We start from the raw sequence: 44456 nt of genomic DNA on the forward strand, positions 1-44456 counted from the left end.
CCGCCATCGTGACGGTGGTCGCGGAGGTCCGGGAAGTGATCGTGGAGATCATCTGGCCGCCACTTGCCCCGGCACGCTTCAGGATGACGGTTTTGCCGACGTCGCCGGCCGTGAACGCCGCCCTTGGGCAGGTCAGGACCGCAGACCCCGCCGTGGTGGCGCAGCCTTCGCGTCGGAGGCCATCGCCCTTTGCGCCGAAAGGCTGAGACTTGACGCTGTAGCGCCCGCGCTTCGCGAACTCGCCATCGACGAAGTTGCGGTTCACGGCGCGTGTCGCATCCGTCGGCGTGTCCTTCACCGGCGGCGGAGGAAGGCTGGCCTGAGCGAACGCGAGTGAGGGCAGCAGCAGGGTGAGGGTTGCCGCGGCGAGACGGTTCAGCATGTGATGATCCGATCAGGAGATTGCGAGGAAGCCGCCGGCGTTACAGATCTTGCCGGACTGTGCCGGTAGGGAGGACGGTAGGAGTGGCGCCACCGCCTCGAGCAAGGCGATAAGCGCCGCGGCCCCAAGATTGCCCAACGCGATCTCGGCCGCGGCTTGAGCCGAGAGATCGGCGGCAGCGGCGGAAGCCCGGCACTCGGCTTCCGATTTAGCCGCCGCAGCAGCGACCTCAGCGCCGACCTGCGCGACCCGCTGGTCGATCGCCTGAAGGATAGTCCCGTCTTGCGGGATGTTTCTCAGCCGAGTCATGTAGGACGGGACCCGCGCGCCGTAGACTCTGGGATCGGTGTGCTTGATCAAGCGCAGGACAAAGTACGGGACCGCTGTGACGGTCGGCCGGCCCAGGGGCGGGCGATCCGCAGCTGGTTGGGGCCGAGGACCTCGCGGATCGCCGTGGCACCCCGCCCGCTCTGCAGGAAAACGATGTCGTACGGCAGGACGGCGAGGTCTCAGGCGACGACGTCCTGGCCGACGGCGATATTTGAGCCGTTGGTCAGCGTGATCGTGCCCTCGGCATAGATGAAGTCGACAGGCGGATCGGGCCATGCGTGATCGCTCCGGCGGCGCGCACGCCCGGTGGAACTTGTGGGTAAGGAGGCGAACTAGGAGCGGGCGGGAACGACGGAGACGGGGGTTGCCCATGCCCCCCCCTACGCGCGTCGATGCCATTCGCCTTCATGATCCCAGCAAAGCACTGCCGGCGCTCGCTGCGTGCTCCGAGATCGCGGATGTCCCGTTGCACGGCTGCGCGCTCTTCCTGAAGTGCCCAGAAGCGGTTGCGTCGCTCGATAATCGCGTGCGCGAGCGCCTCCGGCGTGCTGCTCTGAGCCTCGGCGAGCCGCGCGATGCGCTCGGACGGCGCTCCGGCCAGGTGAGACTTCGCCTCGGCCGCCATGGCGACGGCGGCCTGGAGCGGCGCGGAGAGGCCGTCATAGTGGGTCTCGACATCGGCCAGCAGTTCGCCTGCGAACGCCTCTGCCGCGCGGCCGACGACGACCTGCTGGCCGGTCGCCGCTCGGTTGCTTCGCTTCCGCTTTCGAGGCGTCGTCTCCCCAGCGGGCTTGGCCATGATGCTCAGTCGCTCCGGCCGGCACCCAGGCGCCATGATCCTGAGCTCGTGCGGGCCGGGATCGGCAAAAAACGAGCTCGATCTCGCTGCCGTCCGACACGAACCCGTCCTGGTGGGGCCCGCTGATCAGGACGTCGGCGCCGGCAGGCACGCCGGTCAGCCGGGCGCCATCCTGCTCGTCTGCCGCAACTTGGTCGCGATCGAGCGCGGCGTCGATCGCCGGCTTGAGCTGCCGCCCGTCCGCCGCGGCGGCCAGGGCCAGAACTCGCCCGTGAGCGGCGGGACATCCTCGATCCGCGCCACGCCGGCCGGAAGGTTCGCGCGGATCCGCTCCACCATTTCGGCCGGAGCCGGATAGGCGGTCGAGTTCTCGCCGACATAGCTGCCGGCCTCGTCCAGAAACCACAGGGGCATCAGAACACCTCGAGCGCGGTTCAGCGGACCTGCAGGTCATTGGCGAGCCAGTTCGTCACGTGAATGCTGGCCCCGTCGTAGTCGATCCACCAGCCGCCGCTTTCGGTGCCGCCCGTGGCACCACCCCCGCCGCCTCCGGCATAGACACTTTCGAACCGGAATGGGCTGCACCAGCGCTGAGCCATAGCCGAATTCGGGGGGAGCGCGCCGTACAACGTCTGGCTGTTCGCCTTGCCGAGGAGCATCCAGTGCCCGATGTACTGGACCCCGAAGGCCTCCTGGATCGTCCCGGCGAACGGATTGTTGATCGCCCGAGCTAAAGCTACGATGATGTCCGGCTGATGGCCAAGCCCGTGCGGGCCGAAGGACCTTACCCGGGCCGTGATGGCGCTCGGGATGGGTCCGGCCGAGGAGGCGAAGCTGTTTGCCGGAACGCACAATGTGCCGCTCTCGCGAGGTCTGGTCGCGGTCTGGCCGGAAGCTCTGAAGAAGCGCCTTAAGCCTTCGACGGCGCCGAAGGATGAGGCCGGTGTCGCACCGCCCTCCCCCGACCCCGAGCGCTCGTCCGACTAATCCCGACACTCCCAGCCGACCCGAGCAGCCCACTCCGGCCGGCGGTGGTTACGTGCCTGGCCCGCTCATGAAGCGGTGCCCCGTCTGCGATCGTTCCTACGTGGGTGGCCGAACCTCGGCGAGGTGCCAGGACTAAGCTGACACGGGAGGCGGACTATGAGCATCACCCTCCTGCGCATAAGCGATGTCATTGAACGTACAAAGCTCGGCAGATCGACCGTATACAAGTGGATGGAGAAGAGGAACTTTCCGCGGTCAATAGAGCTTGCCCCGGGTATCGTTCGGTGGGACGAGCAGGAGATCGAGGCCAGGATCGACGCCCGCCGAAAGCGTGTCGAGGGGGTATCCGGTGATCCACATCAAGCACCTTAGCAAACCGGGTATTTTGGCGGGTATCTTTCAGGACCGCAGCGGAGCGCGGTGAGATTCGCCAGCAACTTAGCCCCGGAGTTCGAGTCCCTCCGCGGTCGCCAGCCTTGACGGGCCGGCGCATCCGCCTTGGCGGAAGCACGCAACGGCGGGTTTCGGGATCTTCACGATCCCGCGGGGAAACCGATCAGGCGGGCGGGCCATGATGGGCGAGGGGTGGCCCTCGACGCCTGGGTGTCCCCCGCTCTCTCCCTTGTCTGCAATCCTGCCAATTGCTCAGTTTCACTGTCGGACAGCGGCTTGCGCCCACGCGCAAGACACCGTTTTATGGCTACGCTTGTTGGCCATCACAGCCCAGGAAAGAGCCTAGAAATGTCCTTCCGCGTTCGTTTCTCCCGTCGCTCCCTCGTGGCGGCAGCTTTCGTCGCGGCGGCTGTTTCCAGCCCGGCTCTCGCCCAGCAAACGCTGAAGGTCGGCTCCACCCCGACGGGCATCCCGTTCACCTTCCTGGATACGCAGACGAACAAGATCCAGGGGATCATGGTCGATATCGCGGAAGCTGTCGGCAAGGATGCGGGTTTCGCCATCCAGGTCGAGCCGATGCAATTCTCCGCCCTGATCGGCTCACTGACCTCCAGCCGGATCGATCTGATCGCTGCGGCGATGTACATCACCGAAGCCCGCAAGCAGGTCATCGATTTCTCCGGGCCGATCTACACTTATGGTGACGGGCTCTTCGTGCCGAAGGGGGACACGAAGGAGTACAAGGACATCAACGACATGAAGGGGATGGCGGTCGGCGTGCAGGTCGGCACCGCCTTCGTCGAGCCTCTCCAGAAGAGCGGCCTCTTCAGCGACGTGAAGCTCTACGACAATATTCCGGACATCCTGCGCGACGTGAATGCCGGGCGCATCAAGGCCGGCTTCGCCGACTATCCGATCGTCGCCTACAACCTGCAGCAGGGCCGCTTCCCCGAGGTGCGCCTCGTGAAGGGCTACAAGCCGATGGTGGTCGGCTCCGTCGGCATCGGCGTTCGCAAGAGCGACGGCGAACTCCTGAAGAAGGTCAATACCTCGCTCGACAAGCTCAAGGCGGACGGAACGATCAAGAAGATCCTCGCCAAGTGGGGGCTCGAGGAGTAGCGCTCGCCCGTGTGGCGGCCGAGTTCGCCCGGCCGCCTCGGATCCAAGATGATTGGCGCTCGCAGCGATCGCGATCGGCGGGATGCGCCCGGTGACGACAGGCGGAGCCTGTCACCAGCAGCTCCTCGCAGGCTGACGGCCTTGTTTCCCTGATGGACAGTTTCCTCAAGCAATCGGTCGAGTACCTGCCCATCCTGATGCAGGGGCTCAAGCTGACCGTGCTCGTCACGGTCGGCTCGCTTGCGCTCTCGACAGTGCTCGGGCTCGTCTGGGCCCTGATGCGGGTGTCGGGGAACCGCTGGCTTGCCGGGACGGCCAAGACGATCGTGAACGTGATCCGGGGCATCCCGATCATCGTCCAGCTTTTCTACATCTACTTCGTGCTGCCGGATTTCGGCATCTCGCTCACCGCACTCCAGGCCGCGATCATCGGCCTCGGCGTCGCCTATTCGGCCTACCAGTCCGAGAATTTCCGCGCCGGGATCGAGGCAATCGACAAGGGCCAGCTCGAGGCCGCACAATCGATCGGCATGGGCTGGTGGCTCACCATGCGACGGGTGATCCTGCCGCAGGCCTTCAAGATCGTCCTGCCGCCCTACGGCAACATCATGATCATGATGCTGAAGGATTCCTCGCAGGCTTCCACCATCACGGTCGCGGAACTCGCGCTTCAGGGCCGCCTGATCGCCTCGGCGACCTTCCAGAACACGACGGTCTTCACGCTGGTGGCGGGGCTGTACCTCTGCATGAGCCTGCCGCTCATCTGGATCGTAGGGCGGCTCGAAAAGAGGTTCGGCCGGCGATGATCGAACTCGTCGACGTCCACAAGCGCTTCGGCTCGCTGGAGGTGATCAAGGGCGTCTCTGCGAACGTCGAAGCGGGCGAGGTGGTCTGCATCATCGGCCCGTCGGGATCGGGCAAGTCGACGATCCTGCGCTGCATCAACGGGCTGGAGAGCTACGAGGCGGGAAGCATCACGGTCGAAGGCGTGAGGGTGAACCGCGATTCACCCTCGATCACGGCCGTGCGGACGCAGGTCTCGATGGTGTTCCAGCGCTTCAACCTCTTTCCCCATCGCACCGCGATCGAGAACGTGGTCGAGGGCCCGATCTACGTGAAGCGCGAGCCACGGGCGACCGCCATGGAGCACGGTCGGCAGCTTCTCGACCGCGTGGGCCTCGGGAACAAGGCAGAGTCCTACCCGCACGAGCTCTCTGGCGGTCAGCAGCAGCGCGTCGCGATCGCCCGTGCGCTCGCGATGCGGCCGAAGGCGATCCTCTTCGACGAGCCGACCTCGGCGCTCGATCCGGAGCTCGTCGGCGAAGTGCTCTCCGTGATGCGGCTCCTCGCCGAGGATGGCATGACGATGGTCGTCGTCACGCACGAGATCTCCTTCGCGGGCGAGGTCGCCGATCGCGTGCTTTTCCTGGACCACGGCGTGATCGTGGAGGAAGGCAACGCGGCCGAGGTGCTGTCGAGTCCGAAGCAGCCCCGGACCCAGGATTTCCTTCGTCGCGTGTTGCGGCCGATCTGAAACGCCATGGCAGAACCTTTCCCGCTCGCCCCCTCGCTCTGGGCCGCCACGGCGCCTCCTCCGCCGCCGACGCCGCCGCTCGCGGTCTCGACGAATGCGGATGTCTGCGTGGTCGGGGGTGGCTATGCGGGTCTCTCGACGGCGCTCCACCTCGCCGAACGCGGCGTGAAGACGGTCGTACTGGAGGCGCAGGAGCCCGGCTGGGGCGGCTCGGGCCGCAATGGCGGGCAGGTCATTCCCGGCATCAAGTACGATCCGGATGAGCTGACGCGCATGTTCCCGGATACGGCCGAGCGGCTCGTTCCGTTCGTCGGTGGGACGGCAGACGCAGTGTTCGACCTGATCCGCCGCCACGGGCTGGACGTCCCGCATGTCCGGGCCGGCTGGATCCAGGGCGCACACACCCCCGCCTCGGTCGAGACCGTCCGGAGCCGGGCCGAACAATGGGCACGGCGCGGCGCAGACACGGAATATCTCGACAAGACGGCAACCGAGCGCCTCCTCGGCACGCCGCAATACGATGCGGGCTGGATCGACCGTCGCGGCGGGGCCGTGCAGCCGCTGGCCTATGCGCGGGAACTCGCCCGGGTCGCCATCGCGGCCGGCGCCACCATCCACGGCGGGACGCGGGCTGCGGGCTTGACGCGCAAAGGCGGCCGCTGGACGGTCGCCACCGGAAACGGCGCGAGCGTCACGGCGGACCGCGTCGTCCTTTGCACCAACGGCTATACGGGTGATCTCTGGCCGAGCCTGCGCGAGACCATCATCGCCCCGAACTCGTTCCAGATCGCGACGGCGCCGCTTTCGGACAACCTGCGCAAGTCCATCCTGCCGGAAGGGCAAGTCACGTCCGACACGCGCAAGCTCCTGCTCTACTTCCGGCTCGACCACACGGGCCGCTTCCTCATGGGCGGGCGCGGTCCCTTCCGTGAACCGAAGGGACCGGAGGACTGGGCCCATCTCGAGCGGGTGCTCGTGAAGATGTTCCCGCAGCTCCAGGGCACGCCGATCGAGTACCGCTGGTGCGGACGCGTGGCCCTGACACGCGATTTCCTGCCCCACCTGCACGAACCGGAGCCGGGCCTGACGATCGATATCGGCTGCATGGGCCGGGGCGTCGGGCTGCAGACCGCGATGGGCATGAAGCTCGCCGAATATGTTGCCACGGGCGACCGCTCCGCCCTGCCCTTCCCGGTCACGGGCATCAAGAGGCTGCCGCTTCACGCCCTTCACAAGGCCTATGTGTCGGCCATCATCGCCTGGTATCGGCTCACCGATGGCGGCGTGAAGGCCTCGGCATAGATCGAGCGCGTACCGGCGTCCTGCCCCTGCCCCGAGCTTGATCGCCGGCGCGAAAGAGCCGAGAGGGCAGCCGGGAGCGGTCCCGGAGGGCCGCGCACGGAGCGCAGGATGAAGCTCTCGACCGACGAGATCGAACGCTATGCCCGCCACCTCGTGCTGCGTGACGTCGGCGGGCCGGGGCAGGCAAAGCTCCGCGCGGCCCGCGTCCTCGTGATCGGTGCGGGCGGGCTCGGATCGCCCCTCGTCCAGTATCTCGCGGCTGCGGGGATCGGAACGATCGGCATCGTGGACGACGACACGGTGTCGCTCTCCAACCTGCAGCGGCAGATCCTGCATGGGACGCCCGACATCGGACGCCTCAAGGTGGCGAGCGCGGAGGACGCGGTGCGCCGCCTCAACCCGGGCGTCGAGATCGAGGCGCATGTGACCCGGCTCAGTACCGAGAACGCACGCGAGCTCATCCACCCCTACGACGTCGTCGCTGACGGCTCGGACAATTTCGACACGCGCTACGCCGTCTCGGACGCCTGCTTTTTCGAGAGGAAGCCCCTGGTCACGGCAGCGCTCGGCCAGTTCGACGCGTCCCTTACGACGATCCGGGCGCACGAGACCGGATCGGACGGCCGCCCCAACCCGACCTATCGCTGCCTGTTTCCCGAGCCGCCGCCGGCCGGTGCGGTGCCGACCTGCGCGGAGGCGGGCATTCTCGGGGCGCTTGCGGGTGTCATGGGTTCGCTGATGGCAATGGAGGTCATGCGCGAGATCGTCGGCTTCGGCACCGGGCTCGTCGGCCGGCTCCTCATGGTGGATGCGCTCGCGATGCGCTTCGAGACGCTCCGCTATTCGTGGGACGAGGCGAACCCCCTCAGCGGCAGCGGAGCCGACGCTCCCTAGATCGCGGCCTCGAGCTCCTTGCGGGGCTCGGGCGCCAGCTCCTCCGGGTTTGCCGCTGCGGCTGCCGCTTCCGCGGCCTCCAGGCAGACGCGGAGCGCCTCGCGCAGGGTCACGACGTAGTGATCAGCGCCGACCTGGCTGCGCAGCGAGGCGTCCGTCAGGATCGCGTCCTCGCGCGGCCAGAGGCCGACGAGGAGCGGCGCCTTCGGCAGCTTCTGGCGGAGCCGCCGGAGCAGGTAACGGAGGTGAGCCGGGCTGCCGCTGATCTCCAGATACGAGATGCAGACCATCGCCACGCCTGTCGTGTCCAGTCGGCGGATATGGTCGCGCGACACGGCTTCGTGCGGCACGACCCGGGCGCCGAGCCCGTGCTTGCGCAGAAGCTGCGCCAGCATCGCGGCAGCGCCCTCGTCGAGCGTTCCGCGGCCGGCGATGCAGAGGATCGCGCCCTCGTGCCGCCATTCCGGCGGAAGGCGCTCGGGATCGGGCGCCTGCACGTCCAGGGGCGGTTCGGCGCCGACCTCCTGCTCGCGCCGCGGCGGTGCGACCGGCGCGCCGCCCGAGGGGTCGGAGGAGGGCTCGATGTCCTGGTGGTCGTCCAGATCCTCGACCAGGTCGGCGATCGCGCCCCGGATCGTCTCGAGCTGCGGCTTTGTCAGAACGCCGCGCGTCGCGTCGTTGGCCGCGAGCTGGAGGCCTTTCAGGGCGACCTCGTCGTAATAGGCGGAGAGCGGACGCTCCTTGAGCAGGAGCTCGGCATGTTCGAGCGCCTCGTCCGAGTCGCCCGCCAGCATGCGCTGGTAGAAGCTTTCGACCGGGGTGAGCGCGGGCCTGTCACCGAAGAGCACATCGAGGAATTCGAGCCGCTCGACATGCCGGCCGAGCACCACGAGGACCACGGTGAACGGGGTCGACAAGAGGAGGCCGATCGGCCCCCAGAGCCACGTCCAGAAGATCGCCGAGATGATGACCGCGAAGGGCGAGAGCCCGGTCGAGTGGCCATAGACCATCGGTTCGATCACGTGGCCCATGAGGGGCTCGGTCACGGCGAACAGGGCCACGGTCCAGAGCGCCATCGTCCAGCCGGAGGGATCGACCGCGGCCGCGAGGGCGATCGGGAACACGGCCGATACCAGCGCGCCCACATAGGGCACGAAGCGCATCAGCCCCGCGAACACGCCCCACAGGATCGGGCTCGGCACGCCGATCGCCCACAGGCCGATCCCGATGACGATGCCGAAGACCGTGTTCAGCGCGAGCTGGGTGAGGAAGTAGCGCGAGAGGCGGCGCGCGGCGTCGTCCATCGCGACCGTGGTGCGGTGCAGGTCCTGCGAGCCGAAGAGCCGGATCATCCGGTCACGCAGATCCTCCCGCTGCAGGAGGATGAAGATCGCCACGATCAGCACGATGCCGGCAGTCGCCAGAGGATGCACCACCGGCCCGAGCACGCTTTGCGCGATCTCGAACGGCGTTGCGGGGCGCTCCTTCACCTGGACGGGGAGCGGCGGCGGGGTGGTCTCGCCAGTCTCGCTCGGGGTCGTGGCGGCCGGCGGCTCGTTCGTGGCCTGCTCGATCTGCCGGCCCACGCTGCGGATCAGCTCGTTCACCCGGCCCAAGGTCGCTTCCCGCAGGTGGTCGACCTTGGTGAGGATGGTAGCCTGGTAGCGGGGGACGTCCTGCGCGAGCTGGGCGACCTGGAGGCCGATGACGCCGCTCACGGCGGCCATCAGGCTGATCGCGAACAGCACGGTGAGCACGACCGCCGGGACGCGCGGGATGCGGAAGCGGCGGAGCAGCGCGACCAGCGGCGCCAGCACGAAGCTCAGCAGGATCGCCAGCACCACGGGGATGAAGATGTCGCGCCCGACATAGAGGGCCGCCACCACGACGACGCCGACGACGATCGTCAGCAGCCCCTGCATCCCCGGCATGTCGGGCGGCGCGACCCGGGTCTCCGCAGGGGGCGTTGGCAGGGCGCCAGCCATCGATCACATCCGTAAGGGAGCGACATCGAAGCCGCCGATGCGTGGGAACGCAGACGGAGGTCGTTGGTTCGCTGAAGAGCACGGACAAGAGCGACGGGAGTGACGGATGCGGAAGAGAACCGTGGCAATCGCGGCGGCCCTCGTGGCCGGGAGCCTTTCCGCACCCGCGGCCTGGGCGGCGAGCGCCGAGACGGCGCCGCCCAATGCGCCGGACCAGAAGCCGGCCTTCCCGGGGCAGACCCGTGCGCCGGCGCCTGCCGAGCCAACCGCCGTCGCGACCACCACGGTCGCCGAGGGCATCCAGGGCGGCTGGGGCTTCGAGTTCCTGCCGGACGGCCGGATGATCGTGACCGAGAAGTCGGGCCAGCTCCGGATCGTGCCGCCGAACGGAACGCCCGGCGAGCCGATCAAGGGCGTGCCGAAGGTCGATTCCCGCGGCCAGGGCGGGCTTCTCGACGTGGCGCTCAGCCCGAACTTCGCCGAGGACCGGCTCGTCTATGTCTCCTTCAGCGAGCCGCGGCAGGGCGGCGGCAACGGCACGAGCGTGGCGCGGGGCAAGCTCGTGGAGGAGAACGGGCAGCCGCGGCTCGAGAACGTGCAGGTGATCTTCCGCCAGACGCCCGCCTGGCAGAACAACATGCATTTCGGCTCCCGCCTCGTCTTCGCACCGGACGGGAAGCTCTTCGTGACCGTCGGGGAGCGCTCCGACCGCGAACCGCGGGTGCAGGCGCAGCAGCTCTCCAGCGGGCTCGGGAAGGTGTTCCGCATCAACCCGGACGGGTCGGCCCCGGCCGACAATCCCTTTGTCGACAGGAAGGGAGCCCAGCCCGCCATCTGGTCCTACGGCCACCGCAACGTGCAATCCGCGACGCTGGACTCGTCCGGCCGGCTCTGGATCGTCGAGCACGGGCCGCGCGGGGGCGACGAGCTGAACCACCCCGAACCCGGCAAGAACTACGGCTGGCCCGAGGTGACCTACGGGGTCGAATATAGCGGCCAGAAGGTCGGCCGCGGCGTCACCCAGCGCGACGGCACCGAGCAGCCCGTCTATTACTGGGACCCGGTCATCGGCCCCTCCGGCATGGCCGTCTATGAGGGGAGCCTGTTCCCGAACTGGCGCGGCGCCCTCCTGGTCGGCGGCCTCGTCAGCCAGGGCCTCGTCGTCCTCCGCCTGGAGAACGGCCGGGTCGTCAGCGAGGAGCGCATCCCGCTCGGCGGGCGCACGCGGGACGTGAAGGTCGGGCCGGACGGCGCCGTCTACGCGCTGCTGGAAACGCGCGGCGGCGGGCCGTCGCGCATCGTCCGGATCGCGCCGAAATAGTCCCGGCGCGCCGCGCTCCTCAGGCGGGGGCGCCCTCGACCTCTTCGGCCAGGGCCGTCAGGAAGAAGAACAGCACGGCCGACCGGGAGGGTTCTGCGACCTCGCGCCCTTCGATCGTGGCCCAGTAGGCCTCGTCATGCGCGAGGATGTCCTGGAACGCCTCATCCGGCGCGTCGTCGCCCGCATGCCTCGCCAGCAGCGCCGTTAGCGCCAGCTTGAGGCATGTCGGGTAGCAGCGCGGACCATTTTCGTGAAAGCGCCGGAGCGAGCCGCAGCAGCGCTGCCCGGCCCGGCAGCGCCCTTCCGGGCAGCCGCGAAACCATTCGCCCTCCCCGGCGACGTCCCGCGCTTCGGCGATGCGTTTGGCGGGCATGAAGGGCGGCGCGAGTGTCGTCACGGCAAAACCTCCGATTGGGCAAGGGGGGACGTCCGGCGGCCAGACCGGGTTGGTCGCGCTTCACGACCGGCGAAGAAGGGGACGCGGGACGCCGCGAGACCCTGATGAATTTGGAAACCGGTCTCCCGGCGTCCCGGACCGGCCCGAAAGCCGGCCTCTGCATCGCGGCTCTTTTCGACCCCTGGGCACACGCCCGGTCAGTCGCCCGGGCGCCGGATCACCGGACCCGACCTCGGGACACCGCCCCCTCCCCGCACCGATCCGGACCCGGTGATCACGGCGGCTCCCTCGGCGAGGAAGGGCGAAAGTCCTATATAGGATTATTTTCTAGGAGTCAAACTGAGGTTTTCGTAACGGGCTTGGGCCTCGCCAAGAGCGGTCAGATCGACCACTTGGACGGCCCTCAAACGCCTTGAGGGCCGGTAGCGCCTCACGGCCCACCTTTTCCCTTAGAAGCCTCCACCAGGACGCTCGAAAGCGTCCTTCGTTGTTCAGGCTGAATTCGGCGGATAGACAAGCATCTCAGAAGATACTGCCGCATGCTCTCCGAATGATCCAACTCAAACGCTGAATTGATCGACAGTATTGACGCGTCAACATTCCCCTACGGGGCGAACCGCCTGCTGCAAGTGGCGGAAAAAGCCGCAAACGCAGAGGGCAAGGTCATTCGCTGTTAGAACCAATAAGCTCCGGAGGCGGCGCCTCGGACAGTCGAGCCGGTGGGCGCAAACCTAAGCTCTCCATCCGGACAGTCATTGCCGCTGGCGAGACGCCGAAGTGCCGCGCGAGGTCCACCGGGTTGTCGGCGGTCTTCGCGCGGGCACGAACAGCTCCGCTTGGCATAAGCAATTCAGCCGCGAAGCGATTCGCTTGAACCTCATGCAAAGGGTTGATGATGTCGCCCACCCCTGAGGAACCCGACGAGAAAAGGCGGTCAAGGTGCCCGCGCTCCCCGACAAGATCGCGATGAAGAAGATAGTGCCCGAGTTCGTGAGCGGCCGTGAACCGTCTACGCTGCGGCCCCTCCTTCGAGTTCACGACGATGCGGTACCTGTCGCCGATCCGCTGGATCTTGCCCGACACGCCGGGAGCCATCGGTTGCTCAGAATAGTCCACCCCAAGCGCTTTGATCAGGCGTGCGACATCCACAGGCCCCTCGCCACTCGCGAGTTGGCGGACAATCTCGATCTCGTCAGCGGCCATTCCCCTCACCGTCTGCGTCGAGGAATCCCATCATACGTTCCATCTGGTCGTTAGATAGGGTGTCGGGAGCGATTTTCGACGTCTGCAGCCATTCAATAGCGGCCCTCCTTGCGATTGGAGGTGCCTGTACCCTCGCTTCCACCCGAGCACTTCGCCGTGCTGACTTAATAGCCGCGCGAAGCAGTTGCGACCTGATCTCACGATAGCCCCAAATAGCTAAGGCGGCGAGTGCGAAAGCCAAGAGAGCAATCATCAGACTCGCAGCGGTGAGAATGATCGACACAAAATCTTTGTACTCAACAGAAGCCGGGCCGGGCTTTTGTTGCAGCAGCAACCAGAAGCCTTGAGACGGCTCCGGCGCTAGCCATCCTGTCTTTACGGCTACAACATGAACAACGACCAGACTGACGTTGAACAGCGTGACCACGCCCAAAAGCGGGCGCTTGAACATCGCCGACCTCACTCCATTCCGAAGGCCATGATACACGAGTGTGTTTATATCACCACTTAGGCTTTCGTTTGATCGGCCACCCTCTCCTCCGCTTCGCCAATGTATTCGGGAAGCTGGCATTACTCCCTTAGATGTGGGAGCCAATTGGGATTGTTGGCCGCTCGGCCTATTGTCTGTCGTCCGTCATGAAGGCGTCTTGCGCTAGTTCTCCTGGGCGAGACGCCGAGCCAACACTGCGTTGCGGTACGGATAGGCGCTGCCCCGCTGTCCTCGACGCTGCGGGCGCCGTGACTTTCTGGGTGCGCACCGCGTCTGACAGACACGCTCGCAAATCCGACAAGTCTCACAGGGCCGCCGGAACGCCCGCGAAACGGGCTGGTTGACGGAGCGACACTCCAAAAACCGGCGGCCGTCCCATGAACACTCGCCTCGTCGCGCTCGCCATCGCGGGCGTCCTTGCATCCGGCCTCGCGCAGGCGCAGGCGCCCGCTTCCCAGAAGGCCAAGCTGGAGACGGTCGCCCGGTTCGACCATCAGGCGACCGGCGTCGCCGTCACGCAGGACGGGCGCATCTTCGTGAATTTCCCGCGCTGGACGGAGGACACCGCCGTCTCGGTCGCGGAGGTGAAGGGTGGGAAGCTCGTCCCCTATCCGGACGAGGCCTGGAACGGGTGGCGCAACGCCAAGAAGGACCAGGTGACGCCCGAGGACCATTGGGTCTGCGTGCAGAGCGTCGTGGCCCGTGACGGGTCGCTCTGGGTGCTCGATCCGGCCGCACCGGCCCTGGAGAAGATCGTGAAGGGCGGCCCGAAGCTCGTCCAGATCGACCTCGCGACGAACAAGGTCGTGCGGACCTACCCGTTCAGCGAGCAGGTCGCCCCGGAGGGCACCTACCTGAACGACATCCGCTTCAGCCCGGACGGCCGCTGGGGATACCTGACCGATTCCGGCCGCGGCGCGCTGCTGGTGATCGACCTGAATTCGGGCGAGATCCGGCGCGTCCTCGACGGCGTCTCCAGCACGCAGGCCGAGAAGGGCGTGGTGGTGCGCACGGACGGGAAGGAGCTGCGGCGACCGGACGGCGTCCAGCCCACCTTCAACTCCGATGGCATCGAGCTCTCGCCGGACGGCGCGACGCTCTACTGGCAGGCGATCTCGGGCCGCACGCTCTATTCGATCCCGACCGAGGCGCTGCGGGATGCGAGCCTTTCGACGCAGGACCTGGAATCCCGCGTGAAGAAGGAGGGTCCGACTGTGCCGGCCGACGGGCTCTGGATGAGCCGCAAGGGGCAGTTCTTCTTCACGTCCGTGGAGGACAATTCGGTGAAGCTGCGGACGGAGGACGGCAAGCTCGCGACGATCGTGCAGGATCCGAAGCTCCGCTGGCCGGATTCCATGGCCGAAGGCCCCGACGGGCGGATCTACGTCACGGCCTCCCACATCATGGACAACCGCTGGTTCAACCCGAAGGCCGGGGTGGCGACGAAGACCGAACTGTTCCGCTTCGCACCGCCGTCGCGCTGACGGGGAGCGCGCGACCCTCCGACGATGTGAGGTCTTCGGAGAGGCTGGAACGCGCCGCCGGATGTGTCATCTTGCCGGGCAACCGCACAAGACGGTCCGGACGGGAGGAACACGTGGAGACGATCGGAAGACGGGCGCTCATTTCGGGCGCGGGCGCCGCGGCGGTGCTCGCCGCCACGGGAGGGTGTGCCTCCGCCCAAGGCAAGTGGCCCGAGCGGCCCGTGCGCTTCGTCGTCCCGCTCGCACCGGGCGGGGCGATCGACTTCGTGGCGCGCCAGTGCGGGGAGGTGATGTCCCGCCAGATCGGCCAGCAGGTGATCGTCGAGAACCGGACCGGGGCCGGCGGGACGATCGGCATGGACACGGTGATGAAGAGCGATCCGGACGGCTACACGATCCTGATCGGGAACGACAACGCCGCGGCCGCGCCGCACATCCTCAAGCTGCCGCACGACTACACCAAGGTGCTGCTGCCGGTGATCGATATCGGCCACCAGCCGCTCGTGCTCGGCGTCCACCCCTCGCTCGGCGTCAATTCCATCGAGGAGTACCTGGCCTATGCCCGGAGGAACCCGGGGCTCGGCTTCGCCTCCTCCGGGGTCGGCTCGAACCAGCACGTCCTCGGCGCATGGCTCGCCCGCGAGACGGGGATCAGGCTCGACCACGTGCCGTATCGGGGTGCCGGCCAGGCCGTGAACGACCTCGTGGCCGGCCACGTCAAATCCGCCCTGCTCGGCCCGACCGCCCTGATCCCCCACCACCTGGCGGGCACCATCAAGATCATCGGCCAGTCGAGCGAGCGGCGCGCGCCGACGCTGCCGGACATCCCGACCCTGCAGGAGGGCGGCGTGAAAGGCGTGGCCCTGGAGGCGTGGTACGCGGCTTTCGCGCCGCCCGGCACGCCCCCCGCCCTGATCGCGGAGATCAATGCCGCCATCGGGAAGTCGCTCACCGACCCGAGGCTGCGCGAGGCCTTCACGAAGGGCATCATGGAGCCGATCGGCGGGCCGCCCGAACGGCTCGATCAGCTCGCCCGTGCGGATTCGGCGAAATACGAGCGGCTCGTGCGCGAGCTGGAGATCCGGGTCGGCGGCTGACGGCGCGAAGTTTGCGGGCAGGAGGCGGTACGGGCCGTGCCGACCCGAAGGAGACCACCTTGTCCGAGTTGCAGCGCGTCGTCAGCGAGATCGTGGACGAGATGCGCGCGAGGGAGGACCGGGGCGAGGTCGCGACCTACATCTCCGAACTGGCGCGCGTCGACCCGCGCCAGTTCGGGCTCGCGGTCATCGATGCCGAGGGGAACGTCGCCGCCGCGGGCGATTGCGACGTGCCCTTCTCCATCCAGAGCATCTCGAAGGTCTTCACCCTGACGCTGGCGCTCGGCAAGGTGGGCGACCGGCTCTGGCGCCGCGTCGGCCGCGAGCCGTCCGGCAGCCCGTTCAACTCGATCGTCCAGCTGGAGCGGGAGCGCGGCATTCCGCGCAACCCCTTCATCAATGCCGGCGCGATCGTGGTGACGGACGTGATCCTCTCCGGGCATCAGCCCCGGGAGGCCCTGGGCGAGATCCTCCGCTTCATGCAGTTCCTCGGGCAGGACGCGTCGATCACCATCGACAGCGCGGTCGCGGCCTCCGAGCAGCGGACCGGTTTCCGCAACCGCGCGCTCGCCAACTACATGAAGTCGTTCGACGCGATCGAGAACACGGTCGATTTCGTGCTCGGCGCCTATTTCCACCATTGCGCGATCGCGATGTCGTGCCGGCAGCTCGCGACCGCGGGGCGGTTCCTGGCCCATCTCGGCCGCAACCCGGAAACCGGGTTCTCGGTCGTGCAGCCGGAGCGGGCGCGCCGCATCAACGCGCTCATGCTCACCTGCGGCCATTACGACGGCTCCGGCGAATTCGCCTATCGGGTGGGCCTGCCGGGAAAGAGCGGCGTCGGCGGCGGCATCTTCGCGGTCGCGCCCGGAAAGGCCTCCATCGCGGTCTGGTCGCCGGGGCTCGACGCCTCCGGCAACTCGCATCTGGGGCGGCTCGCGCTCGAGGAACTCGCGAAGCGCCTCGGCTGGTCGATCTTCGGCTGAGCGGGCGCGCCGGACCGGCCTATCGCCGGACTGGCGCTTTTGGAGGCTGGTCGCCGGAGAGGCAGGAACCCCCTCAGGACTTCCGCGACCTGTCCTCCTGGATCGCGGCCTCGTGGTACCAGGCCGACCCGAACGAGATGGTCACGGGGCGAGCCTCGCCCTGATGTCTCTTCGATTCCGGGCTTCCCAGCCCGGCAGATGCCCGCGGACGAACGGGAAACTGATAGATCTTGGCCGATGTCCGACCCGCATCTGAGTTCATGATCATCATCTCCTGACCTCTCAACGCCGCCACATACAATCGGGTTGCTTTCGTATAACGCGCGATGCACTCAGGATCAGCATCGATTTCGGCATATTGCGCAATTTGCAGGCAATTTCCGCAGTAGCTCTTTTGCCTGATCGCTCATCAGCACGGATTGCCGCGCGATCGAGCAGCCTAGGATTTAGGCGCAGCTGCCCAGGGCAGCCTGCCGCTTAGGCGGTTCTGGCACGCTTGCTGCTACGGAGCGCCCGGGTGGCATGACCGGCTCGCACGAGGCAGGGCCGGCAACGCAGGCGAGAGAGCCCGGATGACGAAGTATAAACTCGAGTACATTTGGCTGGACGGGTACACCCCGACGCCGAACCTGCGCGGCAAGACGCAGATCAAGGAATTTTCGAGCTTCCCGACGCTGGAGCAGCTGCCGCTCTGGGGCTTCGACGGCTCCTCGACGATGCAGGCCGAGGGCCACTCGTCCGATTGCGTGCTGAAGCCGGTCGCCCTCTATCCGGACGCGACGCGCGTCAACGGCGTCCTCGTCATGTGCGAGGTCATGATGCCGGACGGCGTCACCCCGCATCCGTCGAACAAGCGCGCCACCATCCTCGATGACGAGGGCGCCTGGTTCGGCTTCGAGCAGGAGTACTTCTTCTACAAGGACGGCCGCCCGCTCGGCTTCCCCACGGAAGGCTACCCGGCGCCGCAGGGCCCCTACTACACGGGTGTCGGCTACAAGAACGTGGGCTCGGTGGCGCGCGAGATCGTCGAGAAGCATCTCGACCTGTGCCTCGCGGCCGGCATCAACCACGAGGGCATCAACGCCGAGGTGGCGAAGGGCCAGTGGGAGTTCCAGATCTTCGGGAAGGGCTCCAGGACCGCCGCCGACCAGATCTGGATGGCGCGCTACCTGATGATGCGCCTCTGCGAGAGCTACGGCATCGACATCGAGTGGCACTGCAAGCCGCTCGGCGACACCGACTGGAACGGCTCGGGCATGCACTGCAACTTCTCGACCGAGTACATGCGCAATGTCGGCGGGAAGGAGTATTTCGAGGCCTTGATGGCCCAGTTCGACAAGAACCTGATGGACCACATCGCCGTCTACGGCCCGGACAACGACAAGCGTCTGACCGGCAAGCACGAGACGGCGCCGTGGAACAAGTTCAGCTACGGCGTCGCCGACCGTGGCGCCTCGATCCGCGTGCCGCATTCCTTCGTGAACAACGGCTACAAGGGCTATCTCGAGGATCGCCGCCCGAACTCCATGGGCGACCCCTACCAGATCGCCTCGCAGGTCCTGAAGACGATCTCCGAGGTTCCGACCGCCAAGGTCGCGGCTGCGGCCTGATCTTGCTCCCGGCGCGGGCACGCCCCGCGCCGGGCCTTTTCGCCGGCCGCGAGGAGCGCCGGCTTGCGAGGCGCGCATCGGCTGTCGAGCAGCCCGGCCGGATGCATGCGCGGACGCGCAGCCTGCCGCCGGCGGCGGAGGCATGACCGCTCGAAGGTGACACTTGGAAATGACGGGGCGACGGTACCGGGCCAATCTGCCCGCGCCGGAGGACACGACGCTTTCCGGTTCGACACCGCTCCTGACGCCCGGCTTCCTCCGCTTCGTCGGGGAATTGCTGTTCGGGGAGCGCTGGCAGACGCCTCTCGCGACCTATCTCGGCGACTTCCGCGGCAGGCCCGTCAACCCGGCCGTGATCCATCATTGGACGACCGCCACGCGCTCGGTGCCCGACTGGGTCGCAGGCGCTCTCGTGGCAGCGCTCGAAGACCGCCGCACGGATTGGCAGCAGCGGGCCCAGACGGCCCGCGAGGTCGCCGACAGGATCCGATCAGGTCACGGCAGCGGGCCACTCCGGAGCTGAGGCCGGACGGCCACGCTCGCCCTATCTATCCCGCATCAGGCGCACCGCCCGCGATGCGCCCCGTTCCTTATGCCGCCTCGGGCAGCCGCGTCAGGAGCTTGTCCAGTGTGACCGGGTAGTCGCGCACGCGAATACCCGTCGCGTTGTAGACGGCATTGGCGATCGCGGCCCCGACCCCGCACAGCCCGAGTTCGCCGACGCCCTTCGCCTTCATGGGCGAGGACATCGGGTCCGTCTCGTCCATGAAGATCACCTCCTGGTGCGGGATGTCGGCATGGACCGGCACCTCGTAGCCGGCGAGGTCGTGATTGACGAAGAAGCCCCGCCGCGTATCGACCGCGAGCTCCTCCATCAGGGCCGCGCCGACGCCCATCGTCATGGCGCCGATGACCTGGCTGCGCGCCGATTTCGGGTTGATGATCCGGCCCGCGGCGCAGACGGCCAGCATGCGCCGCACGCGGACCTCGGCCGTGTACGAGTCGACCGCCACCTCGACGAAATGGCCCGCGAAGGTCGATTGCTGCTGCTTCTTCGACAGGTCGCCGTACTCGATCAGGTCTTCCGCCACGAGCTCGCCCGAACGTGCCGATTCGGCGAGGGGTACGGTGCGGTTGCCGGCCCGGACCTCGCCATCGGCGAAGGCCGCGTCGGCCGAGTTGAAGCCGAGCTTCTGCGCCACCGCCTCGCGCAGCTTCACGCAGGCGGCGTAGACGCCGGCGGTCGAATTGTTGGCGCCCCACTGGCCTCCCGAGCCGGCCCCGGCCGGGAAGTCGGAATCGCCGAGCCGGACCACGACCTTCTCCAGCGGCACGCCCATCATCTCGGCCGCCGTCTGGGCGATGATCGTGTAGCTCCCGGTGCCGATATCGGTCATGTCGGTTTCGACCGTCACAATCCCGCGGCCGTCGAGGCGCACGCGTGCGGCCGACTTCGTCAGCAGGTTGTTGCGGAACCCGGCCGCCATGCCCATGCCGACAAGCCATTTGCCGTCGCGGGCCTGGCCTGGCTGCGGGTTGCGCTTCGCCCACCCGAACTTGTCGGCGCCAAGGCGCAGGCAGCCGACGAGGTTGCGGTGCGAGAAGGCGCGGTCCGGCTTCTCGGGATCGACCTGCGTGTCGTTGCGGATGCGGAACTCGACCGGATCGAGCCCGAGCTTCTCGGCCATCTCGTCCATGGCGATCTCGAGCGCCATCAGGCCCGGCGCCTCGCCCGGCGCCCGCATCGCGTTCCCTTCCGGCAGGTCGAGATGCGCGAGCTTCATGGAGGTGAGGCGGTTCGCCCCGGCATAGAGCAGCTTCGTCTGCTGGGTCGCGGTCTCGGGCTTGCCGTCCGGCAGGTTCCCGGAGGTGCTCTCGTGGGCGATCGCCGTGATGATGCCCTCCGGATTCGCCCCGATCCGGATGCGCTGGATGGTGGCCGGCCGGTGCGTGGTGTTGTTCGGAATGAGCGGGCGGGTCAGCGCCACCTTCACGGGCCGCTGCGCCGCCTTCGCGGCCAGGGCCGCGAGCACCGCGTCGGCGCGGATGAAGAGCTTCCCGCCGAAACCACCGCCGATATAGGGCGAGTCGAGCCGGACATTCTCGGGCTTGATCCCGAGGATCTTGGCCATGCTCTCCTTGCCCCAGGCGATCATCTGGTTGGAGGTCCAGAGCGTGAGCTTGTCGCCGGACCAGGCCGCGACGGTCGCGTGCGGCTCCATCATGGCGTGGGACTCGTCGGCCGTCGTGTAGGTCTCGTCCAGCTTCACGGGCGCAGCCGCGAAGGCACCCTCGAAATCGCCGATCCGATCCTCCGGGCCTCCTCCGCTGCCCTCGCCGCTGTCCCCCGCGACGGGCTTTGCAGCCGGGGCCTCGGCCGCGAGATCGAACTTGCCCACCTCCGGTGCATAATCGACGCGGACCAGGAAGGAGGCCGCGCGCGCCTGCTCGAAGGTCTCGGCCACCACGACGGCGATCGCCTGGTGGTAATGCTGCACCTTGTCGCCGCCGAAGAGATAGGCCGCGTTCATCCGGCCGCGTTCCAGGCGGGGCGTATCGAGCGTGGTGACGATGGTGACGACGCCCGGCGCCCGCCGCGCGTCATCGACGTGGATCGCCTTGATGCGTCCCTTCGGAATGGTCGCACCGAGGACGAAGCCATAGGCCTGGTTCGGCGCCACGTCGTGCCGCTCGAAAGCATAGGGGGCGGTGCCGGTCGTCTTGTACTTGCCGTCGATCCGGTCCGTCGGCTTGCCGACGACCTTCATCTGGTCGATCGGATTGGTCGTGGCTGGCGTGTCGAACTTCATGGCTCAGGACCTCGCTTCAGCCAGGACGGCACTCAGCGTCCGCTCGGCGAGCGGGAGCTTGAAGGCGTTCTCGTGGGTGGGCTTGGCGCCATCCAGCAGCGCGGAGGCGGTGGCCTTGGCGCCCCGCGGCAGCTCGGCTTCGGCCGCCTCGACCCGCCAGGGCTTATGGGCCACGCCGCCGAGCGCGACGCGCCCGCTGCCGTCCCGCTGGACGACCGCCGCCACGGAGACGAGCGCGAAGGCGTAGGAGGCCCGGTCGCGCACCTTGCGGTAGATCTGCTTGCCGCCGAGCGGCTTCGGCAGCGTCACGGCCGTGATCAGCTCGCCCTGCTCCAGCGCCGTCTCGATATGCGGCGTGTCGCCGGGGAGCTTGTGGAACTCGGCAATGGGGATGGAGCGCGTCGCGCCGTCCGCCTTCACGGTTTCGACCGTGGCATCCAGCGCGCGCATCGCCACCGCCATGTCGGACGGGTTCGTGGCGATGCAGGCCTCGCTGGCCCCGATCACCGCGAGCTGGCGGCTAACGCCGCCGATCGCCGAGCAGCCCGAGCCCGGCTCGCGCTTATTGCAGGGCTGTGCGGTGTCGTAGAAATACGGGCAGCGGGTGCGCTGCAGGAGGTTGCCGGCCGTCGTCGCCTTGTTGCGCAGCTGCCCGGAGGCGCCGGCCAGCAACGCGCGGGACAGCACGCCGTAATCGCGCCGCACGCGTTCGTCCGCCGCGAGGTCGGTGTTGCGCACCAGCGCTCCGATGCGCAGGCCGCCCTCCGGCGTCGGCTCGATCGTGTCGAGCTTGAGCCCGTTCACGTCGACGAGATGCTCGGGCGTCTCGATCTGCAGCTTCATCAGGTCGAGCAGGTTGGTGCCGCCTGCGATGAACTTCGCGCCGGGCGTCCTGGCGACGGCCGCGGCGGCCTCGGCCGGGCTCTTCGCGCGCTCGTAGGTGAAGGCCCTCATCCCTGCCTCCTCGACGGCTGGCCGGCGACTTCGGTCATCGCCTCGACGATGTTGGAATAGGCGCCGCAGCGGCAGATGTTGCCGCTCATGCGCTCGCGGATCTCGGCCTCGCTCAGCTCGACCGGCGCCGTGATGTCGGCTGTCGCATGGCTCGGGATGCCGGCCTTGATCTCGTCCAGCACGGCGAGGCCGGAGACGATCTGGCCAGGCGTGCAATAGCCGCACTGGTAGCCGTCATGCCTGACGAAGGCGGCCTGCATGGGATGCAGGTTCTCGGGCGTGCCGAGGCCTTCGATGGTGGTGACCTCGCTGCCTTCATGCATCAGGGCGAGCGTGAGGCAGGAATTGATCCGGACACCGTCCACGATCACCGTGCAGGCGCCGCATTGGCCGTGGTCGCAGCCCTTCTTCGAGCCGGTGAGCTGCAGATTCTCCCGCAGCAGGTCGAGCAGGGTCGTGCGGGTATCGACATCGAGCGACCGGGCCTGCCCGTTCACCTTCACCGAGACGCGGCTCATCACGGGCGTGCCGACCGGCGCGGGCTGCGCCCGTGCGCCGAGCGGTGCGCTCGCCATCGCGGCGCAGGCACCGGCGCCGACCATCAGGCCGCGCCTGTCAACGTTGAGATCGCCGGGACCCGGCATCGCGGCCTCCATCTGCTCGACTGGGAACGGCCGAAGCGAGTACGACCGCGGTCGCGCCTCGTTCATTGTTCCGCAGCGAACATTTCCCGGGCGACCAGCCTGTAACGATTAAAAACTCGAGCCGGTTCGGCTGCCTGGAAAATTGGCAGGTCCCGGAACCTACCGGCCGATGCCTCTGAAATCACTGACGAAACGAGAAGCGTCCGCCCGGATCAGGCGTCGGGGCGGAGCGCCTGCGACAATATCCCCCCGGCCCGATCCAGGGGGCCGGCGGCAGGTTCAGGCCGCAGTTTCGTTAGCGATCGTCTCCCGAAGCTGCCGCTTCAGGACCTTCCCGTTGGCGTTCCGCGGGAGCGGTTCCTGCGCAAACGTGACCGTCTCGGGAACCTTGTAATCCGCGAGGTTGCGGCGGCAGAGCTCCTGCAGGTCGCCAGCCGCGACCTCCGCGCGGCGATACACGAAGGCGTGGACGCGCTCGCCCAGGACGGGACAGGGAACGCCCACAACGGCGCATTCCACCACGGCCTCGTGGCTCGCCAGCACGGTCTCGACCTCGGCCGTGAACACCTTGTAGCCGCCGCGATTGATCATGTCCTTCTTGCGGTCGAACACCCGCACGAAGCCGTCCCGGTCGATCGAGCCGACATCGCCCGAATGCCAGAAGCCGCCCGTGAAGCCCGATCTCGTCGCCTCCGGGTTCCGCCAATAGCCCGACACCACGGCCGGGCCGTGGATCCAGATCTCGCCCGTCTCGCCCGGCGGCACCTCGCGCCCGTCGTCGTCCACCGCGATCACGGTCGCGCCGGGCACCGGAAGGCCGACGCTGTCGCGGTGGCTGGCCGTGAAGCGCGACGGCATGAGGGTCGCGGGCGAGGAGGTCTCCGTGGCGCCGTAGGCGTTCATCAGCCCGAGGCCGGGCAGCGCCTCGGCCAGCCGCTCGATGGTGGGTACCGGCATCGGCGCGCCGCCATAGCCGCCGACCCGCCAGGCCGAGAGGTCGTGCCGGGCGAAATCGGGCTGCAGCAGGCACAGATTGTACATGGCCGGCACCATGACCGTGTGCGTCACCCGCTCGCGGGACGCCATGGCCAGGAAGTCGGCCGCCTTGAAGCCCGGGATGACCACGAGCGTGCCGCCGCAGCGCGCCATGGCGAGCGCATTCGCGACGAGGCCCGTCACATGGCTCAGCGGCACCGCCGCGATAGACCGGTCCGCGGGGCCGAGCTCCATGCAATGCACATAGACGCTGGCCGAGTGGACGAGGCCGAGCCCGGTCAGCATCGCGCCCTTGGGGCGGCCGGTCGTGCCCGACGTGTAGAGGATGATTGCGGTGTCGTCCTCCTGCACCTCGGCCGGTTCCGGGGCGGCTTCGTGGGCCTCCAGGGCGGCCCAGCCGTTCCCGTCCGCGGTCGACCTGCCGACCGCGACGACGTGCAGGAGGTCGGGAACGCTCTCCGGAGCCGGCACGAGCGCGAGGAGGTCGCTCTCGCAGAGAAGAACCCGGGCGCCGCTGTCGTTCAGCGCATGGGCGATCTCCGGCGTCTGCTGGCGGATGCCGAGCGGAACCGCGACGGCGCCGAGACGGGCGAGCGCGAACAGCGCCAGGACGAACTCGGCCCGGTTGCCGAGCAGCAGCGCCACCCTGTCGCCCGGACCGACGCCGCGCGCCGCGAGCCCTCCGGCGGCCCGGCCGCTGCGCTCCAGGATCTCGGCCCAGGTGAGGCGGAGCTCGCCGACGACGAGCCCCTCCCCTGCTCCGTTCAGGGCGACGGCGTGCTGGAGGAGGCCGAAGAGCGAGCGCGGCCGATCCGGAAAGCAGGCGACGACGCGATCGCCCCAATGCGCCTCCCGGCGCAGCGGCGGGACCGTCCCGCCAGACCAGTCATGCACTGCCATAGGAAGGCGCTCCGTTCGCGCCGCGATCTATCACATAGGCCGCATCGAACAGCGTGCGGGCGTGATTGACGTCCGATTGCGAGATGACGACCGTGAGGTCGGTCCCGCGCAGCCCGAAGATCAGTTCGGACAGGCGCTGCGACAGCGCGGGCGCGACGCCTTCGAACGGCTCGTCGAGCAGCAAGAGCCGTGTTCCCACGGCCAGCGCACGGCCGAGCGCCACCAGCTTCTGCTGCCCGCCGGAGAGAAGCAGCGCCTTCCTGTCCCGCATCTCGGCGAGCTCGGGCATGAGCCGGTAGACCAGCGCGAGGCGCTCGTCCCGCCGCAGCGTCTTCGACACCCAGACGGGAAGGAGGATGTTCTCCTCCACGGTCAGCTCCGGCACGAGCTGCCGGTCCTCGGGCATGTAGCCGATCCCGAGCGGCGCGCGCGCATGCGCCGGGAGCGCGGCGAGGTCCCGCCCATCGACGCTGATCCGGCCCCGCTCCGGCCGCAGATGCCCCATCACGGTCCGCATCAGCGTGGTCTTGCCGGCTCCGTTGCGGCCGATGAGGCCGACCATGCGGCCGGGCTCGACGCTGAGCGAGAAGCCGCGCAGGGCCTGCATCGACTGGATCGTGACGTGGACGTCCTCGATGGCGAGAAAGGTCTGGCTCATGCGGCGGGCTCGCCCGTCACGTAGCGGCGGACCTCGGGGTCGCGCAGCACCTCGGCTGGGGCGCCGTCCGCGATCACGCGCCCGGCATAGAAGGCGACGACCCGCTCCGAATAGGCGCGCACGATGTCCATGTCGTGCTCCACGAACAGGATGGTCGGCGAACCCTCGCCCGCGATCGCGAGGGCGATCCTGTCCATGGCGGGAAATTTCTCCTCCGCGCTGACGCCGGAGGTCGGCTCGTCGAGCAGCAGCAGCCGAGGGCGGCGGGCGAGCGCCATGGCAATGTCGAGGAGCTTGCGAACCCCGCCGGGCAGCTCCGCGACGGGCCGCTCGGCATAGCCGGCGAGGCCGAAGCGGCCGAGGAGGTCGCGCGCCTTGTCCTCGCGCGCCTCCTCCCCGGGCCGGCGCCAGAAGGACAGCGCCCCGTCTTCCGCCGACGCGCAGGCGACCAGCATGTTCTCCCGGGCGGTGAGTTCGACGCAGAGCTGCGGGATCTGGAAGGAACGGCAGATGCCGCGCCGTGCGACCTCGCGCGGGGAGAGCCCGGCGACGCTCTCGCCTCCCAGCAGGATCTCGCCGGCATCCGGCCGGAGATAGCCCGTGACCATGTTCACGAAGGTCGTCTTGCCGGCGCCGTTCGCGCCGATGAGGCTCACCCGCTGGCCGGCCGGCACCTCGAGGTCGATGGCGGATGCCGCGACGACAGCGCCGAAGCGCTTGTCGAGCCCGCGGGCGGACAGGACGGGAGTCATTCGGCCGGGCTCCGCCTGGCGGCGATCGGATCGGCCGGTTCGGACGAGCGCTCCTTCCTGCGGCGCGTCCAGAGCGAGCCGATGCCGTTCGGCAGGAACAGGATGACCGCGAGCAGGAAGATGCCGAGCGCCATCTGCCAGGTATTGGGGAAGTAGAGATTGGAGAAGGACCGCACGAGCTCCAGCAGCAGCGACGCCACATAGATCGCCGGCACGCTGGACGGCCCGGCCAGGATCGCCACGAAGACGAACTCGCCCGATTGCGTCCAGTAGGCGAAGGTCGGCTCGATATGGCCGAGCGCGATCACGGTCAGCGCGCCGCCGATGCCGCCGAGCACGCCGGCAAGCGTGAAGTTCGTCGCCATCACGGCGCGTGCATTCGTGCCGAGATACTCGACCCGGAGCCCGTTCGCCTGGATGGCCTGGGTGACGAGGCCGCGTACGGAGCCGATCAGCACCGCCACGAGGCATGACGCGATCCCGGTCACGGCGAGCGTGAAGGCGTAGAGCACGTATTCCCCCCGCGCTCCGTCCATGCGCATGCCAAGCACCGAGGGACGGGACATGTTGAACCCGTCCGAGCCGCCGAGCGCCGTCCACTTCACCAGGATGCCGTAGAGCACCATGGACAGAGCGAGCGTGAGCATGCCGAAGAAGATCCCGCTGTAGCGGGCGAGCAGCGGCGCCACGGCGGCGGCCACGAGGCCCGCGCTCGCTCCGCCGAGCAGCGTCAGGATCAGCGCATCGCCGATCCCGAGGCGCGTCGCGGCGAGCGCTGCCGCATAGCCGCCAATGGCAAAGGGCAGCCCCTGCCCGAAGGACACGACGCCGCCTCGCATCAGCAGCAGGATCCCGAGCGACACGAGGCCATGCGAGGCCGTGATCGTGCCCAGGAACAGCAGCCAGTTCGGCAGCACCAGCCCCAGCAGGATCAGGCCCAGGGTCCCGCCCGCGCCGCCGAGGATCAGGAGGTCGCGCCGCATCAGATCTTCCGCGCGACTGCGCGCTGGAACAGGCCCTCGGGCCTCCAGACCAGGACGGCCGCCATCACGAGGTAGATGGAGAACAGCTCAGCCTCGGGGAGAAGATGGACGGAGGTGGCGCGCGCCAGGCCGACCACGAGCGCCCCGATGGCCGCGCCCTCGATCGAGCCGAGTCCGCCGATGATGATGACCGCGAAGCTGGCGATGATCACGCCGACGGAGATGCCCGGCTGGACGGAGATGAGCGGCGCCGTGAAGGCTCCGCCGAGCGCGGCCAGGAACACGCCGATCGTGAAGGCGACCCAATGGACGCGGCCGATATTCACACCCATCCCGGCGCTCATCTCGGGATTATGGATGACGGCCAGCACGATCTTGCCCGACACCGTGCGGTTCAGGCCGAACCAGACCGCGACGCCGCAGATCGCCGCAAGCCCGATCAGGGCGATATCGTAGCCGACATAGAAGAGCGGCCCGATGGCGATGTTGCCGAAGAGCCCGTAGGGCTCCGTGACGTAGTAGGGGTTCGCGCCCCAGACCAGCTTCGTCGCATCCTCCAGGATGAGGAACAGCGCGTAGGTCACGAGGAGCAGCACGACCTCGTCGCGGCCGTAGAACAGCCGCAGGAGACCGCGTTCGAGCAGCGGCGCCAGCACGATGGCGACGAGGACGGCCGCCAGGAGAAGCGCCAGCAGCGACCAGGCGCCTCCGAAGCCCCAGGCGGCCGCCCAGCCCACGGCGCTCGCCGCCACATAGGCGCCGATGGCGTAGAGGCTGCCATGCGCGATGTTCAGGATCTTCAGTACGCCGAAGATCAGCGTGAGCCCCAGCGCTACGACGAAGAGCCATGAGGCATAGATGAGGCCGTCCATCAGGATGGTCAGGAACAGGCCCACGCGCCGCCTCGTCTACGCCCTCGGAAGTGAGTCGGCGGCAGCTCAGCTGCCACCGTCGCACTTGGCCCCAGGGAAGCCCGCCTTGATCCAGTCCAGGCTCTTCATGTTGGCGGGCGGGTTCACGCATTCGGCCGGGAAGCGCTGGATGTCCTCGATCACGACCATCTTCTGGGCCGGATCCCAGCGCGTCTTGCCGATGGCCATGGTCTGGATCGCCTGGTGGCCGTTGCCGTTCTTCATCTGGATGAGACCCCCGGGCGTCTCCCATTCCAGGTATTCGAGCGCGGCCGAGAGCTCTTCCGGCGACGGCTTCTTGCCGCCATTGGCCGCCATCGCCTTCTCGACGGCGGCCTTCAGGCCGAGGAGGCCCTGCACCATCCGGTAGGAGGCCTGGACCGGGTAGGTCCCGTTCTGGGCCTTCTTGTAGCCCTCGAAGAACCAGTCGTTCAGGGCCGATTTCGGCGACATGAGCCCATAGGAGCCGCGCGCGCCGATGATGGCGCCGTTGGGCATCTTCTCGCCGAGCGGCTGCAGGACATGGTCCGCGGCGCTGAAGACGGGAGTCGCCTTCTGGTAGAGGCCGCGCGGCGCCGATTGCAGGATGAAGGCCTGAAGATCGCCGCCCCACAGGGACGAGTAGATCATGTCGGCGTTGGTGCGGGCGAGCGCCGAGACCTCCGTCCCGTACTGGCCCGCGCCGAATTTCGGCAGCAGGTCGGAGACGGGCTTCGCGTTCGGATAGAGCTGCGCCATGGCGGCGACGAAGTCCGACCGGGAATCGTGACCCCAGGCATAGTCCTGGTTGATCATGGCGAAGGAATCCGCCTTCACGTTCCGCGACTTCAGGTAACGGGTCAGCGCGACGTTATCCTGCGTCGCGTGGGCGGCCGTGCGGAAGACGTATTTGTAGGACGCATCCTCGAAGATGCGGGGCGTACCGCAATCGAAGAGGATGAGGAATTTCTTGAGTTCTTCTGCAACCGGCGCGACGGCGAGGCAGTCGCCCGATCCGATATAGCCGAGGACGGCGTCCACGTTCTCGCGCTGGTAGAGGTTGCGCAGTTCCTGGACCTGCTTGGTCGCGCCGCCGTTCTCGTCGATGATGACGGGCTCGATCTTCAACCCGCCGAAGCCCACCTTGTCGTAGGGCGCGGGCGCGGTGCCCTTGTTGAGCTGGTCGATCAGAAAGTCCGCCCCCTGCTTCGCCGGGATGCCGAAGCTCTCCGCGGCCTGGCCGGACAGGAAGGTGACGATCCCGAGCTTGAACGTCTCCTGTGCGTTGGCCGCGCCGCCGGACCACAGGCCCGCCGTGATGGCCGTTGCCGCGAGCGCACAACGCCACCGTCCCTGCCTCGTCGAAACGCGGGTCATTCCGTATCCTCCCTGGATCGTTCAGAGACGCGTCTGCGCGCGGCTTTGGAGCAGTCTGTCCGTAGTCGCGCTACCGCGTCAACGAGAAAGCCGCCTCGGCCGGGGCTCTCCGGCGGAGGCTTCGCGCGGGACGAGGCGGGCGTTCCGCCACTCGGAACCGAGCCGTTCCCGAACGGCCCGCCGACGCTATCCCGCAAGATCAATAAGGGCCCGGGGGTATCCCGGATTCCGGTCCGGCAGGTGACCTCTGCCGCTCCCCAGCAGATAGGCTTCGGGGGTGGCTTCGAGGCAGCTTTGGACGAAGCCGCGCTTCGTCCCCGGCAGCAGCGCGAGCGCCCACAGGTCGTAGTGCTGCCCGTGGCCGATCCTGATTTCGGAGAACCCACTGGCGGCCAGGAGGCGCATCAGACGTTCGGCCGTGAAGCCGGTGCGATGGGCCATGGAGAACCTGCCTCCGGCAATCGACGCGGAATGGCCGAACAGCATGTCGAGAGGCGTGATCGGACCTGCCGGCGACATGTACGCCGTCTTCCGGAGACCACCCCGTCCGATCAGCTCGGCGATGGCGGCGAGATCGGGGCAGGTTACGAGTGCGAAGCCTTCGGGCCGCAGCACGCGCGCCATGTCACGCAGAACGTGCGGGACCTCATGCGCGTAGAGATGCTCGATCGCATGCGACGACCAGACCGCATCGAAGCTCGAGCCAGCGGCCCGGGAGAGCACGTCCAGGCTGGCCGGAAAGCCCGCGTCCGGCCCGGCGTGAACATCCACTCGGATCTCCCGCCACGCGGGACCGCGGAACGCCTTGTGAAGCTCGATATCCGCACGCGGACCGCAGCCGACATTGAGCACCCGCGCTTCACGACGGAGTACAGGCGCTCCTTTTCGGAGCGGCGCCCTCGTGCCGCCATTTCTCCTGGCCCGCGGCAATCGTTCGAGATTTCGGGCGACCTCTGTAGCGGGACGGTATTCGGGCGCCCGGGCGGGCTCTGCGCGCATCAAGTCGTCGAGAGCCATTACGCCACCCCCGAGCTACGGCCTGGGAGCCGGGACCTAGCGCGGATCAGCGGCTCTCAAGTCTGTTACTGATCTTCAGTAAATCCAGCGAATTGAGGCGGTGCATCCCCAATTTGAAGCATACGGGCCAAGTTGCATAAATTCGATGGAATGAGCTCAAGAATTAAGCCGACCAGCACGAGCGTTATACAACCTTGAATATGCAACTGACTATCTTGGCAACCATAGATGATGGATCCGCGCCCGGTTCGGGCGGACGGTCATCCGCTCTCTCCTTCACAAACACCTACACCCGCGCTTGCGCATCCGGTGCGGCGGAAACCGGGGCCGAGGTGGCAACGCCGCGCTCCTGATCGGCCTCGAAGATCCGGGTCAGTTCGGTGGCGGCATCGCGGGAGTTCTGAATGACCTGCTGCTCGTCGTCATAGAAGGGATGGGTCGCGATCAATGCCGCCTCGTCGTGCTGGCGGAAGATGTCGACCGCCCGGCGAGCCTCGGCGGGATTTTCTCCGAGCGCGACCAGGATTTCCTCGGTGAGACGCAGGCTCGAATGGAAGGTCTCGCGTACGAAGGTCTCCACGCCGCGATCGATCAGCAGATGCGCGTGGCGGCGATTGCGCGCCCGGCTGATGATCTCGAGATTGGGGAAGTTGCGCCGTGCGACATCGACAAGCTCGAGGTTCTCCTCGATCTCCGGGATGCAGTTCACCAGAAGTCGCGCCTGTTCGGCACCGGCGGCTCTCAGCACGTCCGGCCGGGTGGGATCACCGAAATAGACCTTGCTGCCGAAGCGGCGGAGCACCTCGATCTGCTCGGAATTCTTCTCGAGGGCCACGAAATTGATGCCGCGCATCCGCAGCACGCGGCCGACGATCTGGCCCATGCGGCCGAAGCCGCAGATGATCACGGGCACGTGCTCGTCCGTCACGACGTCGTAGACCGGGGCCGGAGGCAGCGTCAGCCGTGGCAGGACCAGTTTCTCTGAGAGGGCGAAAAGGAGCGGCGTCGCGGCCATCGACAGCGCCGCCACGAGGTTGGCCTCGTCCGCGAGCGTGCCCGACAGCACCCCTGCGCCCGCCGCCGCGCCGACCAGCACGAAGCTGAACTCGCTTCCCTGCGAGAGGGCCAGCGCGAACCGCACGGAGGTGGCCGTCTGCTGCCCCGACATGCGCCCGATCAGGAAGCAGAGCGCAGCCTTGACGAAGATCAGCCCGACCAGGGCCAGCGCGATCCGTCCCGGTTCGGCGAGCGCGAGGCCGAGATTGGCCGACATCCCGACGGAGATGAAGAAGAACCCGAGCAGCAGGCCCTCGAACGGCTTGATGTCCGCCTCGAGCTCGTGCCGGTATTCGGAATCCGAAAGCAGCACGCCGGCCAGGAAGGCCCCGAGCGAGGTCGACAGGCCGACGGCATGCGCGATCGCTCCGGCGCCGACCACGGTCAGGAGGGAGGCCGCGGTGAAAACCTCGGGCGTCCTCGCGCCTCCGATAACCCTGAACAGCATCGGGACCAGAAAACTTCCGCCGACCAGGATGACGACGATGCCTCCGATCCCCTTCGCCATCGAAAGCCAGGGCAGATGTTCGGGCAGGCCCTGCCCGGCGAGGAGCGGCACGAGCGCAAGAACCGGGATGAAGGCGAGATCCTGAAACAGGAGGACGGCGAAACTGTCCCGCCCGGAGGTCAGGCCGAGGATCTCCCGCTCGGCCAGCATCGGCAGGACGATCGCCGTGGAGGACAGCGCAAGGCCGGCTCCGAGGAGGATCGTACTGGCCCAAGGGATCCCGAGCAGCATGAGGGGGGCCGCGATGGCCGCTGCGGTGAGCACGACCTGCGCCGTCCCCAGCCCGAAGACCGAGCGCCGCATCACCCACAGGCGTCGCGGCTTCAGCTCGAGGCCGATCAGGAAGAGCAGCATGATGATGCCCAGCTCGGAGACGCTCCGGATCGTCTCGACATCCGTCACCAGCCTGAGACCAGCCGGGCCGATCAGGGCGCCGGCCGCCAGATAGCCAAGGATCGAGCCAAATCCCGCGCGCCGCGTGAGCGGCACGAGCAGCACCGCACCTGCAAGAAGAAAGACCAGAGTCTCGAGCATCTACGTTCCTCGCTCGGCATTCCGCCCAGGTACGGCGCGCGTTCTCGTACTTGCTTTGAGGCTGGCGCGGGCGGCAGGCTCTATGCAAGGCTGGCATGCACCTTCGGAGAAGGGTCATGCGATCGAAGCTCGGTTCGGCCCTGGCACTTGCCCTTATCGCTTCGGCGGCGCTGCTTCTTTCGCCCGGGCACGTTCGGGCCTCCGAGGAGGGCTGCCCAGGGCTCATCGCCCGCCGCTCCCTCCCGATCATTCCCGCCGCCCTGGCCAGCAACGAGGTCGGCCTGACCTATGTCGGGCATGCGACCTTCCTGATCGAGACCGCCGGCGGGGTGAAGATCGCGACCGACTACAACGACTATGTGCGTCCGAGCGTCACCCCGGACATCGTGACGATGAACCGGGCGCATTCGACCCACTACTCCGCCCACCCGGATCCCGGCATCAGGACGATCCTGCGCGGCTGGAACCCGAGCGGCGGCCGGGCACCGGCCTATGACGAACGCTTCGCGGATGTCCGGATCCGGAACGTCGTGACCAACATCCGGCAATGGGGCGCCGAATCCACCATCATGGAAGGCAACTCGATCTTCGTCTTCGAGGCTGCCGATCTCTGCATCGCCCATCTCGGGCACCTGCATCACACGCTGACGCCGGAGCACCTGAAGCAGCTCGGGCGGATCGATGTCGCCCTGGTCCCCGTTGACGGATCCTACACGCTCGACATCGAAGGCATGATGGACGTGCTATCCGCGCTGAGCCCCAGGCTGATCATCCCGATGCACTTCTTCGGGCAGAGCACGCTGAACCGGTTCCTGGACCGGGCACGGGCGAAGGCCTGGGACACCGCCCGGCTGGACGGCGCTTCGATGACCCTCTCGCGCGAGACGCTGCCGGGGACGCCGAAGGTCGTCGTCCTTCAGGGCTACTGACAATTCTCTTTGGATCGATCCTTGGCCGACAATTCCACGACCGACGAGGCGGCCGCCGCCCGCCACCTTCTCTCCTCCGCGGCCGTGCGGGACCGTGCCGAGACGATGCTGCGCCTCGGCCTCGCGGGCGAGCTCGATCATTTCGCCGTGGACCTCGACCAGCTTTCCGCCTGCGCCGACGAGGTCGTCCAGACCATCAGGGCCGAATATCCCACGCTCGAAATCCCGCTGCATGCGCGCTGGCGCCATTTCGCGGCCGGCGGCCTCGACCGCTGGGGCACGCTCGCAGAGGCCGTGCGCTGGACCGACGCACGCGAACGCGGGCGTGCCGCCTTCGACCTCGCCATCGTGAGCGTGCTGCTCGATGCGGGCGCGGGCGCGGCGTGGCGCTACGAGGAGGGCCGCACCGGCGAGACCTACGGACGTTCCGAGGGGCTGGCGGTCGCGAGCTTCGACATGTTCATCGGCGGAGCCTTTTCGGCTCGGCCGGACCAGCCCTACCGGGCGGATGCCTCGACCCTGGCGACGCTGTCCGTCACCGAACTCGCCCGCGGCATGCAGGTCTCGGCCCAGAACCCGCTCGTCGGGCTCGAGGGTCGGGCGTCGCTCCTCAACCGCCTGGGTGAAACCGTCGAGGACAATCCCGAAATCTTCGGCATCGCCGACGACCCGCGACCGGGCGGGCTGTTCGACCATCTCGTCGGGCAGGCATCCGAGAACCGCCTTGCCGCGCCGGCCATCCTGCAGGCGGTGCTGCTGCATCTCGGCCCGGTCTGGCCCGGGCGGATTTCGCTGGGCGGCGTCGATCTCGGCGACACCTGGCGCCACCCGAAGATCCGGACGGATGACGCGACCAGCGGGCTCGTGCCGTTCCACAAGCTCTCGCAATGGCTTGCCTATTCCCTCATCGAGCCGCTCGAGGAGGCGGGCATCGAGGTCGTGGATCTCGACGGGCTGACGGGGCTGCCCGAGTACCGCAATGGCGGCCTCTTCATCGACACAGGCGTCCTCGCCTTCCGCGATCCGGCTGAGGCCGAGCGCCCGCACGAGGTCGGCTCGCCCCTCGTCGTCGAGTGGCGGGCGCTGACCGTCGCCCTGCTCGACCGGGTCACCGACGAGGTCAGGCGAAAGCTGAAGCTCTCCGCCGAGGATTTCCCGCTCGCCAAGGTTCTGGAGGGCGGCACCTGGGCGACCGGCAGGCGGCTCGCCCGCGAGAAGCGGCCCGGCGGGGAGCCGCCCATCCAAGTGATCAGCGACGGGACGGTGTTCTGACCCACCGGCGCTTGCCCGAGCACCGCTCCTCGGGTCAGATGGGCCGGTCAAAATGAGGCCCCGGATGCAAGGTGTAACCGTCGTCGATCACCCGCTGGTTCAGCACAAGCTGACCCTGATGCGGGACAAGACGCGCTCGACGAAGGGTTTTCGGCAGCTCCTGAACGAGATCGGGATGCTGCTGCTCTACGAGGTCACGCGCGATCTTCCCCTCGAGATGGTGGAGATCGAGACGCCGATCACCCGCATGCAGGCGCCGCAACTGGCCGGCAAGAAGCTCGTCCTCGCCCCGATCCTGCGCGCCGGAGTGGGCTTCCTGGACGGCATGCTGGACCTCGTGCCGTCCGCGCGCGTCGCCCATATCGGGCTCTATCGCGATCCCGAGACGCTCTCGGCCGTGGAGTACTATTTCAAGGCGCCATCCGATCTCGCCGACAGGCAGGTCCTGGTGCTGGACCCCATGCTGGCCACCGCGAACTCCGCCATTGCGGCCGTGGATCGGCTGAAGGAGCGCGGCGCGAAGGAGCTGCGCATCGTGTGCCTTCTCGCGGCCCCCGAGGGGATTGCGAACTTCAAGGCGATGCATCCCGACGTTCCGATCTGGACGGCGGCGATCGACGAGAGGCTGAACGAGCACGGCTATATCGTTCCCGGCCTCGGCGATGCCGGCGACCGCATGTTCGGGACCCGGTAGCCCGGCGCGCCCCGATGCGCTTCGTCGCGGTCGACTGGGGCACGAGCCGCATCCGGGCGCTTCTGGTCGACGGCGCAGCCATCCTCGCTCGCTCCGAATCCGATGAAGGCGTGTCCCGCCTGAAGCCTGGGGAGCACGCCGGGGTCTTCGCGCGCCATTGCGGCGCATGGCTCGCGGCGGAGCCGGACCTGCCCGTCGTGCTCGTCGGCATGGCCGGCAGCCGCGAAGGCTGGGCGCTGGCACCCTACGCCGAATGCCCCGCCGGCGTGGACGAGATCGCTGCCGCGCTGACGAGCATCGAGATCGGGAACGATCGCAGAGGCGTGATCGTGCCGGGCGTCCGCGTGCTGGAGGGCGGCCGGGCGGACGTGCTGCGGGGCGAGGAGACCCACCTGCTCGGCTCGGGCGTCACGGACGGCCTCGTCTGCCTGCCGGGCACGCATTGCAAATGGGCCCTGCTGCGAGGAGGCAGGATCGCGAGTTTCGCGACCTTCCTGACGGGCGAGCTCTATGCGCTCCTGCGCGAGCATTCGATGGTGGGCCGTCCCGCGACGGAGCCTGCCGATCCCGCCGGCTTTTCGGAAGGGCTCGCCGCCTCGCCGCTCGGAGGGCGAGCGGCCGGGGGCGGCCTGCTGAACAGGCTTTTCGCCGCGCGGGCCGCGACCCTGACCGGCCGGCTGGGCCGCGAACGGCTCGGGACCTACCTGTCCGGCCTGCTGACCGGCGAGGAGATCGCCGGCGCCTTCGGCCTGTTCGGCCGCCCCGGGCAGGTCACGATCGTCGCCGACCCGCCACGGGCCGAGCTCTACCGCATGGCGCTGCAGGCGGAGGGGATCGAGGTCGCCGTGAAGGGGCAGGAAGAGACGCTGCTGGCGGGTCTCGGCGCCCTCCTGTCGCGGCAACCCCTCCGGGAGAGGCTGACGTGACGGAGCCGGACCCGTTCCGCTTGCAGCGCTTCGTCGCGGCGCAGGACGGCGTCTGGGAACGGGCTCTCGGCGAGCTGCGAGACGGACAGAAGCGCAGCCACTGGATGTGGTTCGTCTTTCCCCAACTCGCCGGTCTCGGCATCTCGCCGACGGCTCAGTTCTACGGGATATCGGGCCTGGACGAGGCGGAGGCCTATCTTGCCCACCCGCTCCTCGGCCAGCGGCTCCTAGCCTGCACGGGGGCGGTTCTCGACCTCCAGGGCCGAACGCTCCACGCCATTTTCGGCAAGCCGGACGACCTCAAGTTCCGCTCCTCGATGACGCTGTTCGACAGGGCAGGCCACAGCCAGGCGGCCGTGTTTCGGACGGCGCTCGACCGCTATTGCGGCGGCGAGGCGGACCCGCGCACGCTCGCTCTGTTGGGCGGTTGAGTGCGGCTCGCGCGCGTTGACAATTCGGCGCGAATGGCCGAGCCTCGCACCATGATCGCGCTTGCGCTCCTTCTCCGCCCGCTTCAGCGGGCCGGTCAGCTCATCGCGGGCTTTTAGCCCCGAATTCGGCGCGTGGTCGCAGCCCGAGTTCGGGGCGACCGTCACAACACAATTTGATTTCCCCCAGCCGCCCTCCAGGCGGAGCGGACGAGTTTGCGCGCAGGCAACCAAGGCACCCGTCGCGACAGGAAGATCGGGGCGGGGGAGGACCTTCAGGAGACGGACATGACCAATCAAGGCCAGGCGACGGCGCGCCGCTCGACACGCCAACCCCGGATTACGCTCACGGCCGAGGACCATGAGGCGCTGTCGCGGATGGTACGTTCGGCCGAACACACGATGCCGGAAGTGGCAGAGTTCCTCCAGCGGGAGGTCGACCGGGCGCATGTGCTGACCAAGGGTCGGCGCGCGCACGGCCATGTGGCCATGGGCTCGCGCCTCACCTACCGGGACGAAACCACGGGCCGGGAACACAAGGTCACGCTGGTGTACCCGCCGGAAGCCGATATCGCGCAGGGCAAGATCTCGGTCCTGACGCCCGTCGGCGCGGCCCTGATCGGCCTCAAGGCCGGGGACGGCATCGACTGGAGGACCCGCTCCGGAGAGATGCGCCACCTGACGGTGATCGAGGTCGAGGACAAGGCCCCGGACGCCTCCCCGCTCGCCAAGGAAGCGGTTTCGGCCTGAGACGGGGCGGCTGCGCCGCCCCGGCCGAGCCCGACTCGAGCCTTGAGGGCCCTCGCCCGCGCGGACGCGGGAGCGCGGGACCTGCACCGAGCATGAGGATGCCGGGCGGGTCGCCGCGCCCGGCGCTGTCGGAACCCTCGATCAGCCCGCGGCCGCAGCCGTGGGAGCTCCGATCTTGTCCTGCGTCTTCGTGTCGAAGTCCGAGGCGTCGTGGCGCTCGTGGAGCTGCTCGGAGGGCTCGCCCGTGATGCGGTTCACCATGCGGCCGCGCTTCACGGCGGGCCGCTGGAAGATCTCCTCCGCCCAGCGCTGCACGTTCTTGTAGTCCTGCACCTGCAGGAACTCGCCCGCGCCGTACTGCCAGCCCTTCGCCAGCCCGCCATACCAGGGCCAGATCGCCATGTCGGCGATCGTGTACTCGTCGCCCGCGACGAACCTCGTCTCCGCGAGGCGGCGATCGAGCACGTCGAGCTGGCGCTTCACCTCCATGGCGTAGCGGTCGATCGCGTACTCGATCTTGAAGGGTGCATAGGCGTAGAAGTGCCCGAAGCCGCCGCCGAGGAACGGCGCGCTGCCCATCTGCCAGAACAGCCAGGACAGCGTCTCGGCACGGGCAGCCGCCTCCGTCGGCAGGAAGGCGCCGAACTTCTCGGCGAGATGAACCAGGATGGCGCCGGACTCGAACACCCGGATCGGCTTCTCGCCGCTGCGGTCCAGGAGCGCCGGGATCTTCGAATTGGGGTTCACGTCGACGAAGCCGCTCGAGAATTGGTCCCCATCGCCGATGCGGATGAGCCAGGCATCGTATTCCGCGCCCTTGTGGCCGGCCGCCAGCAGCTCTTCCAGCATGATCGTGACCTTCACGCCGTTCGGCGTGCCGAGCGAGTAGAGCTGGAGCGGGTGCTTGCCGACCGGCAGATCCTTCTCGTGCGTCGGCCCGGCAACCGGCCGGTTGATGTTCGCGAAGCGGCCGCCATTGGCCTTGTTCCAGACCCAGACCTTCGGGGGCGTGTATTCGGGCGAGCTGCTCATTCCGGGATGGCTCCAGCGTTCCGCGCAAAGCGCGCGATCTCTCAAGCCTAGCGGAACGATCCGCGCAATGCCCCGCCCCGGGCGGGCGCGAGCCATGCCGCGCCTGCACGGGGCCTCATGCGACGTAGGTCAGGCGGAATGCCGTCGAGGTCTCGCGGCCGGGTTTGGAAGCAAGCCGGCCCCTTACGCGAGGATCGTCCCATTCATGCAGCGCGATCAGCCGCGAGCAATCGAGCTGCAGGTCGGTGAGAATGCCGCCCGCACCGCTCGCGACCGCGGCGTTGCAATTGGTGAAGAGGAGCGTTCCGAAATCGGGCAGCCAGAGATCGTGCCCCGGCACGACCGGTCGCTCGACGATCCACTCGGCCGTGCGTCCCTCGACATCGAGGCGGAGAGGCGTCGGGCCTGTCTGGTTCGTGATCGGCGACGAATAGATGCCCGAGAACGCCACGCCTTGCGCCATGTTCTTGATGAAGAAGCTCGCCTCCGCGGGCCCGACCGCCTGGACCTGGGCGTAGATCTCGTCGCCAATCGTGATCGGCAGGGTGAGGATCGCGATCTGCAGCGCATCCGGGGCCGGCTTCACCCACCATTGCCACCAGGCCAGCAACCATTCCTCGCTCGGGTTCTCGACATGGGCGGCCTGCACCCCGACCTGCGGCATCGAGATGGAGGCAGGGTCATTCCCGTCGAGCCCGACCCAGCTCGACATCGCGTATTCGGCTCCGGCGCCCGGTGCGCTCGTGCTCGGGACGTGCCAGTTGCCCTGGACGAGTGCGACGGGGCTGCGATCCTTGGGCCGGACATAGCCCCCGGACCAGTTGCGGCTCGATTCGGCGATCGACCGGACATTCGCGAACCGGGCGCCGCGGACGGAGGTCGGCAGCACGGCGAACATATCGGCCAGAACCTCCGGCCTGGGCGGGAAGACGAGCGGCGGCGACATGGCCCGCAGCCAGTTGCGGTATGCCTCCGGGGCCGTGCTCCGGTCCGGGCGGGGTGGGAGCGCGAAGGATGCCAGCTCCGAATCCGGCCGGTCGCGTGGGTCGTAGCCGGGCGGTGGCGAGCTGACGCGCAGATGCTTCTCGAGCCGGTCCGCTACCCTGCGCGGCAGCGGGGAGAGCCTTGCATGCTGGCCGCCGGAAAGAGCCATGTCCCATCCTCCGGATTAAGCCCATTCCGCCTGCGCAGCCTTGAACAGGGTCGCATAGGCCGGCCGCGTCGGCGGGTTCGTCGTCAGGTCCGCGTCGAGAAACTGGGACATCGTATTGGCGAGTTCCTGCCCGCCATGGCTGTCGTCGTTGAAATGGAGCCCAGCGATCTCGCGATTGCGGGCGATGCGCTTGGCGAGCGCCTTGAGATTGTCCCGAACGATGGGCGTCGCGGCAGCAGGCAATATGCTCAGCGTACAGCGCCTGATGAGATGGGCCTGCGCCGCGTGCCCGCTCGGATAAGCAGGGTGGCCCGGCACCTGGACAGGCGGAAAGAGGCTCGGCGCAATGTGCGAGGGGCGCCGGCGAGAGTGCTGCGCCTTGAAATGCATGGACATGAAGGCGCCGACGAGATTGGCGAAATGCATCAGGCGATAGGTCTGCGGGTGCGATCCGGGCGTCGCCCCGAGCAGGCCCATGAAGTAGCTGACGAACTCGTCCTTCTGAGCCACGATCTCATCCGCCGCATCGGCGCGCTCGAACCGGGCTAGCCTTTGTAGCCGGGGGATCTCGTATTGGTGGTCGATCGGCGCCCGGAGCTGGATCGTCTGCCAATTCGACCCGACGAACTCGCCGAGCAGCCGCCAGGCGAACCAGATCGGGCTCCAGTACCGGTCCGCATAGCCCGTGGTGGCAGCGTATGGCGGATCGCGGTTGACCAGCGGATCGTCGACAAAGGGGAAACTGGCACGATCCGCGAAGCACCATCCGCTGCCGGGATCGATGCCGTTGCCGGCATTACCCACGTTCGCCGTATTGGCCGTGTTCGCGGTGTTCGCCGTATTGGCCGTGTTTGCCGTCATCACTTCCCCCCAGGGCTGCTTCGGATGACCGGGGCCGCGGCTGCGGTGGTTCGGCAAGGCCGGCCGCCGCGAGCCGATCGAGCCAGCGTGCGAGCGTGGATCCCGTGAACGGACAGCTCTTCGCATAGCGATCGAGAGAAAAGCCGGGGCTGAGCGCAAGCATTTCCTGCCCCACCCTGCGCGCATCCTGCAGCCGGCCCTGTGCCACGAGGCTGGCGGCGAGCACCCTCAGGTTGAACATCACCGCCGGATTGCGGGCAGCCGTCCGCCGCGCCCATGCGGTCGCGGCCGCGAAATCGTCGTTCAGGTAATAGGCCTGGGCGAGCACGCCCTGGCTCCAGAACGTGTGCACGTCCGACGGCGACAGCCGCACGCCATGCTCCGCCCGCTCCACAGCCCTGCCACAATCGCCCAGGTAGCCGAGCGTCAGGCTGCTCATCGACCAGGCGAGGGCGCAGTTCGGCCCGACCTCGATCGCCCGCTCCAGGATCGCGTTCGCGGCCTCGAAGTCGTGCAGGAGGAAAGACCGGACGTGGCCGCAGATGGCGAGCGCCAGGGCGTCGTTCGGGTCCCGTACGATCGCCTCCTGGGCGATCCGGGCGGCCTCCGCCGAATCCGCGTCCGGATCCCGCGACCAGCCCTCCCCCACGCGGAAGATGTGCCAATAGGCCGTGTAGGTGTAGGCCGGGGCGTAGTTCGGATCGAGCACCATCGCCTGCTGGAGCAGCCCGCGCGCCACGGAATGCGACTCGTAGCTGAGCCGAAAGAGATGCGGCAGCGCCTGAACCACGAGATCGTAGGCCGTCATGCTGTCCGGATGCTTGCGCATCGCACGCCGGACTTCCCATTCGAGCACGTGCGGCGCGATGGTCTTCGCAACGTCCACCGCGATCCGGGCCTGCAGCTCGAAGATGTCCGAGACCGGGCCGTCGTAGCGATCGGCCCGGATGACGCGGCCCTGCTCCGTCTCGCTCAGCTCCGTGCCGATCCGGACCGTGTCTCCCGAATGCTGCACGCTCCCATGCAGGACATAGCGCACCGCGAGGTCCTGCCCGATGCTGCGCGGGTCGATGACCTTGTCGGCGTAGCGCAGGGTCGAGGTCCGCGAGATCACGAAGAGCTCGTCCCTGGCGGCAAGCGCCCGGACGATCTCCTCGACGATCCCGTCCGCCACGACGGCGGTGTCGGGGCCCGGGCTCCGTTGCCGAAAGGGCAGGACGGCGATGGAAGGCTTCTCGGGCGCCGGGGAGACGGGAGCGAGCGAAAGCAATCGCCGGCCGCCCCCTACCCTCATGCCCACTGCCCTGACCGGGCGTGAGATGTTCTTCAGGTGCAGCTCGCCGAGATCGAAGGTTTCGCGGTCGCGAAGCGCCGGACCGACTTCGTCCGCAAAGACGGCGGTCATCACGAGGTCGCCAGGCTCGGCGTAAGTCTGCAATCGGGCCGCGACGTTGATGCCGTCGCCGAAGAGGTCGCCGCCCTGGATGATGGCGTCGCAGACGTTCAGCGAGGCCCTGAACAGGATGCGGCGGTCCGCCGGGAAGCGCGCCTCCCGCTCGATGACCTTCGGCTGGAGCGCGAGCGCGCAGCGGAACGCGTCCGCAGCCGTCTCGAACGCGGCCAGGAAGCCGTCGCCGGTATGCTTGAACACGAGTCCGTGGTGTTCGCCGACGACCGGCTCGATGACGTTGTCCCGGAGGCTCATCAGGCGGGAGAAGACGTCGTCCTCGTCCTCCGCCATGAGGCGCGAATAGCCGACCACATCCGCCGCCATGATGGCGACACGTCTGCGCCCACCAGCCGATAGATCCATCGGGCCGGCCTCTCGGTTCGCCGCGCAGCGCCCTGCGGAACTCTCGCTTCGGCAGGAAACGCACCCGGGGACGCTGCACCGCAGAAGTTCGCCCCGGCCCCGGGGGCGAGTCAATCACCAACAAGCCCGACGTCGGCCCGTGTCCGGAATGTTGCCGCTCGAAAACGCGAAGGGCCGCCCCTGCGGGCGGCCCTTCCATCGTCTTGCACGGTCAGATCAACACGTGGAGGCGGCGCTTCTCAGCGCGGCCGGAAACCCTTCAGCCCCGCGCCTCGGAGGAGGCGGAGGTCAGGGTCACGGCGATCAGTGACCGCACCACATAACGATGAGACACTCGATCACCTCCTTTCAGTACGTTGCAGGGATCACCAATATGGGTAGAGAGCTGCACTGCACAAAGCGTCCCCGCACCATAGCCTGTGGACAGATCGCCGCTGTCCTGCCGAACCCACGCCGCCACGCCAGAGCCCATGACCACCCCCTCCCCGGCACTGCCCGCAGAGCGCCGCCGCACCTTCGCGATCATCTCGCACCCCGACGCCGGCAAGACGACCCTGACGGAAAAGCTCCTCCTGTTCGGGGGCGCTATCCAGCTCGCGGGCGAGGTCAAGGCGAAGCGCAACCGCGTCTCCACCCGGTCCGACTGGATGGGCATCGAGAAGGAGCGCGGCATCTCCGTCGTGACCTCCGTCATGACGTTCGAGTACGGCGGCCGCGTCTTCAACCTCCTCGACACCCCCGGCCACGAGGACTTCTCGGAGGACACCTACCGCACCCTCACGGCGGTCGATTCGGCCGTCATGGTGATCGACGCCGCCCGCGGCATCGAGGCGCGCACGCGCAAGCTGTTCGAGGTCTGCCGCCTGCGCGACATCCCGATCGTCACCTTCATCAACAAGATGGACCGCGAGAGCCGCGACCCCTTCGACCTCCTCGACGAGATCGAAAAGACCCTCGCGCTCGACACCGCCCCCGTCACCTGGCCGATCGGCCGCGGCCAGAGCTTCGCGGGCACCTTCGACCTAGCGCACAACCTCGTCCGGCGCCTCGATGCCGATGAGGACGCCATCCAGGTCACCGGCCCGGACGACCCGAAATGCGTCGGCCTCCTGCCGGAGCACGAGCGTGAGACCTGGCTCGAGGAGGTGACCCTGGCCCAGGAAGGCCTGAAGCGCTTCGAGCTCGCGCCCTTCCTGGAGGGCCACCTCACGCCCGTCTTTTTCGGCTCCGCGCTGAAGAATTTCGGCGTGCGCGACCTCATCAACTCGCTCGCCGAGATCGCCCCCTCCCCGCGCGGCCAGGAGGCGGACAAGCGGCTCGTCACGCCGAGCGAGCCCGGCATGACGGGCTTCGTGTTCAAGATCCAGGCGAACATGGACCCGAACCACCGCGACCGCATCGCCTTCATGCGGGTCTGCTCCGGCAAGCTGGAGCGCGGCATGAAGGCGAAGCTCGTCCGCACCGGCAAGCCGATCTCGCTCTCCGCGCCGCAATTCTTCTTCGCGCAGGACCGCGCCATCGCGGACGAGGCTTTCGCGGGCGACGTGGTCGGCATCCCGAACCACGGCACCCTGCGCATCGGCGACACGCTGACGGAGGGCGAGGACCTCGCCTTCAACGGCGTGCCGAGCTTCGCGCCCGAGATCATGCGGCGCATCAAGCTCTCCGACCCCATGAAGGCGAAGAAGCTGCGCGAGGCGCTGCAGCAGATGGCCGAGGAGGGCGTCGTGCAGCTCTTCCTGCCCGCCGACGGCTCCCCGGCCATCGTGGGCGTGGTCGGCGCGCTGCAGCTCGACGTGCTGAAGGAGCGCCTCAAGGCCGAATACGGCATCCCGATCGACTACGAGCAGAGCCGCTTCACGCTCGCCCGCTGGATCATGTCCGACAAGAAGGGCGAGGTGGACCGCTTCTCCGATTCCCACCTCTCCGCCATGGCGAAGGACCTCGACGGCGCCCCCGTCTTCCTCGCCCCCTCCGCCTACCAGCTCAACTACGAGCAGGAGCGCTGGAAGGACGTGATTTTTACGGACATCAAGACCTACCAGGCGCGCGACAAGGCGGCGTAAGGACGATCCTCCCCCGCTACGCGGGTGAGGAACCAGCGCGCCGGGATCCTCCCCCGCTTGCGGGGGAGGGGAACCATGCGCAGCATGGTGGAGGGGGCGCCCCGCCCTCCTCCCGGAGCGACGCGATGCGCGCCCCATCG

General features: G+C 68.0%; 43 protein-coding genes. 19 read left to right on the forward strand and 24 right to left on the reverse strand.

Annotation, left to right across the window (positions count from 1 at the left end; all coding sequences use genetic code 11):
- The 4 genes from ACO2SS_RS26385 to ACO2SS_RS26400 form a co-directional block, all read right to left on the reverse strand.
- Positions 1-382, reverse strand: a 382-nt coding sequence (locus tag ACO2SS_RS26385; RefSeq protein ID WP_423280843.1) for a hypothetical protein, incomplete at its 3' end; no start/stop codon positions are given.
- Positions 383-935: 553 nt separating this feature from the next.
- The gene (locus ACO2SS_RS26390) at positions 936-1511 is read right to left on the reverse strand and encodes a hypothetical protein (protein WP_423280844.1); all 576 of its coding nucleotides are present in this window, start codon (positions 1509-1511) and stop codon (positions 936-938) included.
- A gap of 156 nt (positions 1512-1667) precedes the next feature.
- Positions 1668-1925, reverse strand: coding sequence for a hypothetical protein (locus ACO2SS_RS26395; RefSeq protein ID WP_423280845.1), 258 nt, complete (start codon positions 1923-1925; stop codon positions 1668-1670).
- Positions 1926-1945: 20 nt separating this feature from the next.
- A complete protein-coding gene (locus ACO2SS_RS26400; RefSeq protein WP_423280846.1) occupies positions 1946-2365 on the reverse strand; it encodes a hypothetical protein in 420 nt (139 codons plus the stop codon).
- 289 nt (positions 2366-2654) lie between these two features.
- On the opposite strand from ACO2SS_RS26400, the gene ACO2SS_RS26405 reads away from it, so the two are divergent.
- The 6 genes from ACO2SS_RS26405 to ACO2SS_RS26430 all read left to right on the forward strand — a co-directional run bounded on the left by ACO2SS_RS26405 (position 2655) and on the right by ACO2SS_RS26430 (position 7740).
- Positions 2655-2870 (forward strand): helix-turn-helix transcriptional regulator, encoded by a 216-nt coding sequence (locus ACO2SS_RS26405; RefSeq protein WP_423280847.1) that lies wholly within the window; start codon positions 2655-2657, stop codon positions 2868-2870.
- 369 nt (positions 2871-3239) lie between these two features.
- Complete coding sequence (locus ACO2SS_RS26410) at positions 3240-4010, forward strand: ABC transporter substrate-binding protein (RefSeq protein WP_423280848.1); 771 nt, start codon at positions 3240-3242, stop codon at positions 4008-4010.
- Positions 4011-4162: 152 nt separating this feature from the next.
- The gene (locus ACO2SS_RS26415) at positions 4163-4816 is read left to right on the forward strand and encodes an amino acid ABC transporter permease (RefSeq protein ID WP_423280849.1); all 654 of its coding nucleotides are present in this window, start codon (positions 4163-4165) and stop codon (positions 4814-4816) included.
- Complete coding sequence (locus ACO2SS_RS26420) at positions 4813-5544, forward strand: amino acid ABC transporter ATP-binding protein (RefSeq protein ID WP_423280850.1); 732 nt, start codon at positions 4813-4815, stop codon at positions 5542-5544. Before ACO2SS_RS26415 ends, ACO2SS_RS26420 begins: the two co-directional genes overlap by 4 nt.
- 6 nt (positions 5545-5550) lie before the next feature.
- Positions 5551-6846 (forward strand): NAD(P)/FAD-dependent oxidoreductase, encoded by a 1296-nt coding sequence (locus ACO2SS_RS26425; protein WP_423280851.1) that lies wholly within the window; start codon positions 5551-5553, stop codon positions 6844-6846.
- A gap of 108 nt (positions 6847-6954) precedes the next feature.
- Positions 6955-7740: a HesA/MoeB/ThiF family protein gene (locus ACO2SS_RS26430; protein WP_423280852.1), complete on the forward strand. Its 786-nt coding sequence runs from the start codon at positions 6955-6957 to the stop codon at positions 7738-7740.
- On the opposite strand, the gene ACO2SS_RS26435 is transcribed toward ACO2SS_RS26430, so the two are convergent.
- Complete coding sequence (locus ACO2SS_RS26435) at positions 7737-9725, reverse strand: AI-2E family transporter (RefSeq protein WP_423280853.1); 1989 nt, start codon at positions 9723-9725, stop codon at positions 7737-7739. The genes ACO2SS_RS26430 and ACO2SS_RS26435 overlap by 4 nt on opposite strands.
- A 106-nt stretch (positions 9726-9831) precedes the next feature.
- Between ACO2SS_RS26435 and ACO2SS_RS26440 the strand changes: the two genes are divergently transcribed.
- Positions 9832-11046: a PQQ-dependent sugar dehydrogenase gene (locus tag ACO2SS_RS26440; RefSeq protein WP_423280854.1), complete on the forward strand. Its 1215-nt coding sequence runs from the start codon at positions 9832-9834 to the stop codon at positions 11044-11046.
- 19 nt (positions 11047-11065) lie between these two features.
- Here ACO2SS_RS26440 and ACO2SS_RS26445 read toward each other — a convergent pair whose 3' ends face one another.
- From ACO2SS_RS26445 to ACO2SS_RS26455, 3 genes are all read right to left on the reverse strand, one after another.
- On the reverse strand, positions 11066-11443 hold the full coding sequence (locus ACO2SS_RS26445; RefSeq protein WP_423280855.1) for a hypothetical protein: 378 nt from the start codon (positions 11441-11443) through the stop codon (positions 11066-11068).
- Positions 11444-12106: 663 nt separating this feature from the next.
- Positions 12107-12646: an ImmA/IrrE family metallo-endopeptidase gene (locus ACO2SS_RS26450; RefSeq protein ID WP_423280856.1), complete on the reverse strand. Its 540-nt coding sequence runs from the start codon at positions 12644-12646 to the stop codon at positions 12107-12109.
- Positions 12636-13097, reverse strand: coding sequence for a hypothetical protein (locus ACO2SS_RS26455; RefSeq protein ID WP_423280857.1), 462 nt, complete (start codon positions 13095-13097; stop codon positions 12636-12638). The genes ACO2SS_RS26450 and ACO2SS_RS26455 overlap by 11 nt, the downstream gene beginning before the upstream one ends.
- A gap of 416 nt (positions 13098-13513) precedes the next feature.
- Between ACO2SS_RS26455 and ACO2SS_RS26460 the strand changes: the two genes are divergently transcribed.
- The 3 genes from ACO2SS_RS26460 (at position 13514) to ACO2SS_RS26470 (ending at position 16703) form a co-directional block, all read left to right on the forward strand.
- Positions 13514-14620 carry an SMP-30/gluconolactonase/LRE family protein gene (locus tag ACO2SS_RS26460; protein WP_423280858.1) on the forward strand — a complete coding sequence of 369 codons (1107 nt, stop codon included), beginning with the start codon at positions 13514-13516 and terminating at the stop codon, positions 14618-14620.
- A gap of 113 nt (positions 14621-14733) precedes the next feature.
- The gene (locus tag ACO2SS_RS26465) at positions 14734-15717 is read left to right on the forward strand and encodes a Bug family tripartite tricarboxylate transporter substrate binding protein (RefSeq protein WP_423280859.1); all 984 of its coding nucleotides are present in this window, start codon (positions 14734-14736) and stop codon (positions 15715-15717) included.
- A gap of 59 nt (positions 15718-15776) precedes the next feature.
- Positions 15777-16703 carry a glutaminase gene (locus ACO2SS_RS26470; RefSeq protein WP_423280860.1) on the forward strand — a complete coding sequence of 309 codons (927 nt, stop codon included), beginning with the start codon at positions 15777-15779 and terminating at the stop codon, positions 16701-16703.
- 73 nt (positions 16704-16776) lie between these two features.
- Here ACO2SS_RS26470 and ACO2SS_RS26475 read toward each other — a convergent pair whose 3' ends face one another.
- Positions 16777-16974, reverse strand: a complete 198-nt coding sequence (locus ACO2SS_RS26475) for a DUF2735 domain-containing protein (RefSeq protein ID WP_423280861.1) — start codon at positions 16972-16974, stop codon at positions 16777-16779.
- Positions 16975-17275: 301 nt separating this feature from the next.
- Between ACO2SS_RS26475 and ACO2SS_RS26480 the strand changes: the two genes are divergently transcribed.
- Together ACO2SS_RS26480 and ACO2SS_RS26485 are read left to right on the forward strand one after the other, a co-directional pair.
- Entirely contained in the window at positions 17276-18313 is a 1038-nt protein-coding gene (locus ACO2SS_RS26480; protein ID WP_423280862.1) for a glutamine synthetase beta-grasp domain-containing protein, read from the forward strand.
- Between the two features lie 169 nt (positions 18314-18482).
- Positions 18483-18836 carry a hypothetical protein gene (locus ACO2SS_RS26485; protein ID WP_423280863.1) on the forward strand — a complete coding sequence of 118 codons (354 nt, stop codon included), beginning with the start codon at positions 18483-18485 and terminating at the stop codon, positions 18834-18836.
- Between the two features lie 67 nt (positions 18837-18903).
- Here ACO2SS_RS26485 and paoC read toward each other — a convergent pair whose 3' ends face one another.
- The 11 genes from paoC to ACO2SS_RS26540 form a co-directional block, all read right to left on the reverse strand.
- Positions 18904-21123, reverse strand: coding sequence for an aldehyde oxidoreductase molybdenum-binding subunit PaoC (gene paoC, locus ACO2SS_RS26490; protein WP_423280864.1), 2220 nt, complete (start codon positions 21121-21123; stop codon positions 18904-18906).
- A gap of 3 nt (positions 21124-21126) precedes the next feature.
- Positions 21127-22077 (reverse strand): FAD binding domain-containing protein, encoded by a 951-nt coding sequence (locus tag ACO2SS_RS26495; protein ID WP_423280865.1) that lies wholly within the window; start codon positions 22075-22077, stop codon positions 21127-21129.
- Positions 22074-22721, reverse strand: coding sequence for an aldehyde dehydrogenase iron-sulfur subunit PaoA (gene paoA / locus ACO2SS_RS26500; RefSeq protein ID WP_423280866.1), 648 nt, complete (start codon positions 22719-22721; stop codon positions 22074-22076). The genes ACO2SS_RS26495 and paoA overlap by 4 nt, the downstream gene beginning before the upstream one ends.
- A 279-nt stretch (positions 22722-23000) precedes the next feature.
- Positions 23001-24617 carry a class I adenylate-forming enzyme family protein gene (locus ACO2SS_RS26505; protein ID WP_423280867.1) on the reverse strand — a complete coding sequence of 539 codons (1617 nt, stop codon included), beginning with the start codon at positions 24615-24617 and terminating at the stop codon, positions 23001-23003.
- A complete protein-coding gene (locus ACO2SS_RS26510; protein ID WP_423280868.1) occupies positions 24604-25275 on the reverse strand; it encodes an ABC transporter ATP-binding protein in 672 nt (223 codons plus the stop codon). Before ACO2SS_RS26510 ends, ACO2SS_RS26505 begins: the two co-directional genes overlap by 14 nt.
- Positions 25272-26027 (reverse strand): ABC transporter ATP-binding protein, encoded by a 756-nt coding sequence (locus ACO2SS_RS26515; protein ID WP_423280869.1) that lies wholly within the window; start codon positions 26025-26027, stop codon positions 25272-25274. The genes ACO2SS_RS26510 and ACO2SS_RS26515 overlap by 4 nt, the downstream gene beginning before the upstream one ends.
- Entirely contained in the window at positions 26024-27010 is a 987-nt protein-coding gene (locus tag ACO2SS_RS26520) for a branched-chain amino acid ABC transporter permease (protein ID WP_423280870.1), read from the reverse strand. Before ACO2SS_RS26520 ends, ACO2SS_RS26515 begins: the two co-directional genes overlap by 4 nt.
- Positions 27010-27906: a branched-chain amino acid ABC transporter permease gene (locus ACO2SS_RS26525; RefSeq protein ID WP_423280871.1), complete on the reverse strand. Its 897-nt coding sequence runs from the start codon at positions 27904-27906 to the stop codon at positions 27010-27012. Before ACO2SS_RS26525 ends, ACO2SS_RS26520 begins: the two co-directional genes overlap by 1 nt.
- A 42-nt stretch (positions 27907-27948) precedes the next feature.
- The gene (locus ACO2SS_RS26530; protein ID WP_423280872.1) at positions 27949-29277 is read right to left on the reverse strand and encodes an ABC transporter substrate-binding protein; all 1329 of its coding nucleotides are present in this window, start codon (positions 29275-29277) and stop codon (positions 27949-27951) included.
- A gap of 186 nt (positions 29278-29463) precedes the next feature.
- Positions 29464-30294 carry a class I SAM-dependent methyltransferase gene (locus ACO2SS_RS26535; RefSeq protein ID WP_423280873.1) on the reverse strand — a complete coding sequence of 277 codons (831 nt, stop codon included), beginning with the start codon at positions 30292-30294 and terminating at the stop codon, positions 29464-29466.
- Between the two features lie 286 nt (positions 30295-30580).
- Positions 30581-32392 (reverse strand): cation:proton antiporter, encoded by a 1812-nt coding sequence (locus tag ACO2SS_RS26540; RefSeq protein ID WP_423280874.1) that lies wholly within the window; start codon positions 32390-32392, stop codon positions 30581-30583.
- Positions 32393-32508: 116 nt separating this feature from the next.
- On the opposite strand from ACO2SS_RS26540, the gene ACO2SS_RS26545 reads away from it, so the two are divergent.
- The 6 genes from ACO2SS_RS26545 to rnk all read left to right on the forward strand — a co-directional run bounded on the left by ACO2SS_RS26545 (position 32509) and on the right by rnk (position 37391).
- A complete protein-coding gene (locus ACO2SS_RS26545; protein ID WP_423280875.1) occupies positions 32509-33321 on the forward strand; it encodes an MBL fold metallo-hydrolase in 813 nt (270 codons plus the stop codon).
- A gap of 21 nt (positions 33322-33342) precedes the next feature.
- Complete coding sequence (locus ACO2SS_RS26550; protein WP_423280876.1) at positions 33343-34593, forward strand: URC4/urg3 family protein; 1251 nt, start codon at positions 33343-33345, stop codon at positions 34591-34593.
- Positions 34594-34657: 64 nt separating this feature from the next.
- Positions 34658-35287, forward strand: coding sequence for a uracil phosphoribosyltransferase (gene upp / locus ACO2SS_RS26555; protein WP_423280877.1), 630 nt, complete (start codon positions 34658-34660; stop codon positions 35285-35287).
- Positions 35288-35301: 14 nt separating this feature from the next.
- Positions 35302-36213 (forward strand): 2-dehydro-3-deoxygalactonokinase, encoded by a 912-nt coding sequence (locus tag ACO2SS_RS26560; RefSeq protein WP_423280878.1) that lies wholly within the window; start codon positions 35302-35304, stop codon positions 36211-36213.
- Complete coding sequence (locus ACO2SS_RS26565; protein WP_423280879.1) at positions 36210-36644, forward strand: DUF1810 domain-containing protein; 435 nt, start codon at positions 36210-36212, stop codon at positions 36642-36644. The genes ACO2SS_RS26560 and ACO2SS_RS26565 overlap by 4 nt, the downstream gene beginning before the upstream one ends.
- 285 nt (positions 36645-36929) lie before the next feature.
- Complete coding sequence (gene rnk, locus ACO2SS_RS26570) at positions 36930-37391, forward strand: nucleoside diphosphate kinase regulator (protein WP_423280880.1); 462 nt, start codon at positions 36930-36932, stop codon at positions 37389-37391.
- Between the two features lie 141 nt (positions 37392-37532).
- On the opposite strand, the gene yghU is transcribed toward rnk, so the two are convergent.
- From yghU to ACO2SS_RS26590, 4 genes are all read right to left on the reverse strand, one after another.
- The gene (yghU, locus tag ACO2SS_RS26575; RefSeq protein ID WP_423280881.1) at positions 37533-38423 is read right to left on the reverse strand and encodes a glutathione-dependent disulfide-bond oxidoreductase; all 891 of its coding nucleotides are present in this window, start codon (positions 38421-38423) and stop codon (positions 37533-37535) included.
- A gap of 115 nt (positions 38424-38538) precedes the next feature.
- Positions 38539-39576: a G1 family glutamic endopeptidase gene (locus ACO2SS_RS26580; protein WP_423280882.1), complete on the reverse strand. Its 1038-nt coding sequence runs from the start codon at positions 39574-39576 to the stop codon at positions 38539-38541.
- 15 nt (positions 39577-39591) lie between these two features.
- Positions 39592-40437, reverse strand: coding sequence for a hypothetical protein (locus ACO2SS_RS26585; protein ID WP_423280883.1), 846 nt, complete (start codon positions 40435-40437; stop codon positions 39592-39594).
- Entirely contained in the window at positions 40373-42250 is a 1878-nt protein-coding gene (locus ACO2SS_RS26590) for an adenylate/guanylate cyclase domain-containing protein (protein WP_423280884.1), read from the reverse strand. The genes ACO2SS_RS26585 and ACO2SS_RS26590 overlap by 65 nt, the downstream gene beginning before the upstream one ends.
- Before the next feature lie 470 nt (positions 42251-42720).
- Between ACO2SS_RS26590 and ACO2SS_RS26595 the strand changes: the two genes are divergently transcribed.
- A complete protein-coding gene (locus tag ACO2SS_RS26595) occupies positions 42721-44316 on the forward strand; it encodes a peptide chain release factor 3 (RefSeq protein WP_423280885.1) in 1596 nt (531 codons plus the stop codon).
- Positions 44317-44456 lie beyond the last annotated feature (140 nt).

Origin of the sequence: Enterovirga sp. CN4-39 (assembly GCF_049446235.1) — a bacterium.
Lineage (GTDB): Bacteria > Pseudomonadota > Alphaproteobacteria > Rhizobiales > Beijerinckiaceae > Enterovirga.

Excerpts from the sequence above, each read along its gene's own strand:
- ACO2SS_RS26540 (WP_423280874.1), bottom strand. The coding sequence starts at position 32,392 with ATGCTCGAGACTCTGGTCTTTCTTCTTGCAGGTGCGGTGCTGCTCGTG.
- ACO2SS_RS26415 (WP_423280849.1), top strand. The coding sequence starts at position 4,163 with ATGGACAGTTTCCTCAAGCAATCGGTCGAGTACCTGCCCATCCTGATG.
- ACO2SS_RS26420 (WP_423280850.1), top strand. The coding sequence starts at position 4,813 with ATGATCGAACTCGTCGACGTCCACAAGCGCTTCGGCTCGCTGGAGGTG.
- ACO2SS_RS26410 (WP_423280848.1), top strand. The coding sequence starts at position 3,240 with ATGTCCTTCCGCGTTCGTTTCTCCCGTCGCTCCCTCGTGGCGGCAGCT.
- ACO2SS_RS26585 (WP_423280883.1), bottom strand. The coding sequence starts at position 40,437 with ATGACGGCAAACACGGCCAATACGGCGAACACCGCGAACACGGCCAAT.
- ACO2SS_RS26535 (WP_423280873.1), bottom strand. The coding sequence starts at position 30,294 with ATGGCTCTCGACGACTTGATGCGCGCAGAGCCCGCCCGGGCGCCCGAA.
- ACO2SS_RS26590 (WP_423280884.1), bottom strand. The coding sequence starts at position 42,250 with ATGGATCTATCGGCTGGTGGGCGCAGACGTGTCGCCATCATGGCGGCG.
- ACO2SS_RS26460 (WP_423280858.1), top strand. The coding sequence starts at position 13,514 with ATGAACACTCGCCTCGTCGCGCTCGCCATCGCGGGCGTCCTTGCATCC.
- ACO2SS_RS26395 (WP_423280845.1), bottom strand. The coding sequence starts at position 1,925 with ATGCCCCTGTGGTTTCTGGACGAGGCCGGCAGCTATGTCGGCGAGAAC.
- ACO2SS_RS26475 (WP_423280861.1), bottom strand. The coding sequence starts at position 16,974 with ATGATGATCATGAACTCAGATGCGGGTCGGACATCGGCCAAGATCTAT.
- ACO2SS_RS26430 (WP_423280852.1), top strand. The coding sequence starts at position 6,955 with ATGAAGCTCTCGACCGACGAGATCGAACGCTATGCCCGCCACCTCGTG.
- ACO2SS_RS26435 (WP_423280853.1), bottom strand. The coding sequence starts at position 9,725 with ATGGCTGGCGCCCTGCCAACGCCCCCTGCGGAGACCCGGGTCGCGCCG.
- ACO2SS_RS26510 (WP_423280868.1), bottom strand. The coding sequence starts at position 25,275 with ATGAGCCAGACCTTTCTCGCCATCGAGGACGTCCACGTCACGATCCAG.
- ACO2SS_RS26530 (WP_423280872.1), bottom strand. The coding sequence starts at position 29,277 with ATGACCCGCGTTTCGACGAGGCAGGGACGGTGGCGTTGTGCGCTCGCG.
- ACO2SS_RS26595 (WP_423280885.1), top strand. The coding sequence starts at position 42,721 with ATGACCACCCCCTCCCCGGCACTGCCCGCAGAGCGCCGCCGCACCTTC.
- ACO2SS_RS26390 (WP_423280844.1), bottom strand. The coding sequence starts at position 1,511 with ATGGCCAAGCCCGCTGGGGAGACGACGCCTCGAAAGCGGAAGCGAAGC.
- ACO2SS_RS26485 (WP_423280863.1), top strand. The coding sequence starts at position 18,483 with ATGACGGGGCGACGGTACCGGGCCAATCTGCCCGCGCCGGAGGACACG.
- ACO2SS_RS26405 (WP_423280847.1), top strand. The coding sequence starts at position 2,655 with ATGAGCATCACCCTCCTGCGCATAAGCGATGTCATTGAACGTACAAAG.
- ACO2SS_RS26455 (WP_423280857.1), bottom strand. The coding sequence starts at position 13,097 with ATGTTCAAGCGCCCGCTTTTGGGCGTGGTCACGCTGTTCAACGTCAGT.
- ACO2SS_RS26425 (WP_423280851.1), top strand. The coding sequence starts at position 5,551 with ATGGCAGAACCTTTCCCGCTCGCCCCCTCGCTCTGGGCCGCCACGGCG.
- ACO2SS_RS26480 (WP_423280862.1), top strand. The coding sequence starts at position 17,276 with ATGACGAAGTATAAACTCGAGTACATTTGGCTGGACGGGTACACCCCG.
- rnk (WP_423280880.1), top strand. The coding sequence starts at position 36,930 with ATGACCAATCAAGGCCAGGCGACGGCGCGCCGCTCGACACGCCAACCC.
- ACO2SS_RS26515 (WP_423280869.1), bottom strand. The coding sequence starts at position 26,027 with ATGACTCCCGTCCTGTCCGCCCGCGGGCTCGACAAGCGCTTCGGCGCT.
- ACO2SS_RS26505 (WP_423280867.1), bottom strand. The coding sequence starts at position 24,617 with ATGGCAGTGCATGACTGGTCTGGCGGGACGGTCCCGCCGCTGCGCCGG.
- ACO2SS_RS26520 (WP_423280870.1), bottom strand. The coding sequence starts at position 27,010 with ATGCGGCGCGACCTCCTGATCCTCGGCGGCGCGGGCGGGACCCTGGGC.
- ACO2SS_RS26580 (WP_423280882.1), bottom strand. The coding sequence starts at position 39,576 with ATGGCTCTTTCCGGCGGCCAGCATGCAAGGCTCTCCCCGCTGCCGCGC.
- upp (WP_423280877.1), top strand. The coding sequence starts at position 34,658 with ATGCAAGGTGTAACCGTCGTCGATCACCCGCTGGTTCAGCACAAGCTG.
- ACO2SS_RS26450 (WP_423280856.1), bottom strand. The coding sequence starts at position 12,646 with ATGGCCGCTGACGAGATCGAGATTGTCCGCCAACTCGCGAGTGGCGAG.
- ACO2SS_RS26560 (WP_423280878.1), top strand. The coding sequence starts at position 35,302 with ATGCGCTTCGTCGCGGTCGACTGGGGCACGAGCCGCATCCGGGCGCTT.
- yghU (WP_423280881.1), bottom strand. The coding sequence starts at position 38,423 with ATGAGCAGCTCGCCCGAATACACGCCCCCGAAGGTCTGGGTCTGGAAC.
- paoA (WP_423280866.1), bottom strand. The coding sequence starts at position 22,721 with ATGCCGGGTCCCGGCGATCTCAACGTTGACAGGCGCGGCCTGATGGTC.
- ACO2SS_RS26495 (WP_423280865.1), bottom strand. The coding sequence starts at position 22,077 with ATGAGGGCCTTCACCTACGAGCGCGCGAAGAGCCCGGCCGAGGCCGCC.
- paoC (WP_423280864.1), bottom strand. The coding sequence starts at position 21,123 with ATGAAGTTCGACACGCCAGCCACGACCAATCCGATCGACCAGATGAAG.
- ACO2SS_RS26545 (WP_423280875.1), top strand. The coding sequence starts at position 32,509 with ATGCGATCGAAGCTCGGTTCGGCCCTGGCACTTGCCCTTATCGCTTCG.
- ACO2SS_RS26440 (WP_423280854.1), top strand. The coding sequence starts at position 9,832 with ATGCGGAAGAGAACCGTGGCAATCGCGGCGGCCCTCGTGGCCGGGAGC.